This window comes from Chloroflexus islandicus (assembly GCF_001650695.1).
Classification (GTDB): domain Bacteria; phylum Chloroflexota; class Chloroflexia; order Chloroflexales; family Chloroflexaceae; genus Chloroflexus; species Chloroflexus islandicus.
In genome coordinates, this window is record NZ_LWQS01000061.1 from 1 (window position 1) to 49,922 (window position 49,922).

General features: G+C 60.9%; 37 protein-coding genes and 1 tRNA gene. 14 read left to right on the forward strand and 24 right to left on the reverse strand.

The features are described from left to right. Nucleotides 1-234: 234 nt before the first annotated feature. From A6A03_RS12250 to A6A03_RS12265, 4 genes are all read right to left on the reverse strand, one after another. Complete coding sequence (locus A6A03_RS12250; protein WP_066788615.1) at nucleotides 235-2,679, reverse strand: flippase activity-associated protein Agl23; 2,445 nt, start codon at nucleotides 2,677-2,679, stop codon at nucleotides 235-237. Between the two features lie 371 nt (nucleotides 2,680-3,050). Then, the gene (locus A6A03_RS12255; protein WP_066788624.1) at nucleotides 3,051-3,338 is read right to left on the reverse strand and encodes a hypothetical protein; all 288 of its coding nucleotides are present in this window, start codon (nucleotides 3,336-3,338) and stop codon (nucleotides 3,051-3,053) included. Nucleotides 3,339-3,488: 150 nt separating this feature from the next. Beyond that, on the reverse strand, nucleotides 3,489-4,727 hold the full coding sequence (locus tag A6A03_RS12260; protein ID WP_066788626.1) for an MFS transporter: 1,239 nt from the start codon (nucleotides 4,725-4,727) through the stop codon (nucleotides 3,489-3,491). 94 nt (nucleotides 4,728-4,821) lie between these two features. Then, nucleotides 4,822-4,898, reverse strand: a tRNA-Val gene (locus tag A6A03_RS12265). Between the two features lie 204 nt (nucleotides 4,899-5,102). Here A6A03_RS12265 and ppk1 point away from each other — a divergent pair. Further along, complete coding sequence (gene ppk1, locus A6A03_RS12270) at nucleotides 5,103-7,205, forward strand: polyphosphate kinase 1 (RefSeq protein ID WP_066788628.1); 2,103 nt, start codon at nucleotides 5,103-5,105, stop codon at nucleotides 7,203-7,205. On the opposite strand, the gene A6A03_RS12275 is transcribed toward ppk1, so the two are convergent. After that, on the reverse strand, nucleotides 7,189-8,382 hold the full coding sequence (locus A6A03_RS12275) for a DUF3095 domain-containing protein (RefSeq protein ID WP_066788637.1): 1,194 nt from the start codon (nucleotides 8,380-8,382) through the stop codon (nucleotides 7,189-7,191). The two genes, ppk1 and A6A03_RS12275, sit on opposite strands and share 17 nt — an antisense overlap. A 153-nt stretch (nucleotides 8,383-8,535) precedes the next feature. Between A6A03_RS12275 and A6A03_RS12280 the strand changes: the two genes are divergently transcribed. After that, on the forward strand, nucleotides 8,536-9,918 hold the full coding sequence (locus tag A6A03_RS12280) for a peptidase MA family metallohydrolase (RefSeq protein WP_245668973.1): 1,383 nt from the start codon (nucleotides 8,536-8,538) through the stop codon (nucleotides 9,916-9,918). A gap of 38 nt (nucleotides 9,919-9,956) precedes the next feature. Here A6A03_RS12280 and A6A03_RS12285 read toward each other — a convergent pair whose 3' ends face one another. After that, a complete protein-coding gene (locus A6A03_RS12285) occupies nucleotides 9,957-11,213 on the reverse strand; it encodes a serine hydroxymethyltransferase (protein WP_066788643.1) in 1,257 nt (418 codons plus the stop codon). A 102-nt stretch (nucleotides 11,214-11,315) separates the two neighbouring features. Then, nucleotides 11,316-12,047, reverse strand: a complete 732-nt coding sequence (locus tag A6A03_RS12290; RefSeq protein WP_066788645.1) for a metal-dependent hydrolase — start codon at nucleotides 12,045-12,047, stop codon at nucleotides 11,316-11,318. 219 nt (nucleotides 12,048-12,266) lie between these two features. On the opposite strand from A6A03_RS12290, the gene trxA reads away from it, so the two are divergent. After that, entirely contained in the window at nucleotides 12,267-12,599 is a 333-nt protein-coding gene (gene trxA, locus A6A03_RS12295) for a thioredoxin (protein ID WP_066788653.1), read from the forward strand. Nucleotides 12,600-12,640: 41 nt separating this feature from the next. After that, complete coding sequence (locus A6A03_RS12300) at nucleotides 12,641-12,919, forward strand: metal-sensitive transcriptional regulator (RefSeq protein WP_066788655.1); 279 nt, start codon at nucleotides 12,641-12,643, stop codon at nucleotides 12,917-12,919. Nucleotides 12,920-12,965: 46 nt separating this feature from the next. Here the strand turns inward: A6A03_RS12300 and A6A03_RS12305 are convergent, their stop codons facing one another. From A6A03_RS12305 to A6A03_RS12320, 4 genes are all read right to left on the reverse strand, one after another. Continuing rightward, the gene (locus tag A6A03_RS12305) at nucleotides 12,966-13,283 is read right to left on the reverse strand and encodes a helix-turn-helix transcriptional regulator (protein ID WP_066788656.1); all 318 of its coding nucleotides are present in this window, start codon (nucleotides 13,281-13,283) and stop codon (nucleotides 12,966-12,968) included. Nucleotides 13,284-13,390: 107 nt separating this feature from the next. Then, the gene (locus A6A03_RS12310; RefSeq protein ID WP_066788659.1) at nucleotides 13,391-14,701 is read right to left on the reverse strand and encodes a DUF5010 domain-containing protein; all 1,311 of its coding nucleotides are present in this window, start codon (nucleotides 14,699-14,701) and stop codon (nucleotides 13,391-13,393) included. A 102-nt stretch (nucleotides 14,702-14,803) separates the two neighbouring features. Beyond that, a complete protein-coding gene (locus tag A6A03_RS12315) occupies nucleotides 14,804-16,969 on the reverse strand; it encodes a sodium:solute symporter family protein (protein WP_066788662.1) in 2,166 nt (721 codons plus the stop codon). A 39-nt stretch (nucleotides 16,970-17,008) separates the two neighbouring features. Then, nucleotides 17,009-17,290 carry a DUF4212 domain-containing protein gene (locus tag A6A03_RS12320; RefSeq protein WP_066788664.1) on the reverse strand — a complete coding sequence of 94 codons (282 nt, stop codon included), beginning with the start codon at nucleotides 17,288-17,290 and terminating at the stop codon, nucleotides 17,009-17,011. A 472-nt stretch (nucleotides 17,291-17,762) separates the two neighbouring features. On the opposite strand from A6A03_RS12320, the gene A6A03_RS12325 reads away from it, so the two are divergent. From A6A03_RS12325 to A6A03_RS12340, 4 genes are all read left to right on the forward strand, one after another. Further along, complete coding sequence (locus A6A03_RS12325; RefSeq protein WP_066788666.1) at nucleotides 17,763-18,740, forward strand: deoxyhypusine synthase family protein; 978 nt, start codon at nucleotides 17,763-17,765, stop codon at nucleotides 18,738-18,740. 9 nt (nucleotides 18,741-18,749) lie between these two features. Next, nucleotides 18,750-19,676, forward strand: coding sequence for an alpha/beta hydrolase (locus A6A03_RS12330; RefSeq protein WP_245668974.1), 927 nt, complete (start codon nucleotides 18,750-18,752; stop codon nucleotides 19,674-19,676). Nucleotides 19,677-19,696: 20 nt separating this feature from the next. Further along, complete coding sequence (locus A6A03_RS12335) at nucleotides 19,697-20,512, forward strand: hydroxypyruvate isomerase family protein (RefSeq protein WP_066788668.1); 816 nt, start codon at nucleotides 19,697-19,699, stop codon at nucleotides 20,510-20,512. A 79-nt stretch (nucleotides 20,513-20,591) separates the two neighbouring features. Then, the gene (locus A6A03_RS12340; RefSeq protein ID WP_066788670.1) at nucleotides 20,592-22,121 is read left to right on the forward strand and encodes a potassium/proton antiporter; all 1,530 of its coding nucleotides are present in this window, start codon (nucleotides 20,592-20,594) and stop codon (nucleotides 22,119-22,121) included. Nucleotides 22,122-22,186: 65 nt separating this feature from the next. Here the strand turns inward: A6A03_RS12340 and phoU are convergent, their stop codons facing one another. Continuing rightward, on the reverse strand, nucleotides 22,187-22,837 hold the full coding sequence (gene phoU, locus A6A03_RS12345) for a phosphate signaling complex protein PhoU (RefSeq protein WP_066788673.1): 651 nt from the start codon (nucleotides 22,835-22,837) through the stop codon (nucleotides 22,187-22,189). Nucleotides 22,838-23,098: 261 nt separating this feature from the next. Between phoU and eno the strand changes: the two genes are divergently transcribed. After that, a complete protein-coding gene (gene eno / locus A6A03_RS12350) occupies nucleotides 23,099-24,379 on the forward strand; it encodes a phosphopyruvate hydratase (protein WP_066788676.1) in 1,281 nt (426 codons plus the stop codon). Between the two features lie 98 nt (nucleotides 24,380-24,477). Here eno and A6A03_RS12355 read toward each other — a convergent pair whose 3' ends face one another. The 10 genes from A6A03_RS12355 to A6A03_RS12400 form a co-directional block, all read right to left on the reverse strand. Next, nucleotides 24,478-25,764 carry a citrate synthase gene (locus A6A03_RS12355; RefSeq protein ID WP_066788679.1) on the reverse strand — a complete coding sequence of 429 codons (1,287 nt, stop codon included), beginning with the start codon at nucleotides 25,762-25,764 and terminating at the stop codon, nucleotides 24,478-24,480. A gap of 189 nt (nucleotides 25,765-25,953) precedes the next feature. After that, nucleotides 25,954-28,923 carry a hypothetical protein gene (locus tag A6A03_RS12360; protein ID WP_066788682.1) on the reverse strand — a complete coding sequence of 990 codons (2,970 nt, stop codon included), beginning with the start codon at nucleotides 28,921-28,923 and terminating at the stop codon, nucleotides 25,954-25,956. A 128-nt stretch (nucleotides 28,924-29,051) separates the two neighbouring features. Further along, a complete protein-coding gene (locus tag A6A03_RS12365) occupies nucleotides 29,052-30,236 on the reverse strand; it encodes an MFS transporter (RefSeq protein ID WP_066788685.1) in 1,185 nt (394 codons plus the stop codon). Between the two features lie 13 nt (nucleotides 30,237-30,249). Further along, nucleotides 30,250-31,200, reverse strand: coding sequence for a formimidoylglutamase (locus tag A6A03_RS12370; RefSeq protein ID WP_066788687.1), 951 nt, complete (start codon nucleotides 31,198-31,200; stop codon nucleotides 30,250-30,252). Further along, nucleotides 31,197-31,442 (reverse strand): hypothetical protein, encoded by a 246-nt coding sequence (locus A6A03_RS12375; protein ID WP_012259644.1) that lies wholly within the window; start codon nucleotides 31,440-31,442, stop codon nucleotides 31,197-31,199. Before A6A03_RS12375 ends, A6A03_RS12370 begins: the two co-directional genes overlap by 4 nt. Before the next feature lie 28 nt (nucleotides 31,443-31,470). Next, nucleotides 31,471-31,992 (reverse strand): FHA domain-containing protein, encoded by a 522-nt coding sequence (locus A6A03_RS12380; protein ID WP_066788689.1) that lies wholly within the window; start codon nucleotides 31,990-31,992, stop codon nucleotides 31,471-31,473. Nucleotides 31,993-32,009: 17 nt separating this feature from the next. Further along, nucleotides 32,010-33,266, reverse strand: a complete 1,257-nt coding sequence (locus A6A03_RS12385) for a vWA domain-containing protein (RefSeq protein ID WP_066788691.1) — start codon at nucleotides 33,264-33,266, stop codon at nucleotides 32,010-32,012. Next, nucleotides 33,263-34,219, reverse strand: a complete 957-nt coding sequence (locus tag A6A03_RS12390) for a PP2C family protein-serine/threonine phosphatase (protein ID WP_066788694.1) — start codon at nucleotides 34,217-34,219, stop codon at nucleotides 33,263-33,265. Before A6A03_RS12390 ends, A6A03_RS12385 begins: the two co-directional genes overlap by 4 nt. Nucleotides 34,220-34,246: 27 nt before the next feature. Then, a complete protein-coding gene (locus A6A03_RS12395) occupies nucleotides 34,247-36,313 on the reverse strand; it encodes a beta-alanine-activating enzyme beta-propeller domain-containing protein (protein ID WP_066788697.1) in 2,067 nt (688 codons plus the stop codon). 256 nt (nucleotides 36,314-36,569) lie between these two features. Beyond that, nucleotides 36,570-38,054 carry an FGGY family carbohydrate kinase gene (locus A6A03_RS12400; protein WP_066788704.1) on the reverse strand — a complete coding sequence of 495 codons (1,485 nt, stop codon included), beginning with the start codon at nucleotides 38,052-38,054 and terminating at the stop codon, nucleotides 36,570-36,572. Between the two features lie 322 nt (nucleotides 38,055-38,376). Here A6A03_RS12400 and tgt point away from each other — a divergent pair, with 322 nt between their 5' ends. After that, nucleotides 38,377-39,588: a tRNA guanosine(34) transglycosylase Tgt gene (gene tgt / locus A6A03_RS12405; RefSeq protein WP_066788707.1), complete on the forward strand. Its 1,212-nt coding sequence runs from the start codon at nucleotides 38,377-38,379 to the stop codon at nucleotides 39,586-39,588. A 26-nt stretch (nucleotides 39,589-39,614) separates the two neighbouring features. Here the strand turns inward: tgt and A6A03_RS12410 are convergent, their stop codons facing one another. After that, nucleotides 39,615-40,223, reverse strand: coding sequence for a CvpA family protein (locus tag A6A03_RS12410; RefSeq protein WP_066788711.1), 609 nt, complete (start codon nucleotides 40,221-40,223; stop codon nucleotides 39,615-39,617). A gap of 286 nt (nucleotides 40,224-40,509) precedes the next feature. Between A6A03_RS12410 and gap the strand changes: the two genes are divergently transcribed. Further along, the gene (gap, locus tag A6A03_RS12415; RefSeq protein ID WP_066788713.1) at nucleotides 40,510-41,535 is read left to right on the forward strand and encodes a type I glyceraldehyde-3-phosphate dehydrogenase; all 1,026 of its coding nucleotides are present in this window, start codon (nucleotides 40,510-40,512) and stop codon (nucleotides 41,533-41,535) included. Between the two features lie 72 nt (nucleotides 41,536-41,607). Here gap and A6A03_RS12420 read toward each other — a convergent pair whose 3' ends face one another. Then, nucleotides 41,608-45,213 carry an SCO7613 C-terminal domain-containing membrane protein gene (locus A6A03_RS12420; protein WP_082908967.1) on the reverse strand — a complete coding sequence of 1,202 codons (3,606 nt, stop codon included), beginning with the start codon at nucleotides 45,211-45,213 and terminating at the stop codon, nucleotides 41,608-41,610. Between the two features lie 551 nt (nucleotides 45,214-45,764). Here A6A03_RS12420 and A6A03_RS20620 point away from each other — a divergent pair. From A6A03_RS20620 to A6A03_RS12430, 3 genes are all read left to right on the forward strand, one after another. Beyond that, the gene (locus A6A03_RS20620; RefSeq protein WP_172812312.1) at nucleotides 45,765-45,911 is read left to right on the forward strand and encodes a hypothetical protein; all 147 of its coding nucleotides are present in this window, start codon (nucleotides 45,765-45,767) and stop codon (nucleotides 45,909-45,911) included. A 199-nt stretch (nucleotides 45,912-46,110) separates the two neighbouring features. Continuing rightward, nucleotides 46,111-48,936 carry a 2-oxoglutarate dehydrogenase E1 component gene (locus tag A6A03_RS12425; RefSeq protein ID WP_066788720.1) on the forward strand — a complete coding sequence of 942 codons (2,826 nt, stop codon included), beginning with the start codon at nucleotides 46,111-46,113 and terminating at the stop codon, nucleotides 48,934-48,936. 372 nt (nucleotides 48,937-49,308) lie between these two features. Beyond that, nucleotides 49,309-49,922: biotin/lipoyl-containing protein (locus A6A03_RS12430; protein WP_172812313.1), on the forward strand; the 614-nt coding region annotated here is incomplete at its 3' end.

Sequence of the window (49,922 nt, forward strand, 5' to 3'; positions counted from 1 at the left end):
CGCCTGTTCCTCCCCTCGGAGCGCGGGCCGCTCGCCCGCCTGTTCCTCCCCTCGGAGCGCGGGCCGCTCGCCCGCCTTCGCTGCCCCTCGGAGCGCGGGCTGCCAGCCCGCCTGTTCTTACCCTCGGAGCGCGGGCTGCCAGCCCGCCCTGTCACCTCGCCGGAGCGCGGGCTGCCAGCCCGCCTGCCTATCCAGCTCTCTCCCGTACGGGCACAGCGCCGCTGTGCCCTTCCCCTACCGCTCCGGCATCCGCAGCGATCCGCCCAACCCCACCCCAATCTGCCGCGCCAATTCCGGGCGCACCGCAATCACAAAATCAGTCGAACCCAACCCTGCCGGCGGCTGGCGAAACATCAAGTAACGCCACAATTGCGCCTCCGTTTCGTAATCAAACGGATTCCGCAACAGCCGGTCGAGCAGCGAGCTGCCATTCAACCGGTACGCTTGATCTTCGGGGAACCACCAGCGCAACGGATAACGCTGAATCACAAAGCCTTCCAAGTACGCCCGATTTTCGGGATAGCGGTCGAGGTTCTCTTGCAAGAGCAGCACCGCCTGCACGTCTTCAGCCGGCGGCCCGTTCAAGCGACCTCCCGGCACCGCGATCGCTCCCGGCCAATCGCGCAAATACCAGAGCCACACCGTCTCGTTATCGTACATCACCGGCAAGCGCGTGCCGCCGCCGCGCCGCATCGCCGCTTCTTCCAACCGCCGGATCACCCGCATCACATCAGGCGAAGTCTGGGTATAGACCATCATCTCGCGGGCCACGTCGCCGGTCTGATAGGCCAGCCGCACACTGCCGCGCACCGTATATAGTCCAATTGCCACCGACAGACAGATCGCCACCAGCGCCGCCGTCACCGTCCAGCTCCAGCGCAACCCGGCCCCGATCACCAGCAAGGTGAACAGAGTCAGCGTGAACAGAACCGCCATCCACGGCTGGATCGGCGAGGCCGGGCCGGCAGCCACTGTAATTAAGAGCAGCAGAAATCCCAGACTGATGATCAAGCCGAACAGCAAGCCAAAACTGAGCAACGATCCCTTGGGCAAGCCCAACGCTCCCGGACGCCATTCATCCAGCCAGCGCCAGCCGCCGGCAGGCGCAGGCGCCAGATCACCAGCGCCAGCCGTGTCTACCGGCACCGCCGCCTCGGTTGCCGCCGGTGTCGCTGCCTCCTCCCATGCCACTTGCCAACGCGCTGCCTGCGCTTGCGCCAGCGCCACCAGTTTCGCCACCGTCCATGCAAACAACAGGGTCAACGGCAGCGTGATATGAATTGTGAGCCATGGCATCTTCTCACCGGCCCACGTATAGATCCCAAACGCAGCTACCGACCACCACGCAATCAAACCAATGGCAAACGCTTCCGGCCAGCGCCGGCGCACCGCTTGGATCGCCAACGGCAAACCGGCAGCCGCGCCTAACAGCAGCAACGGCTCGTACGTAGCGAGAATCACGGCATAGTAATGGCCGGGTTGGCTGCCACGCTGCACATTATGTTGCGCCAACCAATAGAGCAACGAACCGGCCACCCCCGAAATGAGGCCAAGCAGGTTGGTAAACATGGCCGTGAACAGCAGCGCATAGATCGCGCCGGCGATAGCCAACGCCACTTGCCAGCGCCGATCCGCCGCCAGACTCGCTGCTACCATCGCCGCCGGATCGCCGCGTTCTAGTGCTCTTTCCCACGGAGTGGCGCCGCCCACGCCGGGCTGGCCCCAGATAAGCCAAATCAGCAGCGCTAACCCGCCAGTGAGCAGGATCAACGCGCTGATAATGGCCGGATGGTTCACAAACCGGCCAATGTCAGCCAGATAGCGCGCGCCATTTTCCCACACCGAGCGCCCACCGTCGCTATCCGACCGGTTGCGCACTAATAGCGCATACCCGTTATCTTCCGTTTCTAGCGGCGGCCAGCCGAAGATCGGCCCCGGACGATCAACCACAATTGCGCCATTCGCGTCACGCTGAGCATGGTGCCCCCCATCCACAACTGCGGTGCCGGGCAACACAAAGATCAGCAGCGCCAGCGCCAGCCCCAACCCGCCAATAATCGCCAACCCCGGCCGGAACACGCGCCAGCAGAAGATCGCCGCCAGCGGCGCCGCCATGATCAAGATGTAGAGGTAGGTTGTCTCTTGATTGGTCAACATCAACGCTAACGCCGCCGCACCCAGATAGAGCCAGCGCGGGCGCGGATCGGCGGCGTAGCGCACAATCGCCGCCAACACCAGTATCTCAAAGAGCACCGAGTAAATGTCGTGCCGAAAAAAGCGCCCCACATAGAGCGCCACTGGCGAGATTAGCAGGTAGATGCTCGCGATCAGCGCCGCCGGTCGCCCAATCACCGGTCGCAGCAAGATCGGGCTGAGGGTAAGGGCAATACTAAACAAAGCCGCGCTGAGTCGCGCGGTCGTATCATTATCGCCAAAGAGAAAAAACGTCAACGCGCCAAGATGGTACAGGAGCGGCCCGTGCAAGAGCGGGTCGTGCATATAGCCGCGCCCGCTGAAGAGATACCACGAATACGCGGCGTGTAGCGTCTCATCGTGGTGCAAGGCGCGATCACCCAATGCCCACAACCGGCTCACAATCGCGAGCACCGCGATGATCGCATAGGCCACCTGTTCAACTGTAGGAGTCCAGCGCCGTGCAACGGCTTCAGGCATCGACATAGCTTTCAGCGCGCCGTGATCTGTTTATCCTAAATCGCAGGCATTGTACACGAACGCTAGGCGCAGGGCAAGCGTTTCAATAGCGGTTTCTCATTGAAGTCCAAGATGGTACAGGCACCTATATCATTGCGAGGGGGCGCCTTTCCGTATGTCATTGCGAGGGGGCGCAGCCCCCGCAGCAATCTCCCCCTTCAGCGAAACCCATGGCTCAACCGTCCTCTTCCGCCTTTCCGTATGTCATTGCGAGGGGGCGTAGCCCCCGAAGCAATCTCCCCCTTCAGCGGAACCTATGGCTCAACTGACTCTTCCCGCCTCAGCAGGAGATTGCTTCGCCGCCTCCGGCGGCTCGCAATGACAACCGGAGAATAGCCTCAATACGGAAAAAAGTCCTCTGGCATCACCTGCACATCCTTCAAGACCGCGATCACCCGCTGATCATCGCGCCGCACATGGCTGATCTGCCCGCTCACGTAGCGTTCTTGCTCGCGCCAATAGACCGTATCGCCTTGCCGCAAATCGATCAACGCCGGGCGCAAATAGCCGCCAGCGCAATCAATCACAATCCGCTGCTGGCTCAGCTCATCAACCGGCAAATCGGTATACCGCCGGCCATACCCGCGCCGGATGACGGAAATGGTGCGAAGTGATGGTTGTGCCATAGTGATGTTACATGGTTATCAATATGTAGTCGCTATTTCGGAGGATCAATGCACGATACAAGATGCAAAGCATCAAGGAAGTGGGAATGAAACGAACCATAACCTCCTTCCAGCCATCAACTCTCGCACTCTATCTACCTTCCCCACTCCCTACTTCCCTACTCGCAGCCACGCAAACAATGCTACCCCCAGCAACCGGATCACGCCGGCCACCACCAACATCGGCACAATCCCGATCATGTCAGCGAAGAGCGTCGCCACCAGCGGCATCACAAACAGGGCAAGGTTTTGCAAGGTTTGAAATAGCCCTACATACGTCGCCTGCCGCTCAGCGGGGATGGTGCTTAGCACGAGATCGAAATTGACCAGATCATTGCCGGCGACGCAGAACGTTACCAAGCCGGCCAGCAAAGCCAGCAACCACGGCGCATCGGTCAGCGCCACCCCAAACGGATACAACGCCATGCCGAGGCTGCTCGCCAGCAAGACGCCGCTATTACCCAACCGTGGCGCTGCCGCCGACCAGACTGCGTAAGCGACCAACAACACGCCATTGCCAACCATGCTGATCAGGCCGATCCAGCTATCGTTGAGACCGGTCTCACGCACGTAGTAGAGCGGCAGCAGCGGGATTGCCATCGCCACGCCGCTACGGAACACAAACGCGCTCCACGCATAGTTCATAAACGCTGGCGGCGCCTGTTTCAGCGCCACAAGCAACGAATTGTCACCACGCTGGGTCGCGGTGGGTGCCCGATCGGGCAACGTAATCGCCCGCGAAAAGAAAAAGCTCAGCAGTCCGCCGGCAACCGAGCCGATAAAGACCACTTGATAGTTGAGCGGAAAGGGCATCTGATCCAGCACGCCACCGATCAGCGCTACTGTCACCGCCGTCGCCAAGCCCAGCATCGACCAGCGCATGCTCATGAGTGCGTAACGGCGCTGCGGCCCAGCCACCCCGCCCATCACAATCGTAAACGCGACATTGACAAAGGTCGAGGGAATCGTCACCAGCGCCCAGATGATGATAATCGTCCACGGCACTGCTTCCAGCGGCAGCACAAACGGCAAGAGGCCGAAGACCGCATACGAGGCCAGCACCCAGAACCGCATGCCCGAATACCAGACCACAACGTTGCGCTGCCGTTCGAGAAACCGCCCGATCGGCAAGGCAAACAGCGCGCCGGCCAGCGCCGGCAACGAGGTAATCAGGCCAACTAGCAAGCTCGATGCACCCAACCGGGCTAAAAAGACGGGCAAAAACACGCTCACGCCGGTGACGATCCCAACCCCAATCCCATCGATCAGCACGTTGCGAATATTGCGTTCGGTGACATCGGTTGGGCGTACCAGCGCGCGCAACTCGGCGCGCGAGATGAGCGGTCGCATGCTGCTGCTGCCTTTGATCGGCTCACAATCCGCGGCGAGCGATCCTCGATCGGCGTGAAAATCAGTGCGCGGCCACGTGGCCGCGCAGGTGGGGTGGTGGGCGATACTGGACTCGAACCAGTGACCTCATCGGTGTGAACGATGCGCTCTAACCAACTGAGCTAATCGCCCGCGTTCTGGCGAAGAGTATAGCACATCTGGCCAGTTTGTGCAAATCGCCCATCCCGGCTATACTATGCCCATACAGAGCTGTTGCCATTCATCGAACGATCATCTGCCGCTCGTTCGCTTCATCATCAGCCCGATGTCACGCTTCACCCCCGCCGGTAAGCGTCTGTGCAGCCAACGGGTTTCTTATCGTTTACGGTCACGCCTATGACGGTTCAATCAGCACCGCTGCCCGATGTGCAGCCAGTCATTGAGTCACGCTATTTCAATCGTGAATTAAGCCTGATCGAGTTTAACCGCCGGGTGCTCGAAGAGGCGATGGATCCGCGCAACCCGCTGCTCGAACGGGTGAAGTTTCTGGCGATTTTTGCCTCTAACCTCGACGAGTTTTTTATGATCCGGGTTAGCGGGATCAAGCAACAGATCCGCGCCGGTGTCCAGAAACGTTCCCCCGACGGCCAAACCCCCAGCGAGCAGTTGAGCGCTATTCGCCGCGCCCTGTTGCCGATTCTTGAACAAGAGCGCGATCTGCTGCTGAACGATCTGCTTCCGGCGCTGCACGAACAGGGTATTTCAATCCTGAATACCGTCACCCTGAATGAGGCCCAACGGGCATGGGTCGCCGATTATTTCCGCCGCCAGATCTTCCCGGTGCTGACGCCGTTGGCGTTCGACTCGAGCCGGCCTTTCCCGTTCATTTCCAATCTGAGCCTCAATCTGGCGGTAGTGATCCGCGATCAGGCGAAAGGCGAGCTCTTCGCCCGCATCAAGGTGCCCGAAGTCTTGCCGCGCCTGATCCCCTTGCCCGCCGAACTCTGCCCGCCTAAGGGTGAGATTCCACCCGGACGCTGCCACTGCTTCGTCTGGCTCGAACAGGTGATTGCCGACCATCTCGAACAGCTCTTCCCCGGCATGAATGTGGTTGAGGTCTATCCCTTCCGCGTTACCCGCAACGCCGATGTCGAAATTGAAGAGGACGAGGCCGATGACTTGCTGGCAACCATCGAGCAGGGGTTGCGCCAACGGCGCTTCGGCGAGGTGGTGCGGCTAGCGGTTGATGATGGGATGCCCGAACGCATTTGCCAGTTGCTGGCCGCTAACCTCAAAGTCGGCCCCGAAGATATCTATTCGGTGCGCGGGCCGCTTGGCTTGAGCGATTTGATGCAATTGACGCGCCTCGACCGGCCTGATCTGAAGGATCCGCCGTATATGCCGCGGCTGCCGGCGGTGTTGAAGAATGGGAATAATATCTTCGATACCATCCGGCAGAATGATATTTTGCTCCACCATCCGTACCATTCGTTTACGCCGATTATCGATTTTATTCAGGCCGCCGCCGAAGACCCAAATGTGCTGGCGATTAAGCAGACCCTGTACCGCGTGGGGCGCAATTCGCCCATCGTGCAGGCGCTGATGCATGCCCGCGAGCAGGGCAAACAGGTGACGGTGGTGGTTGAACTCAAAGCCCGCTTCGACGAAGAGAACAATATTACGTGGGCGCGGGCAATGGAACGGGCCGGCGTGCATGTCGTGTATGGCTTGGTCGGCCTCAAAGTCCATGCCAAACTAGCAATGGTCGTGCGCCAAGAGAGCGACGGCATCCGGTGTTATGTCCATCTCGGCACCGGCAATTACAACGCGGTGACGGCACGGGTCTATACCGACCTCGGTCTGCTCACCTGCCGGCCCGAAATTGCTGCCGATGTGGTTGATCTGTTCAATTATTTGACCGCGTATAGCCGGCAGAAGGAGTACCGCACCCTCTTGGTCGCCCCGGTCAATCTGCGCCGGCGCATAACCGAGCTGATCGAAGAGGAGATCGCACTCCACCGCTTGCACGGCAATGGCCGGATTATCTTTAAGATGAACGCATTGGTCGATCGCAAGATCATCGATGCCCTTTACGCCGCCTCGCAGGCCGGCGTCCAGATCGATCTGATCGTGCGCGGGATGTGCTCGCTCCGCCCGCAAGTGTCTGGTCTCTCCGACAACATCCGGGTGCGCTCGATTGTCGGCCCTTATCTCGAACACAGCCGGATCTACTATTTCTACCACGGTGGCAAACCCAAGATTTATATCGGCAGCGCCGATATGATGGAACGCAACCTCGATCGCCGCGTCGAGGAGCTGTTCCCGCTGACCGATCCGGCGGCGATGCACTACGTCACCGAGACGTTGTTGACGACCTATCTGGCCGATAATTTGCGCGCTCGCGAGCTGCAACCCGATGGCCGGTATGTGCGGGTGACTCCCAATGGCCACGAGGTGATCGATAGCCAAGACCCGGCCCGGATTATTCCCGGCTGCTGACCAGCGCCATCTGCCGCAGCCGCTGTTTGAGATCAAGCGCGGCCAAGGTAAAGCCACCGTCAGCGCCGTCAACAAAGTGGATTTGGCGCCCCATCCGCTCGAAGACCACGCAGGTGAGCATCACCTCCGGCGAGCGGTGCGCACCGAACACGAGCTCACCCGCCGCGGCGCGCGACTCAAGCCACGCCAGCAATTGTGCGTGCTGCTCGTCATCACCCGAAATGATCATGCGCAGCACATCATCGTACTTGCGATAGTCGGCTGCGGTCACTACGTGCTGCCGGTAGCGATCCCACCATGGATCTTCGCCGAGTAACTCTTGGAACCAACGGTACCCACGCACCCCTAAATTGAGGCCATAAATCTGCGCCCAATACGCTAGTTGCGCCATCCGGCCCACACCGCCGCGCAACCGCGCCTCTGGCCAGAGCGCAACCGGCTTGGCGCTGGCTTGCATCCGCGAATAGTGCAACGGATGGTAGGCCTGATCGCCGCCGTAGATGTGCTCAATCGCGTCGATCACCATCCGGTACACGGCCATGGTAGAAGCCGGATTAGCCTGCGGCAAGACTTGCACAAGCAGGCACAAGGCCGCGCCGTGCGCCGGCGGGATGGTGTTCCAACGGCACTCGAGCCCGCTCAGGTTCGCTTCGTCAGGATTGCCGGGAGCGACTAATACCTCTGCCGCCGTCTCTTCGTCTTTCACTAGCCGCTCGGCATAGCTCATCCCGCCGCCGCTGAACACCGCCTGCGCCACCTGTTGGTTCAGCGCCAGCCTCCCGACTAACACCTGATAGCCGGCTTGCACGATCGCGTTGGCCGGCACGGCCCCCACCCGCAGCTCAAGGTTAAACGCTTGCTGGGCCAAGCCGCTGACCGCACTTAGCGCCCGTAGCGTCGACTCAGTCAATTCCGGCGGCACTGCCAGCGAGGCGCCATCGCCGCCAAAGACAAACGGAATCTCGATCCCGCCGGCCACATTCAGCGCCGCGGTGATCGTGGCGGCCCCGGCCATGTTCACCTCTTTATACCGGCCTTCGGCCACCGCGCGCGTCGATCCGCGCACATCGCACACGATCACCGTCCAATCATCCGGCAACGGCTGATACGCGGTCAAATCGGCAATATCACTGAACTTGGTCAAGAGTGGCAGTTGTGAGAAAAAGGATGTTGTCATAGACGTTTAGCTAGTATGGCAATCCAGTTCGTTATCTTGGCCCGATCACCAGCGGCGGCGAGGCAGGATCTCACTTCCGCCAGCGCTGTCCTAGCATATCCCCTCTGACCATGGTACACTACCTTTGTCATGGATTGCCTTACTGAAAAGATTATGATCAGATTACGGCTCTGGCTGATCACGCTGGCAGCACTGTGCGCATGGCTGGCTGGCGGCGTGGCGCTGGCTCAACCAACGTGGATCGAGCAAAGCACGGCCTATTTCCGCCTCGTCTACGCGCCTGAAGATGAGGCGATCGCCGGCGAATACGCGCTTATTATCGATACATTGTATAACGAGTTAAGCACCACGTTCGCTTTTCAACCAACCACGCCGCTGACCTTACGCCTCTACCCCACCAGCGAATCCTACTTCACCGCCAACCCCGCCGCGCGCAATGTCCCCGGCGTGATTGCCCACGCCGATTTTCGTCGCCGCGAAGTGGTGGTAATTGTCGAGCGGGCGCGCCGCCAGAGTGAGACGGCGCAGATCAACAACTTGCGCCACGAGTTGACCCATATCTTCGCCGCCGAGCTCAGTAATGGCCGTTTGAATGTCGGTTTGCAAGAGGGGATTGCGCAGTATATGGAATTGCCGGGGCCGGATCGCGACGACAAAATCGCTATTCTGCGCGATCTCACCCAGCGCGGGGAGTTGTGGACGTGGGCCGTGTTAGATGACCGTGACGCGATCTATGGCCAACCCGAATTGAGCTACCCGCAAACGTGGTCTATCGTTACCTTTTTGATCGAGCGTGACGGCTTCGAGCAGTTTCGCCGATTGCTTACCGCATTACCCCAAAGCAGCGGCTACCGTTCGGCGATGGCGGCCATCTATGGCGTCTCAGCCACCACCCTCGAAAGCGAATGGCGGGCATGGCTGCCCGCCTTCTTGCAGCTCGAACCGGCTGCTCTTCCGCCAGCAGTGATCGATCTTGCGCCGGCACAGGCCTTGCTCGCCGCTGGCGATTATGATCGCGCTTTGCGTGAACTCGAACGCCTTGACGCCATTGCCGATGCCGAAACGCAAAACCGTATCGCGGCGCTGCAAGCGCGGGCCCAAATCGGGCAGCGCGCTAATCAATTAACTGAAGCCGCCCGCACTGCGTTGCTCAATGGCGAATATGAACAGGCCGAGCGGCTGATCGGACAAGCCGAGCAAGCCTACCGCGAGATCAATGACAACCGCCAAGCAACCGTGCTTGCCGAATATCGGGCGCGGGTGGCGCGCGGGTTGCAAGCCGGTGAGGCGCTGCGCCGGGCCGATGCCCAAGCCCGCCGGTTCGACATCTTCGGCGCGCAGGCGAACGCTGAAGCGGCTGCACGTGAGTTCGCCGCTTTGGGTGATGAGGTGCGGCGCGATAACGCATTAGCGCTGCGCCGCAGTCTCGCTGAACAGCAGCGCACCCTCGCCGCCGCTCTGCTCTTCCTTGGCGCGGCTGGGCTAGCGATCCGGTTGATCGGTCGCCAATTGTGGCCGGCGCCGGAAGCGTGGTAAGGGGCCGCACGATGTGCGGCCCGCCATCCAGTAGAATGTTACCGCACCTGCACCATATCGGCAGGCACTGGGAAATGGCGGCACATGTCAGCCACCTCGGACGCAATCCGCGCCAACCGCGCGTCGTCGTCGGGGTACATCAGCACCTCGCCGATCCACGCCGCAATCTGCGCCATCTCACTCTCGCGCATACCGCGCGTCGTCACCGCCGGCGTTCCGATCCGGATGCCGCTCGTCTTCATCGGTGGCTGCGGATCGTCGGGAATGGCATTCTTGTTGACCGTAATCGCCGCTTTATCCAATGCTCGCTGCGCCTGCGCGCCGGTCAAGCCGGTGCTCCGCAAATCGACCAGCATCAGGTGATTATCAGTGCCGCCACTCACCAACGTCAACCCTTGCCCACGCAACCCTTCCGCCAGTGCCCGTGCATTGAGCCGGATCTGAGCGGCGTACTGCTTGAAATCAGGCCGGAGCGCCTCGCCGAAGGCAACCGCTTTGCCAGCAATCACGTGCATCAGCGGCCCGCCCTGCGTCCCCGGAAAGACGCTGGAATTAATCTGCTTGGCAAACTCTTCCCCCATCAGGATGAGACCGCCGCGCGGGCCGCGCAACGTCTTGTGGGTGGTGGTAGTGATGATATGGGCATGCCCCACCGGCGACGGATGCTCGCCAGCCGCCACCAACCCGGCGATATGGGCAATATCAGCCATCAACAATGCGCCGACCTCATCGGCGATCTGGCGCATGCGGGCAAAATCGATGATGCGCGGGTAGGCGCTCGCACCCGACGTAATCAGCTTGGGCCGGATCGCGCGCGCTTTGGCGGCTAAATCGTCGTAGTCGATCTGGCCGCTCTGCGGATCGACGCCGTAGAACTGCACGTTATACCACTTGCCGGAAAAATTGACTGGACTGCCGTGGGTGAGGTGGCCACCGTGGTCAAGCCGCATGCCGAGAATGGTATCACCGGGTTGCAACAGAGCGGTGAACACCGCGATATTGGCTTGCGCGCCGCTGTGCGGCTGGACATTGGCGTGCGTCGTGCCAAACAACTGGCAGGCGCGATCAATGGCAAGCTGCTCGATCGCATCGACAAATTCGCAGCCGCCGTAGTAGCGCCGTCCGGGCAAACCTTCGGCATACTTGTTGGTCAACACTGAACCCTGCGCCTCCATTACCGCAAGGCTGGTATAGTTCTCGCTGGCGATCAGCTCAAGACCTTGGCGCTGGCGTTGCGCTTCGCGCTCGATCAAGTCGGCAATAATCGGATCGGTTGCGCGCAAATGTTCGAGCATCGTTTCCTCTCCCTGTGGTAGTACTGTTCAAAAGCGAAAAAGCCGTTCTGTTCACCGGCGCAAACCGGCAAACAGAACGAACATGCCGCCATCGCTGCTTGCTTAACTCACCGACTCACCGGGTTTCAACGTGATGATCTCGGTCGTCACGCCAAACTCGCGGCAGTGCTCAGCCAACGCTTCCGGCGTCCCAGCGAGGATCGGGAAGGTGCCGTAATGTTCGGGGATCGCATACTTGGCGCCGATCAACTTCAGCGCATACGCTGCTTGGCGCGGATCCATCGTAAAGTGATCGCCAATCGGCAGGATGACCAGATCGGGGCGATACAGATCGCCGATGATCTGCATATCCATGGTCACGCAGGTATCGCCGGTGTGATAGATCGTAAAGCCGTTGCTGAAGCGCAAAACATAACCGGCTGCCGTACCCAGATTGATGATTTGGCCGTTTTCGTAGATGGTGCTGGAATGGTGGGCCGTCGTCATTGTCGCGCGCACATCGGCCACCGTCACCGTGCCGCCTTTATTGAACCCAACCAATTGCGCCGCCGGGATGCCCTCACCTTCAAAGTACGGCACCATATCGTACTGGCACACCACCGTGGCCCCGGTTTCGCGCGCCAAATCGACGACATCCCCGATGTGATCGAAGTGGCCGTGGGTAATAAAGATCGCCGCCAAGTTCTCGCGCACCCGCGCCTTCAACGGCTCCGGACAGACCGGGTTGCCGTCAACCCACGCATCGATCAAGATATTGCGGCCCTCCGGCGTCGTCAGATGGAAGGTGCCATGACCAATAAATGTAATGGTGACATCACGCCCTAGCGTTGCCAAGGTTGCCTCCTTCCGGTCACAAAACACGAACTTCTTACGGGCCGATGAGATCTATGGAAACCCGGCTTGGTGCTGATCGCGCCTTCAGTATAACACAGAGCATCATCCTCTTGACAACTGGCCCAGTGCCGGGTATAGTATACCCCCGGGGGGTATATGTACCACCCGCACTGCGGTGAACCAACCGCCGCTCACGCATGATTGAGGAGGATAGAACCAATGGCTAAGCCCATCGTAGTAAACGATTCCGATTTTGCCGAGAAGGTCTTGCAATCGAGCACGCCGGTCGTGGTCGATTTTTGGGCGCCGTGGTGCGGGCCATGCCGTGTCATCGCCCCCATCCTTGACAAGCTGGCCAACGAGTACGAAGGCCGGCTCACCATCGCCAAGGTCAACACCGACGATAATGTCCGCTATGCTTCCCAGCTCGGCATTCAGGGCATTCCGACGCTGGTCATCTTTAAGAATGGCAAAGAAGTCGGACGGTTGATTGGCGCACGCCCGGAAGCGATGTATCGCGAGATCTTTGATAAAGTGCTGGCAATGGCGTGAGCACTCCGCCACCAACGCCCGACCCGGCAGGTACACAGCCTATGAACGCCGGTGGTCATCCATTAGCACCCGAACGGCGCGACGAACTGGTGCGCCGTTTGCGGCGCATCGAAGGCCAAGTGCGCGGCATTCAGCGTATGGTGGAAGAAGGCCGCGACTGCCGCGATATTGTCCACCAGATCGCGGCCATCCGGCAGGCATTGGCCAGCGCCAATAGCGTTGTGCTCGAATGCTATGCGCAAAATTGCCTGAGCGATAGCGAACGTTGCCGCGCCGAAACGATCAACGAGTTGATCGAATTGTTTAAAGACGTGTGTTAGCCTGCTATCCGCCGGGGGTGAGCGAGCAGCTCACTCCCGGCGGATGCTATTCAGAACCGATTGCGGTTGCTACTTCACCGGTTTCCGTCGCTTTCCCGTTGAGCAAGATAGCCAGTAAATCGCGTACTGCCAACCCTTGCTGGGCCGGATGGCGCAAGGGTTGATCGGGATAGATGGTGTACCGGTTATGCCGGCCCTCGCGCACATGTGAAATATAGCCAGCCTCATGCAGATCGTGCAAGATGCGCTGCACGGCCCGCTCGGTAATCCCAACCGTCTGCGCAATGTCGTGCGCTGTCACCCGCGGGTTGCGGGCAATACAGAGCAAGACCTGCGCATGGTTGGTCAAGAATGTCCAACTCATACGATCGGCTTTCTAGACGTATACCGCACATCCTCGTTTCATAATATTGTACCAGCGTTATTGATTACAAGCGAGGGGAAGGATACACACCCCACTAGTGAGCGACTTCACGGCGCTGGCCCAAAGGTTGCCCGCCATTCGCGAATGATGTGCAGGTAGAAATCGGGCGGCAAGGGGCGACCATCACGGTCGGTATACGCCGCTGGCGCCACGGCGGTATTTTCCGGCCATTCATTCCACGTTTCGATCAACACCAGATCGGTATCAGGCGGGATGGCGGCGAGGCTGGCGCGCAGGAAGGCGCCGGGAGCAACTGGCCCGCCGCCGGGAGGTTCATCACGCGGCTGCACCCGCGGGTCGCTGACCCCCGGAATGCGCGAGTTATCAAACCCCGGCCCGGCGCTACTCACCTTGAACCCGCGCAGCTCGCCGGTATACGGCCCTACCAGCGCCGTCCCCCAACGATAGACGCCATCCGCCGCTTCGGCGCTGCTCGGCAACCCCGCTGGCGGGGTCAGCGCCTGCGGGTTAAGCCACGTCTCTTCGAGGATCAGCCACGGTTCGACGCCAAAATCGGCGCGAAAGGCATCTTTGACCGCGCGCCACAGCGCGCCGCTCAATTCGAGATTATCACAACACAGCGCAGTATAGGTGATGATAATCGGGCGGCCATCGATCGTGGCCCACATTTCGCGCGGCACCCGCTGAAAGAAATCGCGAATGTGCAGATTATAGAAGAAATAGCCGCTGCGTGGGTCACTGAGCGGCAAGCGGGGCACGTTCGGGCCAAACCGGTAGCCATTGCCCATAAACTCTTGGTACATGCCTTGCTGGGCCGTGGTATCAAGGAACATCCCGATTTGCAAGGGCCGCGCTAACACGCCATTCGCTTGCACCAGCAAGTTGATGCGGTCTTGTTGAAACCATGGATGTGGATGATCGCCCCAACTCACCGGAAAGACGATATCAATCCCGGTGGCGGCCATTGTGCGCAGCTCTTCCTCGTACCAGTCGTAGTTATACGAGGAATAGCTCAGGCCATCACGCGGATCGGGATCATCGGGCAGCGGCGTCAACCACCCGGGAGGGACGGCGCGCAGTTGGTCAGCGTTACACTCTTGTTGCGGGCAGTTGTACCAATAGAAAAAGAAAGTACCGAGCGGCGGCCCGCGCCGTACCGGCGTTGGGGGAACTATGGTCGCCGCCGGCTGGGCCGGCCCGGTTCCGCTTGGCGGTGAAGGCGCTGGGGTTGCTGCGGGCGCTGGTAGCGTTGGCCTAGCATCGCTTGGCGATGCGGAGACTGGCGGTGCCGGCGTAGGTTCGGCGGCGCGCGGCGGGCTACAAGCAGCGACGGTGACGAGCAGTGCAACCGCGAAAAACAATTGTATACGCACCAGTAGCGTCTTGATCGTATCCATACACTGGCAGTATAGCACGATCAAGCACTAGCCGGCGGGCTGCCCAAACACAACCACGGCGCGAGCACGATGCCCGCGCCGTGGCTGCCGGTGAATACCAACCTACTTCGCCGTCGCCACCTTATCGATCATCTTGGTCATCCCCTCGTCGTCGGTGATCGGATTGCGCAGGTTCTCAACCAGCTCCTGCGTCTCCTTCGAGGGTTCCTTGGTCAGCAAGCTCACGACCACGATCAAGATGATCGCCACCGGCAGACCGAAGATGCCCGAACCGAGGTGCGAGATGCCCAGCACATTGAACGCCGGATTCATGTAGTTATTGAACATGTAGAAGAGGGTGACACCCAAACCGCCAATCATACCGGCAATCGCACCGGGGCCATTAGCCCGCTTCCAGAAGATGCCGAGCAGCACCACCGGGAAGAAGGTTGCGGCGGCCATCGAGAACGCCCACGCCACCATCTGCGCGATCAGCGCGAGGCGCGGGATCGCAAGCAAGGCTGCAATCACGGCGGCCACCACGATCATCGACTTGCCCAGCATAATGCGGGTATTGAGGCTGGCCTTCGGATTGATCGTGCGGAAGTAGATGTCGTGCGCGATCGCCGAGGCAATCACCACCAGCAGACCGTCAGCGGTGCTGAGCGCCGCCGCCAGACCACCCGCCGCAATCAGCGCGCCGATGGTGAAGGGCAGACCAGCGATATCCGGAGTCGAGAGCACCACGAGGTCGCCGTCAATGCCATCAGCGGTAGCGCGGCCTAACTCGTTAAGCTGCAAGATGCCATCAACCCGCGCCTTGGTCAAGAAGGTTGCCGCACCCGAAATTTCACCGGCGCGCGCCTTGCCATCACCAATATCCTCCCACGGGCCGAGGTCGATCTTGCCATTACCGTTCGCATCCTCAATGGTGATGGTCTTAGCGTTGATCAGGTTCTTCACCCAACCCGGCTCTTTGCCGATCTCAACACCATCGACCGCCTTGAGGTCACGGATCACGATCAGACCGTTGCTGGCCCACGTCTTCGTCCAACCCGGCAGTTCGCTGATCTGCTTGCCGACCACGTTCTCGAGGATCTGCCAGCGCGAGAAGGCAGCGTAGGCCGGCGCAGTGAAGTAGAGCAAGAAGATGAAGAAGAGCGACCAACCGACGCTCAAGCGGCTCTCGCGCACGCTCGGCACGGTGTAGAAGCGGATGAGGATGTGGGGCAAACCGGCGGTACCCAGCATCAGACACGCCATCAGCGCGAGGAAGTTCCACGGCGTGCCGCGCCAGTCGCCAAGCTCAGGCTTCTTGGCATCGGGGATGGCCTGCGCTGCCGGCGGGGTCAGGCTCCAGCCAAATTGGGTATTGATCTGGCGCACTGCATCAACCGCGGCGGCATTGCTGAGACCCTCGTTGAAGGGCGGGATGTAGCCGCTGGTAATGAACTTGCCCGGCACAACCGGCGACTCAGTCGTCCGCGACAAACCCTGCTCTTGCTCAAGCACTTGGATCCGCTGCAAGGCCTGCCCATAGCTCAGTTGCGGCAGCGGAAAGCCCGTAAGCTGGATCGACAGCGCCGTCACCGGGATGAGGTAGGCGATAATCAAAATGATGTACTGCGCCACCTGCGTCCACGTCACGGCCTTCATACCGCCAAGGAACGAACAGACCAGCACACCCGACAGACCAAGGATGACGCCGATGGTGTAATCAACGCCGACGAAGCGCTGCATAATCAGGCCGACACCGACCACCTGCGCGGTCACGTAGGTGAGCGAAACGATAATCGCGCAGATCGCCGCCACCACGCGGGCGGTATTGCCGCCGAAGCGCGCACCAACAAAGTCGGGAATGGTGTACTGGCCAAACTTGCGCAGGTACGGCGCAAAGAGCAGCGCTAGCAACACGTAACCGCCCGTCCAGCCCATAATGTAGGCCAGACCATCATAGCCAAGCAACCAGAGCGTACCGGCCATCGAGATGAACGACGCCGCGCTCATCCAGTCGGCGCCGGTGGCCATACCGTTGAAGACTGCCGGCACGTTGCGGCCAGCGACATAGTACTCATCCAACGCCTTGGTACGCGACAGAATGCCAATCGTCGCATAGAGCGCCATCGTCAGCAACAGGAAGATCCAGCCAATGACTTGCGTGGGCAAGCCAGCGAATACTTCCAGCAGCAGCATCAGCAAGCTCACGCCGATAAAACCAATGGTAAAGTAACCGTAGTAGCGCGCCATCCGGTTGCGGAAGACGCTCTGGCTCTGGGCCGAAGCAGACATGCGCGTTTCTCCTCTGCAACTACAGAAACTGATGCTGAACTAGCGATCGCGATCACTCAAACCGTACTTCGCATCCAGCTTGTTCATGGCGTAGGCGTAATAGAAAATTTCCACCACGAACACGATCAGCGAACCCTGACTGCCCATGTAGTAGCCGAGGGGAAAACCGGCGATCACAATGTTGTTGAGCGCCTCAACAAACGGTACCGGCAAATACGAAACTGCAAACCAGATCACGAGCAAAATCGAGATCAGCCGCAGGTTCTCTTGCCAATACCGCCGATTCCGCTCCGCAACCGGGAGCTTCGCCAGATCCGACATAGGACCTCCTTCACATGCGCTGCACTGCTCACCTTCAGGCGATGCATTCCTGCGGTTGCTGCGATCACCATACCGAATCTCACGAACAGGGTGAGACGCGCCACGAACACGGTCGGCAACTCAAACGGCACAATGACCCACACGCAACATGCCAGTTATGCATCTCATATCGCGGTGAGATGATTGTAGCAACCCTTTTTCAGCGCAGGTTAAGTTTTGTGTAAAGTTTTGGTAAATTCTCCCCTTGTTTCGTGTGGCTTCTTTCACGATCCCACATCGCATGCCAGCGTGCTATAATCGGCGGCGACAGAGCGCTGTGCTGCATCAGCGCACTGCGCCCCACAACACGAGGTACGGGCCCAGCAGCGCTGTGCCCCAACAATACGAAGTACGGGCACAGCGGCGCTGCGCCCCCACGACACGAGGTACGGGCCCAGCAACGCTGTGCCCCAACAGCGAAAGGGAAAAATTCATGACGAACGGAAGCATCAGCCAATTCATCCGTCACCATTTTCGCCATTTCAACGCGGCGGCGCTCGTTGATGCCGCCGACGGCTACCGCGCGCATCTCGCCAAAGGCGGCCAGATGATGATTACACTGGCCGGCGCGATGAGCACCGCCGAACTCGGCCTTTCGCTGGCCGAGATGATCCGGCAAGAGAAGGTGCATGCCATCTCGTGTACCGGCGCTAATCTGGAAGAAGATATCTTTAACCTGATCGCGCACGATTTTTACGAGCGGGTGCCGCACTACCGCGACCTCAGCCCCCAGCAAGAACAAGAGCTGCTCGAACGCCACATGAACCGGGTGACCGACACCTGCATCCCGGAAGAAGAGGCGATGCGGCGGCTCGAGCAGGCCCTGCTCGACGAGTGGATGAACGCTGACCGGGCCGGCGAGCGCTACTTCCCGCACGAGTTTATCTACCGCATTTTGCGGTCGGGCAAACTCGAACAGTATTACCAGATCGATCCGCGCGATTCGTGGGTCTATGCCGCGATGGAGCGCAATTTGCCGATCTACGTGCCGGGGTGGGAAGACTCGACTACCGGTAATATGTACGCGGCCCACTGCATTACCGGCGAGATCAAGAACGTGCATACCGTGCGCACCGGCATCGAGTATATGATTGATCTGGCCGACTGGTATACGCGCACTTCAGCCGAAGCTTCGATCGGTTTCTTCCAAATCGGCGGCGGTATCGCCGGCGACTTCCCAATCTGCGTTGTGCCGATGTTGCACCAAGACTTGGGTCGCGAAGGGGTGCCGGTGTGGGGCTATTTCTGCCAGATTAGCGATTCGACCACCAGCTACGGCTCGTATTCGGGTGCGGTGCCCAACGAGAAGATTACGTGGGGCAAGCTGGCAGTTGATACTCCCAAATTTATCATTGAATCGGATGCGACCATTGTGGCGCCGTTAATCTTTGCGCTCGTGCTCGGTTGGTGAGGCTAGCGGATGGTGGCGTCGCACCGCAGCGCGGCGCCACTGTTGTTCCCCCACCTGCAAGCCAGTATCAGAGCAGGCGATGCGTTTGTTAGCACGATCGTCGCTACCGGCTTAAGAGGTTCGCCAGTGCTAAAACCGATGGTGCAACTGCTCGGCGTCATTGCACTCGGATATGTCTTACTGTGCGCTACGATATACGCGGCGCAAGAACGGCTGCTCTTCTTTCCTGAATATGACCCGCCCGGCACGCAATACAACGTTGGCTGGCCGGTGGAAGAGGCGTTCATTCCGGTGGAAGGCGCAACCCTGCATGCGCTCTGGTTTCGCACTACCAACCCCGCAGGCGTCATCCTCTATTTTCACGGCAACGGCGGCAGCTTGCGGAGTTGGGGTGCAGTAGCGCCTGATTTCATCGTCCGCGGCTACGATGTCGTCATGGTAGATTACCGCGGGTATGGCCAGAGCAGCGGTTCGATTAGCCACGAAGCGCAATTACTCGCCGACGCAGACGCAGTGTACGATTGGATGCTGGCGCGTTACCCGGAAGAGCACATCGTGCTATATGGCCGTTCGTTAGGCACAAGTCTCGCAGCGTGGCTGGCAGCAAACCGCCAGCCACGCCTACTCCTCCTCGAAAGCCCGTTGTACAGCGTTGAAGCAATCGCGCGCCGGCAGTTTCCGTGGGTGCCGAGTGTGCTACTCAAATATCCGCTGCGCACGCATAGTTGGATCGAGCGGGTGCGCTGTCCAGTGGTGATCATCCACGGCACCGATGATACCATTATCCCTATTAGTGACGGTGAGCAACTGGCGGCTCACGTCACCGCCCCGCTCGCGTTTTACCGCATTACCGGCGGCGGTCATAACAACCTCGCTGCGTTTGACCTCTACTATCATGCGCTTGACATAGCCCTAGGCACTCCCCGGCAACCATAGTTGAAACATGAGGAGAGAGCATGCTCCGTTTTGCACTCAATATCTCGCTGACTCTGCGTGAACTAGCTTGGCCGGAACGATTGGAGACGGCTGCTCGGCTGGGATTTGGCACGATCGAATTTTGGTGGCCGGATGGGGTCGATCTGGCTGCGCTGGCCCGTCACATTGGCGATGCTGGCTTGCAGGTCGCGCTGGTAAACTTCCCCGCCGGCAATCTCGCGCAGGGTGAGCGCGGCTGGCTCAACCACCCGGAACGCCAGCACGTATGGCGGGCGGCTGTGCCACAAGCGTTGGACTTTGCCCGCCAGATTGGCTGCCCGCGCATGAATGCGCTGGTGGGCAAGTTGTTGCCCGATGAACCACGCGAGAGCCAACTGGCGCGGGTGCGTGACAATTTGGCGTGGGTGTGCGAGCAAGCCGCCGCCGCCGGGATTGAGGTAGTGGTTGAGTCGCTCAATGCGTGGGAGAATGCCGGGTATCTATTAACGACCACTGCCGAAACGCTAGCACTGCTCGATAGCGTGGGAGCGCCGAATCTGCGTTACCAATACGATGTCTATCACATGCAGTTGATGGAGGGCAACATCACCCGCACGATTCGCCAGCACATCAACCGGATTGGGCATATACAGGTCGCCGATGCGCCTGACCGCCACCAACCCGGCACCGGCGAATTGCGCTTCCCCTTCATCTTCCGCGCGATTGCGGAGAGCGGCTACACCGGCTCCATCGGATTAGAGTTTGTGCCACACGGTGAGATCGAGGCATGTTTCGCTTGGCTGCCGGCCAACCGGCGCGAACCGATTGACCCGGCAAGGCTGCAATGGGCGGAATAGGGTGAGTTTCACCGGCCAGCCGTGCTCGCAACGGCTATACATGTTATGCTACTTATGCATTGTATAGCGGAGCACAGCCATGGCAACCGAACCATTATTACTTATTACCGGCTTATTACTCGCCATTAGCGTCGCGGCCACCCGCGCCTCGAACCGGTTTGGCGTGCCGGCGCTCATCCTCTTTATGGCCGTTGGCATGCTGGCTGGTTCTGACGGGCCGGGTGGCATCGCCTTCACCGACGCCGCCGCAGCCCAACTGATCGGCGTCATCGCCCTGATTTACATCCTCTTTTCTGGTGGATTAGATACAGACTGGCCGATTATCAAGCCAGTGCTCAGCGAGGGATTGATTCTGGCCAATGTTGGCGTATTGGTCAGTACGATCATTGCCGCTGCGGGGGCGCGGCTAATTCTCGGCTTTGACTGGCCGCTAGCATTGTTATTAGGGGCGATCGTCTCTTCAACCGACGCAGCGGCAGTCTTTAGCGTGATGCGCACGCGCGGCATTCATCTCAAACACCGGCTCGAACCGCTGATCGAACTGGAATCGGGCAGTAACGATCCGATTGCGGTCTTTCTGACGATCGGGCTGACGCAATTGCTCATCAACCCGCAGTCGTCCATCCTTGATCTTGTGCCAGCCTTTATCTTCCAAATGGTATTAGGCGCAGCCGGCGGCTACGCTTTTGGCCGCTTGATGATCTGGGTCGTGAATCGCATCCGGCTGCAACAAGAGGGGTTGTACGTCGTGTTGACGATGGCGCTGACGCTGCTGACCTACGGCTTTACCGCGCTCATCGGCGGCAACGGCTTTTTGGCGGTCTACTTGGCCGGCATTGTGCTCGGCAACGCCAATATCGTGCATAAACGCTCGATCTTGCGCTTCCACGACGGTGTCGCGTGGCTCAGCCAGATCGCGATGTTCCTCATTCTAGGGCTGTTGGTGTTCCCGTCACAACTACCAGCAGTAGCGGGGCAAGGCTTGGCCATGGCGCTCTGGCTCGTCTTTGTGGCCCGGCCATTGTCGGTCATGATCGCCATCGGTTGGAAACGGCGCTCGCTGGCGCAACTCTTGATGATCTCGTGGGCAGGCTTACGCGGCGCGGTACCGATCGTACTGGCCACATTCCCGCTCTTGGCTGGCGTCCCCGACGCGCCGCTCTTGTTTAACCTTGTCTTCTTTATCGTGCTGGTATCGGTGCTGGTGCAAGGAGTTTCGATTAGCTGGGTCGCGCGCCGGCTAGGTGTGATGAGCACTCAACCGGAACATGTTGACAGCCATCTGTTTGTGCCTGATGTGAGCGGCGCCAGCCAGATTCTGGAAGCGCACATTCCACCTGATTCGGCACTAGTGGGCAAATCGCTGATCGATGCTGATCTGCCGCGCGGGTTGTTAGTCGTGCAAATTCAACGTGAAGGCGGCTATATTATCCCAAACGGCAGCACCGTCTTTGCACCGGGAGACCGGCTGGTCTTGCTGGTCGCGCCGGCGGCGTTACCGGCAATTACTGACCTCTGCGCGAGTTGCAGTCTCAAGCCGATCGGGCCGATCCAGATCGGCGCGCAGGGGCAAGTGCAGGCGCGCGAGACAAACGTCAATGCGGATTAGGGGAGGGGCATAGCGTGTTATGCCCGTCTGGGCATAACACGCTGTGCCCGTACCGGAGAGAGCGATTAATCGTTCAATTCGACTTGATCGCCGCTGGAGATGAAGATGATCTTCTCGGCCATGTTCAAGGCCCGGTCGGAAACCCGCTCGAAGTTGTGAGCGATAAAGAGCAGATCGGCGGTTTCGGGCGGGGTGAGTTTCGCGACCAAGGTGCGCTTCAACTGCTTGTACTCATGGTCGATCTCGTCCTCGTGGGCGATAATGTCTTTGATCGCATCAGCGCCGCCGTTTGCTAGCGCCGCGAGCGTGCGATCAAGGTTGGCCCGCGCCGTCTTGCCCAACACCACCAGCTCTGCCGGCGCCGCGAGCGGCCCCCGATTGGGGTCAGGACTGCCAATCACCATCTTGGCCGTGCTCTTGGCATAATCAGCGATTCGTTCCAACTCATAACTCATTGCAATGGCGGCTACAATCCGGCGCAAGTCACGCGCTACCGGCTGTTGGGTCGCAATCAAGTTGACTGCTTGCTGCTCAATGGCATCCTTAGCCGCGTTGAGAGTGGTATCACCGGTCACCACCGCCTTGGCCAATTCAACATCCCCCCGTTCCAACGCCGTAATGGCCTGCTCAAGCGCCACACTGACGGCGCGCCCCATTTCCACCACCTGCTTGCGCAGGGCATCCAATGCCTGATCAAAATGCTCACGCGGTCGCATGAAGGTTGCTCCTTCCCCATGTGCTGCTCCCGTACTTCTAGGATACACGCTTTACTGCGATTACGCTAGTAGGGACGACGAATGGACAACGAATGGACAACGAATAAACGAATGGACAACGAATGGGGAAGGAATGGGGTTGGCACGGCGGCGGCAAGCAACCGTTGCCGCATGAAGCGCTGCATCCGTGCTATACTGAGCGCGGCTAGCAGCAACTTGCTGCTAGGCTCGTGGTTTCGGGCTTTGTTACCCGGAGGAACTATGTCAACTCTTATCGAAGCGATCATTGCCCGCGAAGTGCTTGATTCGCGCGGCAACCCGACGATCGAGGTCGATGTTCGGCTGGAGAGCGGCGATGTAGGGCGGGCAATTGTGCCGAGCGGCGCATCAACCGGCGCGCACGAGGCGCTTGAGCTGCGCGATGGCGATAAGTCGCGCTACAACGGCAAGGGTGTGCTCAAGGCGGTACAGGCGGTGAATCAAGATATTGCCGAGGCGCTGATCGGCTTTGATGCCGCCGACCAGATTGCGCTCGATAACGAGCTGATCGCGCTTGATGGCACGCCTAACAAGAGCAAGCTGGGGGCGAATGCGATTTTGGGAGTGTCGCTGGCGGCTGCCAAGGCAGCCGCTGCCGCGTTTGGCATGCCACTCTACCGCTACCTCGGCGGTGTGTTTGCCCACGTGCTGCCGGTGCCGATGATGAATATTATGAACGGCGGCCAGCACGCCACCAATAGCACCGACTTTCAGGAGTTTATGATCATGCCGGTCGGGGCGGAAAGCTTCCGCGAGGGCTTGCGCTGGGGCGCCGAGATTTACCACGCGCTTAAGAAAGTGATCCACGACCGTGGCTTTAGCACGACGGTGGGTGATGAAGGCGGCTTTGCGCCGAGCCTGCCAACCAACGACGCTCCGCTGCAACTGATTATGGAGGCGATCGAGAAGGCTGGCTATCGGCCCGGCGAGCAAGTCTTTATCGCACTTGATCCGGCTACGAATGAGATCTTTGAGGATGGTAAATACCACCTCAAGCGTGAGGGGCGCGTGCTGACCAGCGCCGAGATGGTTGATTACTGGGTCGATCTGGTGGGTCGCTACCCGATCATCTCGCTCGAAGACGGCTTGGCCGAAGATGACTGGGATGGCTGGGTGCTGTTGCGGGCCAAGCTTGGCGACAAGATTCAATTGGTCGGCGACGACTTCCTCGTCACCAACGTGCAGCGGTTGCAACGCGCGATTGGCCTCCAAGCCGCCAACTCGATTCTGATCAAGCTCAACCAGATCGGTTCGTTGACCGAGACGCTGAACACGATGCAAGTGGCGCAGCGCAGCGGGTGGACGACGGTGGTCTCGCACCGGTCGGGCGAGAGCGAAGACGTGACGATCGCCGATTTGGTGGTGGCGACGAATGCCGGCCAGATCAAGACCGGCGCGCCGGCCCGCACCGACCGCATTGCGAAGTACAACCAGTTGCTGCGGATCGAGGAGGAATTGGGCAGCGCGGCGAAATATGCCGGACGGAGCGCGTTTAAGGTGTAAGCAGGGGCACAAAGGGGCAGAGCGGCGCTCTGCCCCTTGTGCCGGGTAACGCAACACTCGTTCGTAGCGGGGGCAGAGCGGCGCTCTGCCCCTACGGTTTACCGCTGATCAACGGGGATGTAATCGCGCCGCTGCGAGCCAATATACACCTGCCGCGGGCGGGTGATCTTCTGCTCGGGGTCTTCGAGCATTTCGAGCCACTGCGCCAACCAGCCTGACGCGCGCGGAATGGCGAACAGGAAGGGGAAATACTCGATCGGGAAGCGCAGCGCCTGATAGATCAACCCGCTATAGAAGTCCACGTTCGGGTAGAGCTTGCGCGCGATGAAGTATTCGTCCTCCAACGCCGTCCGCTCTAGCTCCATGGCCACATCGAGCAGCGGGTTGGCCGCCGTCGCCGCAAAGACTTCGTGCGCGATCTTGCGGATGATCTTAGCCCGCGGGTCGTAATTCTTGTAGACGCGGTGGCCAAATCCCATCAGGCGCATCTCGCCCTTCTTGACCCGCTCGATGAATCCCGGCACATTCTTGGGGTGGCCAATCTGCTGCAACATGCGCAGCACTGCCTCGTTAGCGCCGCCGTGGAGCGGGCCGTACAGCGCCGCCGCCGCCGCCGCTAGCGCATTGTAGGGATCAGCGTGGCTCGACCCGACGCTGCGCATCACCGACGTCGAGCAGTTCTGTTCGTGATCGGCGTGCAGAATGAAGAGCACGTCCAGCGCTTTGGCCAGCACCGGGTTGACCTCGTAATCGCGCTGGTTCATGTAATCCATCATGTAGAGCAGGTTGGCAGTATAGCTGAGCGAGCTGTCGGGCAGGTTGAAGGGCCGGCCAATCCGGTGGCGGTAGGCGAAGGCGGCAATGGTCGGGATCTGGCCGATAATGCGCCAAATCTGCTTCTCGCGCACTGCCGGATCGTGAATGTTCTTGGCTTCGGGGTAGAGGGTTGACATCGCCGCGACCGAGCTGATCAAGATACCCATCGGGTGCGCGTCGTAGCGGAAGGCTTGGATCAGCTCAACAAGACTGTTGTGGAGGAAGAGGTGCCGGCTGATGCGGTACTCCCACCACGCGAGCCGCTCTTTCGAGGGCAATTCGCCGTAGAGCAGCAAATACGCTACCTCAAGGTACGAGCTTTGCTCGGCCAGTTGCTCGATTGGGTAGCCGCGATACTCCAAAATCCCTTTATCGCCGTCAATGTAGGTAATGCTGCTCTTGCACGAAGCGGTGTTGAGGTAGGCCGGATCGTACGACATCAAGCCGAAATCGTCATCATCCGTCTTGATCTGGCGCAAATCGGTCGCGCGAATGGTACCGTTCTCAATCGGGATCTCGTACGTTTTACCGGTGCGATTGTCGGTAACGGTGAGGGTGTTCTTGCTCATAGCCGTGCTCTTTCGTGATACAACGACTGCATCGCCATTGATACGTCTAGCCGTCCACGCTGATGCCGGCAGCTCGACAGCGACGGCACGCATGTTATATGGCGTTGTGGTTTGGTGCTATTGTACCAAAAGTTGTTACAGATTGCACAGGCTTGCCGAAAAGCGACTGCCTGCGGTCTAACTGGGTTGTTAGGCGTCATCAGGCGCGATAATTTCAATTGGGATGCGCCAGACCGGTTCGCTGGCAGCGCGTAACGGCACCAACTCGAGCGAGGGCCAGCGGTAGCTGCCCACGACCAGCCAGTAGCGGCCCGGCGGTAGATCGGCGGGAATGGTTAACCGGCGATCGTCGATGATGAGTTCGCCGGCTTGCCACAGACTGGTCGGGCGTCCGCCAGCCGCCGGCGGGCCGTCAGCGTCAGTCATGCGTTCATCGCGGTCGTTACGCAGATGGAGCATGATGCTCCGTTCGTCGAGATTGCCGCGCAACGCCTGCCACCAGAGCGTGATAGCCAAGGTATCGCCGGCAGTGATTCGCCCGGAAAGCAGATCGTAGCCGCGCAACAGCATATCGTCACCAAATTGGGCCGCGAGTGGTTGTAGCGGGCGATCAATGCGCGCGGCCATGAGCGGGTATTGGGCCACCCAATCGAGAGTGATGCCGCCGGTGCGATCGATCGTGAAGGCGAAGAGGTCAACCGGCGTGAGCAGCGCGCGCTGGTCGGTGCCGGCCCACAAGCGGGCCGTGTAGGTTCCGGGTACAACGACGCCTTGCTGCACTCCCAACGGCAATGGCTCACCGGCAGCGCCATAGGCGACCGGCGCACCGGTTGCGAGATCGATCGCCACTGTGGCCGATTGGGCCGTCGCTGCCGGCCCCAAGCGCAGGCCGTAACGGCCAAAGAACGTTCCCTGCCGTCGATCCCACAGTTCGAGCGCCACAACTAATGGCCCGCTGTCTGGAATGAGCAGGTCGATCGTGGTGGCAACGCGCAACCCATCGGCCACGCTAGCCGCGCTGAGCGCGACGCTGTGGGGGATCATTCCAGCGCTGGCAGGCGGGGAATCCAGCAGACTCACGGCCTGCAACCGGATGGGAGCAGTGCCGGATTGGATGGTCAGTGTATGGGGCGTAGTTAGCGGGCCAAACGTGATCGCGCCGAGACCTGCCGGCACCGCATAACGCCGGCCATCAATGGTTAGCTCAGCCGGGGTGAGGGTGACGGTTTGGAGCTGAATCCAGCGCGTTACCTGCTCTTGATTGGGCGATGGGGTGGCGGGAGACAGCCGGTTGGCGCTCACCGGAATGGTGACGGATTGCGCCCCATCCACCACCTGCGCCAACCGCAGATGGGCCAGCAACCCTTCTGGTCGCCGGTAGAGACGGTACGATCCGCTGCTCCAGATCGGCGGATCAGCGTACCCCCACAGGATCGGGTCTTCGTCGCGTTGCAGCAGAGCGTAATCGGCGACGGCATCGGGGGCACCCGCGTTCGATGAGGTGTAGCCGGTGCGCACATCGCCCCAGACCACGGCGTGATCGAGCAGATAGGCCGCCAGACCGCTGGTAACGCCTTGTACACGCGGGTCGCCGGTGAGCCAGACAGTGCTGCCGGCAGGCACTACGCGGCGCAATTCGCGCAGCGCCGGCAATTCGTTGGCAAATAGGCCGGGTTGGCCCCAATGATCGGCCACGACTCTGCCGCCGGTGAACGCCACAGCGCTGCCGATGACGGCAGTTGCGCTCACAGCCACTAACCGGCGTAGCCATTGCGGACGCGCACGCAGATGATCGAGCGCCGCCTGCCACCCGCTCGCTGCCAGCGCACCGGCTAGCCAACCCATGTATGCCGCCGCCTTGAGGTAGCCGTAGTGGTATGCAGCGCCAAACCGCAGATAGAGCAGAAACCCGCCTGCACCGGCCAGCAGACCGAGCCAGCGACCGCGCTGCGGCCCGGCCAGCAGGCCGTAGCCGGCGAAACCGGCCAACCCAATTGCCGCCAGCCACAGCGGTGGGGAGAGCGGTTCAGGCGCTTCACGCAGGCGAAAGAGCGTGAGACCCACAATATCGCTCAACGGCACGAAGCGAAACAAGCCGAGGGTGGTCAGTGGCAGGCTGTAGCGATAGTTAAAGCCGGCAAAATAGTCGGGAATGGTCGGAGCGGCCAGCACGAGGGTGAGGAGGACAAGGATCAGCGCCCGCTGGATCAGCGGCCAGCGGGGGCGTGTTTGCCAGAGGGTGACAACCCCGATCCCGGCGGCCATCAGCCCGATCGGGCCAAGGGCCGGGTAGTAGGCGACTGGGATGGCAGCCAAACCGATAGCGGCGGCGATCAAGGGATTGAACGGCTGGCCGGGAGCCGGCTGCACCGCTGCCAGCCCAAGGATGAGCGCCAGCGGAATGAGCGGCCACGCCGCCAGTTGCATGCCAAAATTGAAAAAGCTCGTCCACAGCAACAGACCGTTAAGCGCAGCCAATAGCGCGCCGAAAGCGGCTGGGCCGCGCCGCAGATCAAACAGCGCCTGCAAGAGGACATAGATGCCGATCACGCCGAGGGCGCGCAGCCATGCCAGCAGCGGGGCAAAACTCAGCAGCGGTTCGCTGGCGCTGAGCAGATCAACGCTCCCTTGCCAGATACTAAAGCCGAGCGTCAACCCGATCCGTGGTGGATCGGCATTGATGTCGCGCAGCGGGTTGGCGGGGGCGGTCGCAATCGCGCTGACCGGGCCGCGGGTGAGGTAGCGCGCGACCGGCCAGTAGTTTTCAACATCCCAGCCGCCGCCGATAGGGGCGATATACCCATAGCTGAAGAGCGGGGCGATGCCGATGGCGACCCCGATCAGCGCCACCAGCAACACCGGCCAATGCTGGCGCAGCGCCGCGGCGAGGTGAGGCGGCCCAGTGCGCCGCCATGCCAACCCATTGAGCAAACCGCCAAGCGGGAGCAGCAACCCTAACGCCAGACCTAACCCTCCCGCAAACCGCACCACCCAATAGCCAACGAGAATGGTGAGGGCATAGCCTAGCAAGGGCGCGAGCAAAGCGCGCCACGGTTGCAAGGCGGCAGGCAGCAACAACCGCGCCAAGCCCCAGCCATTCCAGAGGGCAAGGACGCTGGCGACGAACAAGGTCAACCCAACGTACAGCATTTCGTTCATAGCGGGATACGGTAGAGCCACACGGCTGTGGCCCTACCGCTTACTAAACCGTATTCCAGCACGGCAGTGGCACTGCCGCAACCCATAGTGATCAGTACCGTTACAGGGCGACAGTTGCCCGCAGTCGATTAGCGCTGCACCGCGGCCCCCGGCTGGCGCACCATCACCCACAAGACGACTACCGCGGCCAGATTCAAACTGACCGCTACCCCGATCAAGAGCGGCAGTGAAACATCGTACAACACGCCGAGCGCGGCACTGCCGGCAAACCAGCTCAGACCAAACCCGGCGTTAAACAGACCATACGCCGCGCCACGGCGCTCAGCCGGCGCTAATTGGGCTACTGCCGCGCGCAAAATCGATTCTTGTGCGCCAAGGGCGATACCCCACACCATCACGCCGAGCACCGCTGCGATGAGACTGCCACTGAAGAGCAACGGTGTGCTGAAGGTCGCCAGCGCCGTCACACCGATCAGGGTTTGCAAACCGATCCGGTCGTAGAGGAAGCCAAAGCCCAATGCTGCCACTGCATCAACCACCATGGCCAGCGCGTAGAGCGCCGGGATTGCAGCAGCCGGCAAGAGCTGGGTGCGCTGGAAGTGGAAAGCGGCCAGCGCAAAATCAACGCTCGCGGCGGCAAACAAACCTACGCTGATCAGGTAGAGCCAGAAGCGCCGGTTGAAGCCGGTGGTGGTAAGCGCCGGCGTGTTGCCGGCCAAATCAGCCGGCTGCGGAAACAGCGCGCGCGCCGTGAGCAACACCGCCAGACAGAGCAGACCGGGCACGATCAATATACCAAACGCGAGCTGAAAGCTGCCGCCAGTAGCCAGCACTCCGGCCAACATCAATGGCCCAATGACTGCGCCAACCTGATCAAGCGCCTCGTGCAAGCCAAACCCCTTGCCGGAACCGACCCGATCGGCGGCATACGAAATCAGCGTATCTCTCGCCGGAGTACGCAATGCCTTGCTAAACCGCTCGGCCATCAGCAAAGCGACCGCCAGCGGCCATGCATTGGCCAAGGCCAGCATCGGCACCGCGATAACGGTCAGCGTATAGCCAAGGATAGTCATCAGCCAATACCGCCGGGTGCGATCGCTGAGATAGCCAAACACCAAGCGCAAACCATAACCGATCAACTCACCAACACCGGCGGTAATGCCCACCACTGCGCCGCTTGCGCCGAGCAGCGCCAAATACTGCCCGCTCAAACTACGCCCGCCTTCATAGACCATATCGGCCAGCAGGCTCACCACCCCCACCAGCACGATAAACTGCACCGCCCGCCGGTTTGTCACAGATAGGGATTGCATCGCAGATCCTTTCTCAGGCATGCCTGCGCCCGGCAAATGCTGCTAGCGCATACCATATTGCGACCGCCGCCAGCCGCGCTGTGCGGTCATCAATATCGTACCGCGGATTCAGCTCGCTGAACTCGATCAAACGGGTACGATGTTCAGCGCCGGCCAGTATCGCCAACGACACCAACTCATCGCCGCGCATGCCGAGCGGATTAGGGGCGCTCACACCGGGAGCTTCGGCGGATTGTACCACGTCTAGATCGAAGCCCCAGCCGATACTGGTCGCATCGCTCGCCGCCACCAGCGCCTGCACCGTCGCCGCAAGACCGGTGCGGCGCGCTTCGCTCAGCTCGACGATGGTGGCGCCGCGTTCTTGCAGATAGGCGGTATACACCGGCGAATTGGCATAGGGTTGCGCGCCGATCACCCAATACCGGCGCGGATCGATCAAACCGGCTTCGATCAATTGGCGGTAGGGGGTGCCGCTATTGGCGGGGTGATCGGCGCGCACATCGTAGTGGGCATCAATATTGATCGCCAATGGCGGCGCCGGCGCGGCAGCGGCCAACGCAGCCATATCGGGGAAGCTGATGTCATTGCCGCCACCGAGACTGATCAACAACTTACCGTCAGCGATGATTTGGGCAGCGATCGCGCGGTGGCGCTCGTGGATCGCCTCTAGATCGCCATCAACCGGTACATCACCGAGATCGCAGATAGGCAGATCGGCGATCCCAGCCACACCCAGCCGGTAGAGACACCGCCGGATCGCAGTTGGCCCTTGGGCCGCGCCGGCCCGGCCCCGATTGCGTTGCACGCCGAGGTCTTGCGGGCAACCGAGGATCACCACCGCGGCAGAATCATAACCGGCGCTGCCGGGGATCACCACTTCACCCAGCCGCCGGTCATTGGGATCATCACGGCGATAGAACAGCTCGCTTACGGGCGGAATGAGCTGTTGGAAGAGCGGCTTCACTGGCGGAAGAAATCGATCACTTGGCTGCGTTCTTCTTCGCTCGGCATCAGCTCGATGAACGTGATCCGATGCCACGGGAAGATCACCGCTTGCACGCCGGCAGCCAGATACGGCACCGGCTTGCCATCGCGCTTGCGCATATTAGTGACTTTGATGAAGAGATCGCCGGGCTGCGGTTCCTGATCAATATCGGCCAGCAGCGGATCTTCGCCGGTAAGATGAAGAATGACCGTTTTCGGCATAGAGAAGCCTCCGCGAATGTATCAAACCTTATGAACTCACCTCAAACCGCACCAACAGCATCCCAAACTGCACCTCATCGCCGTGCTGCAACGGCATCGGCTGGCCGGGAGGCACACGCTGGCGGTTGAGAAATGTCCCGTTCGAGCTACCGAGATCCTCAAGCACATAACGATTATTTGAACACACGATCCGGGCATGGCGGCGCGAGACACCGGCATCATACCCGCCATCGAGACTAAAATCAACATCGGGGAAAAAGCCGCGCTGCTGGTCTTTGCGCCCGATCAACAATTCCGGCGCCGCCGGCAACTCAATCCGCCGGCCCGAACTCAGCACAACCAGCGCAATCGCCGGCCCAGACGCTGGGTTAGCCGGCGCCGGCAAAATCGTCGCCTCATCCTCAACCAGTTCGGCTGCTTCGGCGGCTGCGCGATTGAGCGAAGCGGTGGTTTGGCGTTGCGGTTTGGCAGCGATGAGGCTAGCGCCGCAGACGGTGCAGAAGATAGTACCATCGAGCTGTTGGGCTTGGCAGTAACTGCAGATGATCATGGGTCTTCTACTCCGGCCTACGATGACTCTTCGCGCCCAATCAGGCCGCGCGTCCCGTACTTAATCCGCTTGCGCCCTTCAGCGCTCGCCTGCCCTGAGCGGAGCAAGCGGGTCGCCTCTTCCTGCACGGTGCGGGCCAATTCGACTTGGCCCGCCTCGAAGAGGCGGGTGCCGGCCATTTGCAAGCGCCGGGTCGCCTCTTCCAACTTACCCTCTTCGGCGGCCTGCCATGCGCTAGCCTGCAACCGGTAAGCAACCAGCCGTTCAAGCCAGTGTTTCACTGTCGGATCAACACTATCGCCAACCTCATCAGGATCACGAAACGCGACCGGCAGCGTCTGCTCGTGACTCTGGGTTGCGCTATCGCTGCCCGGCGTGCGGTAACGCAAATTGAGGCGCAGCAACGTATGCCGGCCAACCGGCAACGGCGGCACCACCATTTCGAGCAACAACGCTTGGGTATCGCTCTCTGGCCAATCGCCGAGCGCCGCCGTCCAGACAAAATCCGCCTCTTCGATCACCGGCAGCGGGCCGATAAAGGGGCGCACCCGATCGAGCGAGCGCACCAACGCTTGCGGCGGCAAGGCCAGCCGCACCTGCACATCTTGGGCAAACAGATTTTGCATGCGCTCGACTTCAGCGGTGAAGACCTTGGTGATCTCGTTGGCGGACGTGATATAGTGCGTGCGGCTATTCTCGCGAGCGGCGATCGTCTCGAGCAGGTCTTCATTCCACTCACTGCCGATGCCCAGCGCCGTAATCCCGATTCCGCGTGATTGGGCGCGGCGGGCAATCTCGACGCAGCGGCCTTCATCGCCATAGGTACGGCCATCGGTCAGCAAGAGCAAACGATGAACGGCGCGCGGCATCATCGCCCGTTGCAATTCTTGCACCCCCAGCGCCAAGCCGGTGGCCATCTCGGTGCCGCCAGCAGCCTCAATCGCGCTGATGTGGCGCTTAATTTCCTGCCGCGCCCGCGCCAGTTGGGCCGGCACCACTACCTCGGCCCGATCGTTAAACGTTACGAGGGCAAAGCTTTCGTTATCGCCGAGCAAGTCAAGAATCTGCATCGCCGCCTGCTTAACCTGCTGCAACCGTTCGCCGCGCATCGACGAGCTGCGGTCAATGACCAAACAGAGGTTGAGCGGCAAGCGTGGCATCTTGGTCGCACCGCTTTGGGCCGCCAACTCGATGAGCGCATAGAGCAACTGCGGCTCGGTGCTAGCCGGCAACACACTACGGCTTGGCGTGATGCGCAGATCAACCTTGCTCATCGCTGGCCCTCATCGAGCGGCAACGACACCACAACCGCCGAGATATTATCATCGCCGCCGGCCAAGTTCGCCAGCGCGATCAACTCACGGCAGACATCGTGCGGCCATGGGCTATGCTGCAACGCCCGTTCAATCGCCTTTTCTTCCACCATACTCCACAGGCCATCGCTGCATAAGACAATATGCGAGCAATTATTAAGCTGATGATAGACAAAATCAACAGCGACCTGCGGCTGCTGGCCAACCGTGCGATAGAGCTGGTTGCGCAAGGGATGTTCACGCGCCTCATCGGGATCGAGCTGGCCGAGTGCGATCAACCGCCCCACCGTCGAATGGTCGGTCGTGAGTTGGCGCAACCCGCCCGGCTCATACACATAGCAGCGCGAATCGCCGACGTGGGCGACATAGAGGCCGTGGCCGATCACCAAGGCTGCCGTGCAGGTCGTGCCCATATCAGAACCGAGCGCCTGAGCTTCACGCCAAATCGCAGCATTCGCCTCTTGCACCGATTCGATCATCAGCGGTTGCAACGCCTCAAGCAAGCCATCTTCAATCACCGGCAAGACAAGGCGTTCCAGCACACTGGTCAGCACCGTCTGCACGGCCAACCGGCTCGCCACTTCACCACCCTGATGGCCGCCCATGCCATCAGCCACGATAAACAACCCCACCGGCACATCACTGCCCTCGCGCGGCAAGGTCATGATCATCGCCAAGGCGCAATCTTGATTTGTTTCCCGCACCCGGCCAATATCGCGCAACGCGGCAGCGGCAAAGCCCTGCGCCGAACGGCGCAGTGTCAAGGCCGGCTGGTAATCGTGACCGATCTGGCGCGTGCCGTCTTCTTCAGGCGGCGTCAGCCCCATCGGCGCCAAACGTTCTGGCGGTGAGGCTGCCGGATGCAACGGTTCAGTCGGTGTGTCATCGTGAGCTGGCACGGTTTCGTCCGGCATAGCGGCACCATTCCCTTACCCTGCAAATCACGCTTTGAGCGCATAGATATGATGATCCATTGAGCCAATATAGACCACGCCATTGACAATCATCGGTGATGAGACGATGGGGCCATCAGTGAGATATTTCCAGATCAACTGGCCGCTGCCGGCATCGAGACAGTAGATGGCCTGATCGACGGCGCCAAAATAGAGCCGGCCACCTTCAACCCGTGGCGATGAGGTGATCTGGCTGCCAACCTCATACTTCCAGACCAACCGCCCGTTCTTGGTATCGAGGGCGTACATATTGCCATCGACGCCGCCGACAAACACCCGCGTACCGACCACACACGGCGAGGAGTTGATGTAATGGCCGGTGCGAAAGCGCCACGCCGGCCAGCCGCCTTCGGCATCGAGCGCATAGAGGTTTTGGTCGAGCGAACCGACAAAGACCAGACCATCACTAAACGCTGGCGACGAACGCACTGGCTGTTGGGTGCGCTGCTTCCACTTCACCGCGCCGGTGCGCACATCGAGGCAATAGACATTGCCATCATCGCCGCCGATAAAGATCGACGAACCGTTAATGCAGGCCGACGAGCGGATCGGATTCCACGTGCGGTACTTCCAGATCAAGGTGCCACGCAGACCATCAATCGCATACACATGTTGATCATCGGAACCGACAAAGATCACGCGGTCTTCAATCCGCGGCGAGGAACGGATCGGCTTTTCGGTGCGAAATGTCCAGCGCGGGTTGCCACGCCGCATATCGAGCGCATAGAGCGAACCATCTTCCGAACCGATATAGACCATATCTTGCCATACTGCCGGCGACGAGCTAATGCCGCCTTGCGTGGCATACTTCCAACGAAACTCGCCGCGGGTCGCATCAACGGCGTAGATATTGGTATCATAACAGCCGACAAAGACCAAACCGCCGCTGACGAACGGCGACGATCGCACCTCGTCTTCGCACTTAAACCGCCAGACCAGCTCGGTCGTTTGCGCGCTTTTCCCTTTGCCGGCGACCGGAGCAGCGACTGCCGGCTTCGCCCCAACTGTCTCGGCCAAGGAGGGCACGGTGAGCAACGCCTGCCGGAACTCTTCGGCACTCTGCCAACGGGCCGCCATATCATATTCGAGCGCCCGCATCACCACGGCTTCCATTTCTGGCGAAACCGCGGGGTTAATCTGCCGGATCGGACGTTCTTGGAAGGTGAACGGCGTTTCGAGGCGTGGATCGGTATTGGTGAGCAGATGGTGCAACGTCGCGCCAAGCGCATAAATATCGCCGACCGGCTCAGCCACGCCGCGATACTGTTCGGGCGGCGAGTAGCCTTCGGTGCCGATCATGGTGCCCTTGCGATCGCTGCGGTTGAGGTTGCGAGCAATGCCAAAGTCAATGAGCACAATCCGGTCATCGCCGACCACCATCACGTTCGATGGTTTCATATCGCGAAAGACGATCGGTTCCGGCTTGTGATTGTGCAAATACGACAGCACATCGCAAATTTGCAATGCCCACCGCGCAACCCGCGCTTCGTCAAGCGGCTTGCCGTTTTCTTCCAACACCGTCTCAAGGTCTTTGCCGGGGATAAATTCGAGGACGAGGTAGACTTTACCGTGCTCTTCAAAAAAGTCGTAGACTTTGGGAATCGCAGGGTGTTGCAGGGTGGCTAACAAGCCAGCTTCGCGCTGAAAGTTCTTGAGATTGAGTAAACGGGTTTGCGAATCGGGCGCGCTCTGGGCCATTTCTTTGATCGCGCAATAGCGCACCACATCTTTGAACCGCAAGTCGCGTCCGCGGTAGACGACGCTCATCCCGCCAATCCCGATTGGCCCCTCGACGTGGTAACGACCTTGAAGAACAGTACCGGGGTTGAGCATCACCGGCGCGACTGGCGACGGCTGGCCAGCGGGCCGCGCCGCCATCTGGCGCGTGCCTTCGTCCGCTTCACCAGCGGGCCGCGCCGCCATCTGGCGCGTGCCCTCTTCCGGCGCAGATGATGGCGTAGATGGGCCGATCTGGCGCGTGCCATCATCAGCCGCGCCGCTTTCGGGAGGTTGTGCGTTGACAGATTTGGTGCCAACCCGTTTGATCAAGCCCATGAGTCACCTCGTCCATTGGTTATGCCAGCGATAGTGAGACATATTGGCAAGTTTGTTCCTCTATTATAGAAGGTGTTGTTCGCTTCGGCAACCGGATCAAGGCACCATAATGGCTATTACGAATATTCCTTGTTTTGTGCTTGATGTTTGATGGCAGCGAGGAGGATGGATACAAACCGCACGGCTAGGCCGATAGTGTGAGCCGTGCGGCTGCCAGAGAGCCGCACCGCCGTGCGGCTGTACAGATACAGATGGCTCAGCGCGCCGGTTGCCACCCTTGCACGCGAGCAATGGCCATCCGCCACCGTTCGGAGTGGATCTCGCGTTCGGCGGCGGTTGTGCGTGGCACGAACCGCGTCGCCGTATCATCAACCAACGCCGGCAAGGTCTGCGGCGACCACACGCCGGCCCCGATCCCGGCCAGCAGCGCCACGCCGCGAGCCGTGGTTTCGGTGTCGCGGGCGCGCACCAGCGTCACCCCGCTTAGATCGGCTTGAATTTGGCAAGCCAGATCGCTGGCGGCTAAGCCGCCACCCACCCGCAGTTCATTGATGGCGATCCCAGCCTCAGCCTGCATCGTCGCCAGAATATCGGCTAATTGGAAGCCGATCGACTCGTAGAAGGCGCGGGCGATATGGCCGACCTGCACCCCCAACGCCAAGCCAAAGAGCGCGCCGCGCGCGCTGCGATCTTCGCTCGGCACCCCCAACCCGTTGAGCGCGGGCACAAAGACCACGCCGCCGCTGTCGGGCACTGTCGCCGCGTGCCGGTCGAGATCGGCGACGCGCCGCACCAAACCGATCTCGCGCAGCCAATTGGCCGCCGCGCCAGTGGTCGTCATGTCGGCTTCGAGGGCATAGGTTGGCACACCGCCAATCTCCCATGCCAAATAGGTTTTGCAAATACCTTGCGGCGGCGCATGCGGGCCAACCACCGCGTTCACAAATGAGGCAGTACCGTGGGTTGCCACGGCTTGGCCGGGGGAACGGCAATCGTAGCCAAACAATGCCGATTGCTGGTCGGTGATCATCGCCAGCACCGGCACTGCTGCGCCATCGATATGCAACTCGCCGAAATGGTGAATCGTCGGGCGGGGGATGGGCAGCGCCGCACGCGGTATCTGGAGCGCCTCGATCCACTCATCCCATAGCGTGCGCCGGCGCGGATCGTAGACGGTCATCGCCTGCAATAGCGAGTGGTCGAGGGCGTGCTCTGCCGGGCAGCCGAGCGCCTGCACGATCCAGCCGGCGGCCAGCGACACCCGCAATACGCCTTGTTCGGCGGCACGGCGAAACGCGGCATCGTGCTGCATCCGCCATGCCATGTGCATCGCGCTGGCGTAGGGGCCGGGGAACTGGCCCAACCGTTCGCGCCGCTGCGGCCCCAACGGCGTATCAGCCAACGCCGCCACTAACGGCGCGGTACGCAAGTCTTGCCACGTGATGGCATTGCCAATCGGGCGACCAGTGCGGGCATGCCACGCAAAGACGGTATCGCGCTGCGAGGTGATCCCGCAGGCGATCAGGTCGCTGCCACGGACACCGGCGCGGGCAAGCGCCTCGTTGATCGCCTCGGCCACGCTGCGCGCAATCGCGTGCGGTCGCTGCTCAACCCATCCCGGCTGGGGGTAGACACGCCCAACGGCGCGGTAGCCATACCCCCGCACTTGGCCTTCATCATCGTAAATTACGGCGCGGCTGCCACTGCCGCCTTGATCGATGGCAAGAACGTAGCGTCTCACAGGGTTGCCTCGTCACGTATCAGGCGAATGGGGGGCATTATACCACGTTGTTGCGCGCGATTGGGGGCCACGCAGACGCCGGTACAATCGGTTATAATACGGCCATGAGGAGCCGCACGGCTGTGCGGCTCTACGGTTGTGCGGGGATCAGATTGGACACCGCACCGCCGTGCGGCTGTACATTGGGGGCCAGATTGAACACCGCACCGCCGTGCGGCTGTACATTGGGGGCCAGATTGAACACCGCACCGCCGTGCGGCTGAACCAGTGTTTGGTTGTCACATAGGGAGCCGCACCGCCGTGCGGCTGTACGGTAGGAATCATGTCGCATTTTACGATTACTGCTCGTGATCCTGACAGCCGCGCCCGCGCTGGCGTATTGCAAACCGCTCACGGTGCGGTTGCGACGCCGGTCTTTATGCCGGTCGGCACACGCGCCACGGTCAAATCGCTTAGTCCGCACGAACTGCGCGACCACGGTGCGTCCATCATTCTTGGCAATACCTACCACCTCTACCTACAGCCCGGCCACGAGCTGATCGCGCGTCACGGCGGCCTGCACGGCTTTATGAGCTGGGATGGCCCTATCCTGACTGACAGCGGCGGGTTTCAGGTCTTTTCGCTGGTCTACGGCGGGATCGCCGATGAGGTCAAGGGCCGGCGACCGGCGCACCCATCCCGCTTGAGTGATATGGTGACAGTGACCGAAGAGGCAGTCATCTTCAAATCGTACCTCGACGGCTCGCGCCACGTCTTTACGCCGGAACGGAGCATCGAGGTGCAGCACCATCTCGGCGCAGACGTGATTGTCTGCTTCGATGAACTGCCACCGTTCCGGGCCGGTTACGACTACACCGCGCAAAGCATGGCCCGCACCCACCGCTGGGCCGAACGCTGCCTCACCGCGCACCAGCAACGGAACCGCGCCGCGCTGCCCAACCCCGATCAACTTCTATTTGGGATCGTGCATGGCGGTATCTTTCCCGACCTGCGGCGAGCGAGCGCCGAAGTGATTAGCAGGATGGGTTTTGATGGCCTCTGCATTGGGGGATCGTTAGGGGCTAACAAAGAGCAGATGTACGAGGTCGTGGATATGACCGTGCCTTACCTACCCGACGGTATGGCGCGCCATCTGTTGGGAGTCGGCGATGTCGATGATCTGCTGGAAGGAGTAGCGCGGGGCATCGATATGTTCGATTGCGTCAGCCCAACCCGGCTGGGAAGGCACGGTGCGGCGTTAGTGCGCAACCGCGAGCGAAACTGGCGACTGAATGTGACCAATGCCTCGTTACGCGATGATCCGGGGCCGTTGCAAGCTGGCTGCACCTGTTACACCTGCCGCCACTTCTCGCGCGCCTACATCCACCATCTCTACCGCTCGAAAGAGCTGCTCGGCATTCGGCTGGTCAGCCTGCACAACGTCGCGTTCCTGCTCAACCTGATGGCCGACGTGCGCGCGGCGCTGGCAGCCGGCAGGTTTGGCGAATTGTACGAAGAATGGCTAGGCAAACCGCTGATCAGCGTGACACGATAACACAGGCGGCATAGCAGCAGACGCTGTTATCGCCGCCGCCGCTCGATCGCACGATTGATCTGTTCGAGCACGCGCAGATCGGCCTCTTTGGGGGAACGCGGCGCATCAGCGTACAGCGCGCGCTCGGTGCGGAAGAGGTGCAGAAGACGCACCGCGAGAATCACGCCGCCGAGCAACGTCAGCGCTAACATCCCCCACGGCAGCCATGCAATGACCAGCGGCGTTACCACGGTCGTTGCCAACCGCTCGGCGTTCGTCGCTTCCGGCCACGCAACCCCAGCGTAGCGCACAAGGTAGGTTATGACGAGGGCAGCATTTATGACACCGAAGGCGGCCCCGATCAAGCGATGAGACCACTCTGCGGCATCTTCGAGGCCAAACTCGATGATCATATCGATACCGTAGCCGATGATCATCGCCAGAACCAGCAATCCGCTTAACGAGACAAAGAGCGGCCAGCCATTGGCCAATCCGGCGCGCCCGAGCAGGTTGATCACCCCATCCCGCCATAGATCAACCAGTACGGCGCCAATCAGGGTGCCCACGAGCGCGAACCCGCTTGGCCAAGCGCCGCGGCGTAATCCAACGATCGTGAAGAGGATGAGAATAATGACTGCCCCCACATCGATTGCCATACGCCACTCCTTCAGTGGTGAACTTAGATTACTACGTATTGTAGCAGAAATGTCAAGCAATGGCCCAGCGGGGATCGCTATGAGCATGCAAGGTCATTCACTGTCCCATCATTCCGCTGTAGGTCATTGAGTAGGCATTTCTCCACCTGACGGGCAAGAATCGGCATGCGAGCCGCTGCACAAAGATGCTATAATGACCGCGTCAGACAATGGTTGTCTGTCGTACCATTGCTGCTCACGGTATCTCTTACCGGAGCGCAATCGTTTGAGTGCTAAGGAGGCTTGCATGGTTCGCGTCGCTATCAACGGTTTCGGCCGGATCGGGCGCCAGAGCTTTAAGGCGATGCTGGAGTACTATCCCGAAGAGTTTGAGATTGTCGCGATTAATGACCTCACCGACGCCAAGACGCTGGCGCATCTCTTGCGGTACGATTCAACCTACGGCGCCTTCGATGGCGAGGTGACAGTGACCGAGAAGGCGATTGTCGTCGAGCAGGATGATGTGCGCTACGAGTTGCTGACGCTCGCCGAGCGTGATCCGGCGGCGTTGCCGTGGAAGGAGCTGGGGGTCGATATCGTGATCGAGTCGACCGGTCGCTTTACCGATGCCGAGAAGGCCAAGGCCCACCTTGCGGCGGGGGCCAAGAAGGTGATTATTACCGCGCCGGCCAAAGGTGAAGATATCACTATCTGCTTGGGCGTCAACGACGCGAAGTACGATCACGAGAAGCACCACATTATCTCGAACGCCTCCTGCACGACCAATTGTCTCGCGCCGGTCGCCAAGGTGCTCAATGATCGCTTTGGCATCGAACGCGGGTTGATGACGACGATCCACTCGTATACGATGGATCAGAACTTGCAGGATAACGTCCACAAAGACTTGCGCCGGGCGCGGGCAGCGGCGATCAACATGGTGCCCACCACCACCGGCGCTGCCAAGGCCGTGGCATTGGTCATTCCTGAGCTGAAGGGCAAGTTCCACGGCTATGCCGTGCGCGTGCCGACGCCGACCGTCTCGATGGTCGATTTCTCGGTCTTGCTCAGCACCAAGACTTCGGTTGAAGCGATTAACCAAGCCTTCATCGAGGCCAGCGAGAGCGAGGAGCTGGAGGGCATCCTCGGCGTCAGCCACGATGAGCTGGTCAGCACCGACTTCATCGGCACCACCTACAGCAGCGTGGTTGACCTGCCGCTGACGATGAGCATGGGTGACGATTTCTTCAAGATCGTCGCGTGGTACGACAACGAGTGGGGCTATTCGGTGCGCGTTGCCGATCTGACGGCGCTGGTGGCCGACCGGTTTGAATAATCGGATGGGCGGTAGTAGGGGCAGGTTTCCAACCTGCCCCTCTACGGATACAGGCAGGGTTAAAACCCGCCCCTACCGCCACTGTTGCAACCGCGCCGCCCAATCGCGCCCCGCCCGGCGCAATTGCTCTTGTTGCCGTTCCAACACGACGTAAGCCAGCAACATCAGCAACCCCAGCAATCCCAACAAGAGCCACTGATTAAGCAGACGTGCCGCATTGGCCGCTAGCCACAACACACCCAACACAAAACTGGCAATCCCCCCGACAAACGGCACTCGCAAGCGCGCCAGCGCGCCGTAGGCGGCTACCAGCAGTGACTCGCCGCCGACCAGCAGGATGTAGCCGATATTGTTGGGCGATCCAGCCGCTTGGAGAAAGGTGGCGCCGAGCAAGACTGCGACACCACTGGTATCGATCACGCGGGCCAGTTGATCGTGGCGTTGGAAGTGACGGATCCCGTTCGCCAGCGCGAGCAGATAGACGCCGACCGGGATCACATAGAACTGCATCTCGCGCAGATCCCAGACGAGGAATTGGCCAAGGCTGGCGGCAACAAAGGCCGCGCCGGCCAGATAGGCGTACTCGCTGCGCCGTTCGCGCACCGTCGCCGTGGCCAAGACTACGCCGGCGTTGATCAATGCGACCACCAGCGCACGCAATTCCAGCATTGCGATCGCAACGGCAATCACTGTCGCCAGCAACGGCAACCAGAGTGTAGCGCGTTGCCAGATCGCCCCCAACGCCAACCGGCGCACGGCCCAGCCGGCCACCATAATCGGCGCCAGCGCCAACACCAACCACGCCGCCTGCCATGGCCCGGCCACCCCCGTCTGCGCCATCCAGCCGGCAAGGCTGCCGATGAAGGCAGTAACGCTCAACCCAGCGCCGATCTCGCTCTGCTCGAACACTGCGATCACGGCAATAATTAGCGCACAGAACAAGAACGGCAGCGCGAGACTGCTCAAGCTGCTGCTTGCGAGCAGCGCCAGCGCGATCAGGGTAGTCATACCGCCAATACCATAACTATCTACTCCGAGCGCGCGCACCGTTGCATCCATTCGCCACCGGCGCCCGCCGGCGCCGCCAAGGCCAAGGATCGCCGCCGTGAGCAGCAGCGTCCACCCAATCACCGGCGCATTGTGGGGGAAGAGCCAGTTGGCGATACCGCCCACTGTGACCACCAATTGCACCACTGCGAGACTCATGATCCGCCAGCGCCGGTAGGCTGCTGCACCGAGCGCCAGAATGACGGTCGCACCGCCGGCGGCCAAGGGTAGATTGGCAGCACGTGCCGGCGCTGCCAGCGCTGCCAGCAACGCCGGCACCGGCAACGCCAGCGCCATCGCCAAGGCCAACTGCGCATACGGACGGTCAAACTGCGGCCAGCGACGCAGGATCAGCGCCATCGCGCCAGCGCCAGCGCTCAGCGGCAACGCCAGCACTGCAAGCGCATCCAGCTCGCCTTCCCAACGCAGAAACTCGCCGGCCACCGCCAGCAGCCACGCCCACGCGAGCATGAACGCCGCCGGATAGCCAAGCTGCCAGCGTTGCCAGATAACACTCAGCACCAGCCACACTGCGCTCGCAATGAGCGCGGCGCTCAGAGCGGCCAGACTCGGCTCAAAAAGCGCGCCAAGCAGCAACAACGTGCTGGTGCCGCCGAGCATTCCGCCCCAAAAGAGGGCCGGCAACGTCCAATATCTAAACGCACCGCGCCGGAGCAGACTGCCACCGAGTCCATAGCTGCTCGCCACCACCGTGCCGGCGAGGAGGTAGTGGTCAAACGTGTTCAGCCAGCCAAGCCGTTCGAGGCCACTCGCCACCACCGCCAACGCCGCGGTCAGACTCGCCAGCGCCCACACACTGTTGCGCTCACGGAACGCATTCCAGCCGTAGAGCGCAGTTGCTAGCGCCAGCGCCGGTATGCGCAAGGCCGGGTCAAGCCATGCGGTGATGAAGGCCCCCAACGCGATCAACGCCGCCCCCATCCAACGCAACACTGGCGGGGCATAGCTGATGCGCCCGCTGAACGGCGCTGCGTGCAAGGCAAAGCCAACGCCGCCAATAAGCAGCGTGACCAGCCCGCGCTGGCCCCACGGCTCAACCAACGACACCGACCATGCGGTCAGCAAGCCAATTGCAAGCCCCAACACCACACTGCCGGCCAACGCGCGGTTGGGTTGCAGCAGCACCAGCCGCCCGCGTTCGAGCAGCCCAATCACCACCCCACCGGCTAGCAGCAGCAACGGATAGCTCTGGCCGATAGCCGTTCGATCGAGTACACTCAACAGCACAACCATCAGCAATAGCGGCGCGATGGCCAACAACGGCGTCGCATACGCCTGCCCGCGCCGCTCAACCAGCGCCGCCATCCCCACATACCCCAACAAGAGGGCGGCAAAGCTCAGATTCACCCAGCGCAGGCCAAGATCGGGCAGAGCCGACCCGATCAACACCGCCACCGGCAACGTCAGCGCCATCGCCCACATCCAGCGCGGTTGCCGTTCGATCCACGCCGCAACCGTGCTGAACGCGCTGCCCAAACCAAACGCGATCATCGCCGGCAAGGCCTCGCTTGCCGTTGGCGCGGCGGCGAAGAGGCTCAGGCTGACCAACAACGATAGCGGCGGGCCTGCCCACTCGACAATCCGCGGCCCCAACGCGAGCGGAGCCGCGCTGCTGCGGGCCAACCGGCGGGCCACCAACAGCGCGATAAACCACAACCCAAATGCCCACACCGACTGCCAGCGGGTAGCGACCTCCCACTGCCAAAACGCGCTACCCAACGCGCCAACCGCAGCAGCACTAGCCGCCACGCTGTAGAACACGCGGCGGGTGGCATAGGCGCCGACGATGTAGAGCAGCAGGCTCAAGCTACTCACCGTTAGCAAGGCCGTATCGGTATCGAGATTGAGCAAGCCGGGCCGGGTGAAAGAGAAGATAACGATCGGCACCAACAGCGCCGCCACTGAACTGAGATTGCGTCCAGCGGCAGCAAAGCCTTCCCGCCGCTCGACCCAGCGCCCCAGCCCCCACAACCCGCCAGTCAAGATGGCCAATATCCCCACTTGGACAATCGGCGGGAAGCTGTTCCAGTTAAAGATCACCAGCACCAAACTGGAAATAACCACCAAAAACGCACCGATCACCAACAGCATCCGGCGCGTACCGAGCGAGAGCAGGGCGGCAAAGATTGGCGGAATCCGGTCGGCCCGTGATGGTTGGGAAGGGAGCGGTGGCGACGGCGGTGCGCTAGCCGGCGTAACCGGTTCGGCGGTAACTGGCGACGACGGCGCCATACTCGACGGCGCAACCGCCGGTTCAGGCGCAGCCGGCATCATGCTCGGCGGCACAATCGACGGGGTTGCAACCGGTGTGACCGGTTGCGCAACCGCAGGCTCAGGCAACGGTTCGGGCGGATTTGGCGCTGGCGGCGCAGAGCGAACATCTGCCGGCGCCGTAGCGCCCTGTTTCTGCAACAGCAAGAGCACTTGCTCGGCGGTAGCGGCATCAATTTGTTTCGTTTGCAACCAAAAACGCACCAACTGAGCGAATTGATCCTCCGGTTTGATCTTAAAACCCGTCGCCATCATTCCCATGCCAAATCCGACGCCCCATGCGGTGAGTAATAGTGGCAATAGGCAACATAAGACCAGCAAGATCAAACTATTATCCATGCAGCACTCCGGGCGTGACAACCGGTACAATAAACCTATCATAGCAGACGGAAACCGCTGAAACGGTAACATTTTTTGCAAAATTTTTGGGCAGGTGGAAGAGGGGGGTGCGCGTGGCCTCTGGTCATTGCGCGGGTGCGCAGCGCCTGTGGCAATCTCCCCCTTCGGCGGGCAGGCTCCGCTCCCGTGCTCGTGGGGGATTGCTTCGCCGCGTGTGGGCAGAGCATCGCTCTGCCCCTACCGTCCGGCTCGCAATGACAGGGGTTATCTGCCATTGCGCGGGTGCGCAGCGCCCGTGGCAATCTCCGCCTTCGGCGGGCAGGCTCCGCTCCCGTGCTTGTGGGGGATTGCTTCGCCGCGTGTGGGCAGAGCATCGCTCTGCCCCTACCGTCCGGCTCGCAATGACAGGCGGGGAGTGCGCAACCCTTGCTCCCCCAACGATCGAGCGGGTGAATCTCCCCGACGAACGGTAAACATCTCTCCCTAGCAAGTGATTATATCAAGTGAATATCATCATCATATCTAGCAAAACATACCCAAGCGAGGCAAGCATGCAACAAGAGCGGATCTCTTCCATTTCACGACCGGCCACCCGGTTTGAAATGCCTTACCGGCTAGCGCAGTTTTTGGCCGTCCTGATCACGATTAGCGCGATGTTGGGTGTCGCAGCGGCCTGTAACGCGATCGCCGGTGTCTAAGTTCGCATATCACTCGTCCCTGCGTAAAAACGATGCGGCATGATGCCGCATCGTTTTTTTGCCTTGAAACGCTATGCAGCCGGCGTGGTACAATAAAGAACAGGAACGTACCAAATGGTGCTTCGCAACCATTATTATTTGTGATTTTAATAACAAAAAACTGGCAACCAACCATCTGCAACCAAGGAGCGGGCGAGGCATGAACGAATGGAACGGCTTCTACGGCCCCAACGCCGGCTATCTGATCGAGTTGTACGAGCGCTACTGCGCCGATCCCAATTCGGTCGATGAGGCAACGCGGGCCTTTTTTGCCCAATGGACGCCGCCCGGCGTAAGCGCGGCCCCGACCGGTGAGACTGGCCAACCACCGCTCGACGTGACCCGCATCGTCGGTGCGGCGCGCTTGATCCGCTACATCCGTGAATTGGGCCATCTGGCGGCCCGGATCGATCCGCTCGGCAGCGACCCACCCGGCGACCCCGGCCTCGAACTGGCTACGCACGGCGTGACGCAGGCCGATTTGGCTGCACTGCCGGCCCATATCGTGCGCGGGCCGATCGCGTCTCAGGTGCGCAATGCCGCTGAAGGCGTCGAGCGGTTGCGGCAAGCCTATTCCGGCTCGATCGGCTATGAGACCGACCAGATTCAGGATTACCGCGAGCGGGCATGGATCCGCGAAGCCGCTGAGGATCGCCGCTTCTTTGGCGGGCTTGACGCCGAGCGCCAGCGTGAATTGCTCGACCGCCTGACTGAAGTTGAGACCTTCGAGCGGTTTTTGCATAAGACCTTCCCCGGCCAGAAGCGATTTTCGATCGAGGGGTGCGATATGCTCATCCCGATGATCGATGCGATTATCCGCAATGCGGCAGTGGCCGGGACGAAAGAGGTCGTAATCGGCATGGCCCACCGTGGCCGGCTCAATGTGCTGGCCCATATCCTTGGCAAGCCCTATTCGATGATCTTGACCGAGTTTCACTCGCCTGACTATACCAAAGATACGTATGACGGCTGGACGGGCGATGTGAAGTACCATCTCGGCGCGCGCAAAGCCTATCGCGAGAGCGGGATCGCCGAGATGCCGATTACGCTGGTACCAAACCCCAGCCACCTTGAGTTTATCAATCCGGTGGTCGAAGGCCGCGCTCGCGCCGCGCAAGAGCGCCGCAACCGGCCCGGCTTCCCCGAAGAAGATGAGAAGGAGTCGTTGGCGATCTTGATCCACGGTGACGCTGCCTTCCCCGGCCAAGGGATTGTCGCCGAGACGCTCAACCTCTCGCGCTTGAAGGGGTATCACATCGGCGGTACGATTCACATCATTATCAACAACCAAATCGGCTTTACCACCGATAGCAACGACTCGCGTTCGACCCTCTATGCCAGCGATCTGGCGCGCGGCCTTGAAATTCCGGTGGTGCATGTCAATGCCGATGATGTCGAAGCCTGCGTCGCCGCCGCTCGCATGGCCTCGGCCTACCGCGAGAAGTTCCAGAAGGATTTCTTGATCGACCTTGTCGGCTACCGGCGGTGGGGGCACAACGAAGGCGATGAGCCAGAGTTTACCCAGCCCAAGATGTACGAGCGGATCCGCAACCATCCGACGGTGCGCGAGATTTGGGCCCGCGAGCTCGAACGGCGCGGGATCATCACTCGCGAAGAGGCGCAAGCGCGGGTTGATGCGGTGATGAACAAGTTGCAGCAGGCGTTCGAGAAGGTACGCGAACGGCAGCGGCTCGCCGCGATGTTGCCGCCGGCGCCGCCGCCTGCCAATCCGCTGCCGCCGCGCCGCCCGCCGATCTTCGCCCGCCCGGTCTCGGCCAAGACGTTGCTCGAACTCAACGAGGCGCTGCTCGACCGGCCCGAAGACTTCACCGTTCATCCCAAACTCGAACGCACGTTGCAGCGCCGCCGGCAAGCGATCTACGAAGAGAACGGCATCGACTGGGGCCACGCCGAGGCGTTGGCCTTTGCTAGCATTCTCGCCGATGGCACCCCCATCCGGCTGACCGGCCAAGACAGCGAGCGCGGCACCTTTAGCCATCGCCACGCAGTGCTGCACGATGTCACCACTGGCGCACGATTCATCCCGCTGCACGCAATTCCGCAGGCGCGCGCTTCGTTTGCCGTCTATAACAGCCCGCTTTCAGAAGCTTCGGTGTTGGGCTTTGAGTATGGCTACAGTTCGCATGCACCCGACACGCTAGTGCTGTGGGAGGCGCAGTTTGGCGATTTTGCCAACGGCGCGCAGGTGATCATTGACCAGTTTATCGTCAGCGGCCATGCCAAGTGGGGCCAGAACCCTTCATTGGTGATGCTGTTGCCGCACGGCTACGAGGGCCAAGGCCCCGAACACTCAAGCGCGCGCCTTGAGCGGTTTTTGCAACTGGCCGCCAACGATAACATTCGCGTCGCCAACTGCACGACCGCCGCGCAGTACTTCCATCTGTTGCGCTATCAGGCCGCTTCGTTGTACGCCGATCCCAAACCGCTGATCGTGCTGACCCCCAAGAGTTTGTTGCGCCACCCGCGCAGCAGCTCATCGTTGCGCGATCTGACCGACAGCCGCTTCCAGCCGGTGTTGGGGTTGGGCGCTGAAGCGCCGGCGCCGGAAGGTGTGACCCGTGTGATCTTGTGCTCAGGGAAGGTGGCGATCGATCTGATTTCCAGCGCCGAATGGGAGAAGACCGGCGGCAGAGCCGATCTGTTGCGGCTAGAGCTGCTCTATCCCTTCCCGGCAGACGAGTTGCGCGCAGCGCTGCAACGCTACCCCAACCTGCACGAGGTGGTTTGGCTGCAAGAAGAGCCGCAGAATATGGGAGCATGGACATTCGTTTGGCCGCGGTTGCAGCAGTTGTTGCCGGCTGGTGTGAAGCTGCGCTACGTGGGCCGGGCCGAGTCAGCCAGCCCCGCCGAGGGTCTACATAGCATTCACGTGCGCGAACAGGCCCGCATTCTGCGTGAAGCGGTGGCCGACCTGCCGGAAGCGCCTACGCCGGCGGTGACCGGGGAAGAGTCGCTGGCGCGGTAGGGGATGTACGTATGCCTGAGCGGGTGCTGGGCGCTTGGGGGGGAGATTGCTTCGCCGCGCGTGGACAGAGCACCGCTCTGTCCCTACGCTCGGCTCGCAATGACATGGGCTATCTGTCATTGCGAGGGGGCGCAGCCCCCGAAGCAATCTCCTGCTTCAGCGGAATCTATGCCTGAGGGGATGCAGGTCGTGCTCCGGGAGATTGCTTCGCCTCGCTCCGCTCGGCTCGCAATGACACAGGGAGAGCGGCGGCTCGCAATGGCATGCGGAGAGCAGAGTCGCAGCCGCACAGCAATCGCTTGAGCATATATCACGACAGTATGGGAATAGTCCATCCTAGGTCACGATAGATAAGTAGAGGTAGGTTACGGCATGGCATACGAAATCCGAGTACCGTCGCTCGGTGAGTCGATTGTCGAGGCGACGGTCGCGCGTTGGCTGAAGCGCGAAGGGGAAGCAGTCGCTACCGGCGAGCCGGTGGTCGAACTGGAAACCGATAAGGTCAATCTGGAAGTGGCGGCTGATCAGAGCGGGGTACTGGCGAGCATTGCCTGCCCCGAAGGGACGACGGTAGCGATCGGAGATCTGCTGGGCACAATCGAGGCCGGCGCCCTGCCGAAGGAGCCGCCGGCAGCAGCGCCGGTCGCCGCCCCAGCGCCGGCAGTGGCGGCAACGCCGGCAACCGAGGTGATGGCGACCCCGGTTGCGCAGAAAGTGGCTGCCGAGCACGCGATCGATTTGCGCACGGTGCCGGGCAGCGGCCCCGGCGGGAGGGTGACGAAGGAGGACGTGTTGCGCTTGGTGTCGAGCGCCGGGCCAAGCGAGGCGACGGCCAAAGCCGACGAAGCGCGCATGCATGTCTCGCACCCGGCCCCAGCGGTGATCGAGACCGCCCCACCGCCCCCACCCCCCCCCCCCCCCCCCCCCCCCGGCCCCCCCCCCCCCCCCCCCCCCGCCCCCCCCCCCCCCCCCCCCCCCCCCCCCCC

Coding starts and splice junctions, on each gene's coding strand:
- A6A03_RS12280 (WP_245668973.1), top strand. CDS start 8,536: ATGATCAGATTACGGCTCTGGCTGATCACGCTGGCAGCACTGTGCGCA.
- A6A03_RS12420 (WP_082908967.1), bottom strand. CDS start 45,213: ATGGATAATAGTTTGATCTTGCTGGTCTTATGTTGCCTATTGCCACTA.
- ppk1 (WP_066788628.1), top strand. CDS start 5,103: ATGACGGTTCAATCAGCACCGCTGCCCGATGTGCAGCCAGTCATTGAG.
- A6A03_RS12330 (WP_245668974.1), top strand. CDS start 18,750: ATGGTGGCGTCGCACCGCAGCGCGGCGCCACTGTTGTTCCCCCACCTG.
- A6A03_RS12410 (WP_066788711.1), bottom strand. CDS start 40,223: ATGGCAATCGATGTGGGGGCAGTCATTATTCTCATCCTCTTCACGATC.
- A6A03_RS12335 (WP_066788668.1), top strand. CDS start 19,697: ATGCTCCGTTTTGCACTCAATATCTCGCTGACTCTGCGTGAACTAGCT.
- A6A03_RS12365 (WP_066788685.1), bottom strand. CDS start 30,236: ATGCAATCCCTATCTGTGACAAACCGGCGGGCGGTGCAGTTTATCGTG.
- trxA (WP_066788653.1), top strand. CDS start 12,267: ATGGCTAAGCCCATCGTAGTAAACGATTCCGATTTTGCCGAGAAGGTC.
- A6A03_RS12300 (WP_066788655.1), top strand. CDS start 12,641: ATGAACGCCGGTGGTCATCCATTAGCACCCGAACGGCGCGACGAACTG.
- gap (WP_066788713.1), top strand. CDS start 40,510: ATGGTTCGCGTCGCTATCAACGGTTTCGGCCGGATCGGGCGCCAGAGC.
- A6A03_RS12315 (WP_066788662.1), bottom strand. CDS start 16,969: ATGTCTGCTTCGGCCCAGAGCCAGAGCGTCTTCCGCAACCGGATGGCG.
- A6A03_RS12395 (WP_066788697.1), bottom strand. CDS start 36,313: ATGGGCTTGATCAAACGGGTTGGCACCAAATCTGTCAACGCACAACCT.
- A6A03_RS12380 (WP_066788689.1), bottom strand. CDS start 31,992: ATGATCATCTGCAGTTACTGCCAAGCCCAACAGCTCGATGGTACTATC.
- A6A03_RS12310 (WP_066788659.1), bottom strand. CDS start 14,701: ATGGATACGATCAAGACGCTACTGGTGCGTATACAATTGTTTTTCGCG.
- phoU (WP_066788673.1), bottom strand. CDS start 22,837: ATGCGACCGCGTGAGCATTTTGATCAGGCATTGGATGCCCTGCGCAAG.
- A6A03_RS12275 (WP_066788637.1), bottom strand. CDS start 8,382: ATGACAACATCCTTTTTCTCACAACTGCCACTCTTGACCAAGTTCAGT.
- A6A03_RS12260 (WP_066788626.1), bottom strand. CDS start 4,727: ATGCGACCGCTCATCTCGCGCGCCGAGTTGCGCGCGCTGGTACGCCCA.
- tgt (WP_066788707.1), top strand. CDS start 38,377: ATGTCGCATTTTACGATTACTGCTCGTGATCCTGACAGCCGCGCCCGC.
- A6A03_RS12340 (WP_066788670.1), top strand. CDS start 20,592: ATGGCAACCGAACCATTATTACTTATTACCGGCTTATTACTCGCCATT.
- A6A03_RS12285 (WP_066788643.1), bottom strand. CDS start 11,213: ATGCTCGAACATTTGCGCGCAACCGATCCGATTATTGCCGACTTGATC.
- A6A03_RS12255 (WP_066788624.1), bottom strand. CDS start 3,338: ATGGCACAACCATCACTTCGCACCATTTCCGTCATCCGGCGCGGGTAT.
- A6A03_RS12355 (WP_066788679.1), bottom strand. CDS start 25,764: ATGAGCAAGAACACCCTCACCGTTACCGACAATCGCACCGGTAAAACG.
- A6A03_RS12385 (WP_066788691.1), bottom strand. CDS start 33,266: ATGAGCAAGGTTGATCTGCGCATCACGCCAAGCCGTAGTGTGTTGCCG.
- A6A03_RS12375 (WP_012259644.1), bottom strand. CDS start 31,442: ATGCCGAAAACGGTCATTCTTCATCTTACCGGCGAAGATCCGCTGCTG.
- A6A03_RS12325 (WP_066788666.1), top strand. CDS start 17,763: ATGACGAACGGAAGCATCAGCCAATTCATCCGTCACCATTTTCGCCAT.
- eno (WP_066788676.1), top strand. CDS start 23,099: ATGTCAACTCTTATCGAAGCGATCATTGCCCGCGAAGTGCTTGATTCG.
- A6A03_RS12390 (WP_066788694.1), bottom strand. CDS start 34,219: ATGCCGGACGAAACCGTGCCAGCTCACGATGACACACCGACTGAACCG.
- A6A03_RS12425 (WP_066788720.1), top strand. CDS start 46,111: ATGAACGAATGGAACGGCTTCTACGGCCCCAACGCCGGCTATCTGATC.
- A6A03_RS12320 (WP_066788664.1), bottom strand. CDS start 17,290: ATGTCGGATCTGGCGAAGCTCCCGGTTGCGGAGCGGAATCGGCGGTAT.
- A6A03_RS12250 (WP_066788615.1), bottom strand. CDS start 2,679: ATGTCGATGCCTGAAGCCGTTGCACGGCGCTGGACTCCTACAGTTGAA.
- A6A03_RS20620 (WP_172812312.1), top strand. CDS start 45,765: ATGCAACAAGAGCGGATCTCTTCCATTTCACGACCGGCCACCCGGTTT.
- A6A03_RS12305 (WP_066788656.1), bottom strand. CDS start 13,283: ATGAGTTGGACATTCTTGACCAACCATGCGCAGGTCTTGCTCTGTATT.
- A6A03_RS12360 (WP_066788682.1), bottom strand. CDS start 28,923: ATGAACGAAATGCTGTACGTTGGGTTGACCTTGTTCGTCGCCAGCGTC.